Origin of the sequence: Streptomyces sp. NPDC096152 (genome assembly GCF_044763235.1) — a bacterium.
In the GTDB taxonomy this organism is placed as follows: domain Bacteria; phylum Actinomycetota; class Actinomycetes; order Streptomycetales; family Streptomycetaceae; genus Streptomyces.
In genome coordinates, this window is the sequence record NZ_JBIWFW010000003.1 from 559734 (window position 1) to 616266 (window position 56533).

The window sequence follows — 56533 nt, forward strand, 5'->3', positions numbered from 1 at the left end:
CTGCTGACGGAGGGCGCCCGCGGTGAGGGCGGCATCCTCCGCAACAAGGACGGCGAGCGCTTCATGGAGAAGTACGCGCCGGTCATGAAGGACCTCGCCTCGCGGGACGTGGTGTCGCGGTCGATCTACACGGAGATCCGCGAGGGCCGCGGCTGCGGTCCCGAGGGCGACCACGTCTTCCTGGACCTGACCCACCTGCCGCCGGAGCAGCTGGACGCCAAGCTGCCCGACATCACCGAGTTCGCGCGGACGTACCTCGGCATCGAGCCCTACACGGACCCGATCCCGATCCAGCCGACCGCGCACTACGCCATGGGCGGCATCCCGACCAACGTCCAGGGCGAGGTGCTCGCGGACAACACCACGGTCGTCCCGGGCCTGTACGCGGCCGGCGAGGTCGCCTGCGTCTCCGTGCACGGCGCCAACCGCCTCGGCACGAACTCGCTGCTGGACATCAACGTGTTCGGCAAGCGGGCCGGCATCGCGGCCGCCGAGTACGCGGCGAGGGCCGAGTTCGTGGAGCTGCCGGAGGACCCCGAGTCCGTCGTCGTCGCGCAGCTCGAGCGGCTGCGGACCTCCACGGGCACCGAGCGCGTGGCCACCATCCGCCGCGAGCTGCAGGACACCATGGACGCCAACGTCATGGTGTTCCGCACCGAGCAGACGATCAAGACGGCGGTCGAGAAGATCGCCGAGCTCCGGGAGCGCTACAAGAACGTGGCGATCCAGGACAAGGGCAAGCGGTTCAACACGGACCTGCTGGAGGCCGTCGAGCTGGGCAACCTGCTGGACCTGGCCGAGGTCATGGCGGTCTCCGCCCTGGCCCGCAAGGAGTCCCGCGGCGGTCACTACCGCGAGGACTACCCGAACCGCGACGACGTCAACTTCATGCGGCACACCATGGCGTACCGCGAGGTCGGCGCCGACGGTTCCGAAACCGTCCGTCTCGACTACAAGCCGGTCGTCCAGACCCGCTACCAGCCGATGGAGCGTAAGTACTGATGGCAACCCCTGTTCTGGACAAGGCCGAGGCGGAGGCCCAGGCGCCGTCCCCCTACATCACGGTCACCTTCCGGATCCGCCGGTTCAACCCGGAGGTCTCGGCGGAGGCGACCTGGGAAGACTTCCAGCTGGAGATCGACCCGAAGGAGCGCGTCCTCGACGGCCTCCACAAGATCAAGTGGGACCTGGACGGCACGCTGACCTTCCGCCGCTCCTGCGCGCACGGCATCTGCGGCTCGGACGCCATGCGGATCAACGGCAAGAACCGTCTGGCCTGCAAGACGCTGATCAAGGACATCAACCCCGAGAAGCCGATCACGATCGAGGCCATAAAGGGCCTCACGGTCCTGAAGGACCTGGTCGTGGACATGGAGCCGTTCTTCCAGGCGTACCGGGACGTGATGCCGTTCCTGATCACCAAGGACACCAACGAGCCGACGCGTGAGCGTCTGCAGTCGGCCGAGGACCGCGAGCGCTTCGACGACACGACGAAGTGCATCCTCTGCGCGGCCTGCACCTCGTCCTGCCCGGTGTTCTGGAACGACGGCCAGTACTTCGGCCCGGCGGCCATCGTCAACGCGCACCGGTTCATCTTCGACTCGCGTGACGAGGCCGGCGAGCAGCGCCTGGAGATCCTGAACGACAAGGACGGCGTCTGGCGCTGCCGCACCACCTTCAACTGCACCGACGCCTGCCCCCGCGGCATCGAGGTGACGAAGGCGATCGCCGAGGTGAAGCGGGCGCTGATCACGCGCCGCTTCTGACGCCTCGCGCGTACCTCACCGAGGGCCCCGTTCCAGCCTGGGACGGGGCCCTCGGGCGTGCCGGGCAGGGCTCTCGGCCGTGCGGGGCAGGGCCCGGCTACAGCTGGCTCAGGATCGTCGGATCGGTGATTCTCGTGTCGTCCGCCAGCATCATCGCCTTGCTGAGGATCACCGCGAGCGTCCGGTCGCCCTCGTAGGGCAGGTAACCGGCCTGCGGGCGGGCCGGGTCGCTCTTCGGGACGATGCACAGGTACCGGTCGTCCGGGGTCCTGAGGATGTTGCCCGAGCCGAGGTGGATCTTGTACGTGTGCAGGTCGCCCCGCACGTGCAGGAAGCGGCCCTCGACCGTGCAGCGGCCGGCGACGGCCAGCCGGGGTATGAGCCGCTCCAGCAGCGCGCGGCGGGTCTCGGCACCCTGGCTCAGCTCGCCGAAGCCGTACGACGTCCAGTACTCCCGGAAACGGCCCTCGGGGCCGCCGTCCTGCCAGGCCGGGTCGTTGCCCACGCTCGCAACACCGACGAAGAGATCGACGTCGCGCAGCACCTCGGAGAGCACCAGCGGCGGGACGGCGGTCAGGGGCAGCGGCTCGACCGGGCCGGCACCGTCGCGCGGCCACATCCGGTACTCGCCGCCGCCGCAGTGCGCCGAGTTCTCCGGCGCGTCGATCGGATAGAAGCGGACCTGGTCGGTGCACAGGCGCAGATGGCTTCCGGAGCCGGTGACGTCGTCGCCGTGGCCGTCGCCCTCCCCGTGGATCCAGTACTCGGCGCGCAGGCCCCACTGCGGCAGCTCGCGCACGGCGGGCGGGGCCTCGTCGTCGACCATGAGGCGCAGCCGGTTGCGCCAGCCGCGGACCGCGGCCAGCGCGTGGAACTGGTGCTGGCGCAGGATGTGCGCGGCGAACCGGTTGGAGTAGGTGCCGGTCGCGCGCTCGGCGTCCGTCAGCAGGTAGACCTCGCGGTGGGCCTGCTTGAACGGCTGGGTGATGCCGTGCCGCTCCAGCCAGTCGCGCCAGGCGACGATCTCCGCGGGTTCGTGACCGACGGGGTGCCAGAGGGTGACCTCACGGCCGCCGTCGAGCGGGTCGCCGGTGAGCGTGCGCAGGGCTCCGTCGGCGTACCCCACCGTGGTGCCGTCGACCGTCCACAGCAGGCGGCGGGCCAGCGTGCCGACGAGCGGGTGGTCGAGGCAGCGCTCGCGCCAGGTGCCGTAGGACCAGGTGCGCCGGGCCAGGAACTGCCGGTCCAGGCGCTCGCTCTGCGCGGTGAGCATCCTGTCGATGTCCTTGACCGCCGCCTTCAGCTCCTTCACCTCGTCGGCGTGGTCGCGCCGCACGGCGGCGGGCGCGTTCCTGACGGGCCTGCCGGCGGCGTTGCGCCAGCCGAGGACGGCGCGGGTGCCGTGCACCTCGATCAGCGCGGTGACGTCACCGAGCCGGTGCTCCGCGCGGCCTACGCCGGTCAGCCCGTAGGCGGGCACGGCGAGTTCCTCGGTCTCCTCCCGGGTGAGACCGAGCGCGGCGGCCCGGTCGTCGAGCGCCTTGTCCAGGAGCCTGGCGGTGCTCTTGTACGTCACCCGGGTGACCAGGCGGGCCAGTTCGGCCAGGGCGGCCTCGCTGTGGATGCGGGCGAGCGCGACGACGCCGGCGTTGGCGACCTTCGGGTTGCGCGGGCCGAGGCCGGCGACCTTCTTCAGCGAGGTCTCCACGAGGGCGCCGAGCGCGCGGGCGCTGTCCGGGTGCGGCGGCACCAGCGAGAGCAGCCAGGCCAGGCCGCGCAGGGCCGTGGCGTTGTACGGGTCGAAGGTCTCGTCGGGGTTCGCGCCGTAGTGGGTCGCCACCAGCGGGCGGGTCCGCGGTCTGCCCACGAGGCGCAGCCAGCGCCGCAGCCGCTCGCCCGCGTCGTCGGCGCCGACGGCGTCGAGCAGCGTCCGTCCGGTCCGTTCCCACTTCGCCGACGGCCGGGCGGAGCCGGCCGTGGTGGCGTGGGCGACCAGGCGCCGCCAGTCCTCGCCGAGTCCGTCCAGCTCCGTCAGGGCCTGGTCGGCCCAGGCCTCGCCGGGGTTCACCGCGGGGTCGGTGAGCCGGTCGGCCAGGGCACCCAGCTCCTGCGACCCGTGCCACAGCGTCAGCCGGGTGCGGCGGATCACGGCGACGAACGCGCCGGGCAGCTCGCGCCCCTCGGCGAGCTCCAGCCCGGCCAGCCGGACCAGCTCCGCGGGCTGGTGGTGCACCTCCTGCTCGGAGGCCAGGCGGATCAGCGCGGCGCGGCCGTCGACCGGCCCGGTCGCGGCGGCTGCCGCGGTGTCCAGGGTGGCGAGGAACCGTACGATGCTGCGCCGCTCGGCCGTCCCGGACTCCGGGGCGATGCACCGGCCCGCCAGCCGGTGCACGAGCCGGGCCCGGAACCCGGCGTCCGCGGCACGCGCGGCGTCCACGACCTTGCGGCCCTCGAACCCCCAGTGGTCGTCGATCATGTCGGCGAGCGCGAGCAGGTCGGGCACGAGCCCGTCGGCGTCCTCGTCGGCGATCCGCCCGAGGACCTCGCGGACCAGGCGGGCGTACGCGGAGGGCGAGGTGATCATCAGCCACCCACCAGCGGCACGAGCTTCAGGAAGGTCACCTCGGTGCCCTGCGCCAGCTCCACCTCCTCGTCCGGGTCGGTGACCTGACGGTCCCCCACCAGTACCAGGAAGCCGTTGCCCGCGAAGGCCGTGAGCGCCAGCTCCGCCTGCGCCCCGGGGTCGATCCGGCGGGGGGTGCGCAGTGCGTACCCGTTGAGCACCCGCTCGGCGTCCCGCGGCTGCACCAGCCCCTGGAACACCCGCGGCGTACGCGCGTTGTACTCGGCGACCTCCTGGAACACCCGACGCCGGATCAGCTCACGCACGGTGAGCCGCTCCTCGGCGATCTCGAGCCCCCAGCCCGCACCCCGGTCCCCCGCAGTCGTCTCGTCGACGAACGTCACGATTGCCATGCCGACGACAGTAGGGGGCACCACTGACATTGATATTGGTACGCAGGTGCCGGTGGTCGTGGCTCTGGCACTGACTGACAATCACCGATCGGGGCCGGCCGGCCAATCCCCGGTTCCGCGAGCCCGTCGCCCTACGCTGACGGCATGTCAGATGACGAGTCGTACGAGCTGCTCGGGTTCGACAACGTGCTGCTGCCGGTCGGGGATCTCGGGCGGGCCGTGGAGTTCTACGGGCGGGCCGGGTTCGCGGTGGGGTTCCGGCTGGACGAGGCGGGGATCGCGCAGCTGAAGGTCGGGGGCGAGGCGCCGGGCATCCTGCTGTGCGCGGAGGGCGAGTTCGGGCACCGGCCGCCGCCGTGGCCCTCCCCGCGGGTCTGGCTGGAGGTCGCCGACGCGCGGGCGGCGGCCCGGGGGCTGACCGCGGCCGGCGTCGAACTGCTCGACGCGCCCTCCCCCGTCGCCACCGGCTGGACCGTCGAGTTCGCCGACCCCTGGGGCAACGTCATCGGCCTCACCGACTACACCAAGCGCCCCGAACTCGGCCGCCGCCCCTGAGAGGCCGGTCACTCCCGGGCCCCTCACGCGCAGTTCGGTTGAACGTGTTCAAAAACAGGTCTACAGTCACTCACGACAGCGTTTTGAACGCGTTCAAGAAAGGGTGGGGACATGGACCGTACGGTCATCGCCTACGTCATCTATCTTCTCGTCAGCATCGCCCTGACCATCTGGGTGGCGCGCACGCTCAGCCGCAACGGGCGGGTCTTCCTCGCCGACGTGCTGCACGGGAACGAGAAGCTCGCCGACGCCGTCAACCACCTGCTGGTGGTGGGCTTCTACCTCGTCAACCTCGGCTTCGTCGCGCTGTACCTGAGCGGTGACGAGACCATCGAAGACACCCGCGGGATCTTCGAGGCCCTGTCCACCAAGCTCGGCGTGGTGCTGCTGGTGCTCGGGGTGATGCACCTGGGCAACGTGTACGTGCTCAACCGCATCCGGCGGCGCGGGATGATGGAGCGCGAGCAGGTTCCGCCGGTCGGCCCGCAGGGCTGGACCGCCCCGCCGGCGGGGGCGTGAGCGCGGTGACGGCCGAGGCCGCCGTCCGGGGCCGGGACGCGGCGCGCGTCCCGGTCCACGGGCTGACCGTTCTGTACGACGCCGAGTGCTCGCTGTGCTCCTTCGTCCGCGACTGGCTGCTCGAACAGCGCCAGTTGGTGCCGCTGGAGCTGGTGCCGGCCGGTTCCGCCGAGGCGCGGCGGCGCTACCCCGGCCTCGACCACCGGAGCACCCTGGACGAGGTCACGGTCGTCGGGGACGCCGGACAGGTCTACCGGGGCGCCGCCGCCTGGGTCGTGGTCCTGTGGGCCCTGCGCGACCACCGGCCGCTCGCCCACCGGCTGAGCACCCCGGCGGGCGCGAAGCTGGCCCGGGGCGCGGTGCTGGCGGCCGCCAAGTGGCGGGGCGCGCAGTGGGGCGGGCGCGCGTACCCGCGCGGCGACGGCTGGACGTACGACCCGCGCGCGGGATGGACGTACAGCCCTCCGGGCTGTGACAGCGGCACCTGTCCCACTGGCTAGGCTCTGTCCGTGCCCGCGAAGAACGACGGCCCCGCAGAGGGCGCGACCCCGAGCAAGTCCGAGCAGACCCGTGCGCTCATCCTGGAGACGGCCATGCGGCTGTTCCAGGAGCGCGGCTACGACAAGACCACGATGCGGGCGATCGCCAAGGAGGCCGGGGTCTCCGTCGGCAACGCGTACTACTACTTCGCGGGCAAGGAACACCTGATCCAGGGCTTCTACGACCGGATCGCCGCCGAGCACCAGGAGGCGGTCCGGGAGGTCCTGGCCCGGGAGACCGACCTGGAGGCGCGGCTCGCGGGCGTACTGAAGGCGTGGCTGGACGTCGCCACCCCGTACCACGAGTTCGCGGTGCAGTTCTTCAAGAACGCCGCCGACCCGGACAGCCCGCTCAGCCCCTTCTCGCCCGAGTCGGAGCACGCGCGCGTGGAGGCCATCAGCGTCCACCGGCAGGTGCTGCTGGGGACGAGGACCAAGGTGCCCGAGGACCTGCGGGAGGTGCTGCCCGAGCTGATGTGGCTCGCGCAGATGGGTCTGGTCCTGTACTGGATCTTCGACCGGACCGAGGGGCGCGAGCGCAGCTACCGGCTCGCCGAGCGCGGGGCCCGCCTCACCGCGCGCGGCGTCGTCCTGGCCCGCTTCCGCGTGCTGCGGCCCCTGGTCCACGAGGTGCACGAGCTGTTCACGGACTTCCTGCCGGGCATGACGAGGGCGCTCCCGGACCCGGCCGCGGCCAAGCGACGCGGCACGTGATCGCTTCCGGGTGAAGCGCCCGTGACGGGACACCCGGCGTCGGGCTGCCTACGACGATGCTCTCGACACCAGCCCACGGGAGGCACGTCATGTCCGCTGCAGCCGTCGAGCGGACCCACGGCGATCGTCCGCTGATCGCGGAGGCCAACCGGCTCATGGACCGCAATCCGGGGTATCGCGTCGAGATCATCGGAGGCCAGATCCTCGTGTCCCCGCCGCCCAATGCCGCTCACGCCCGGGCCCTGTCGAGGTTGAAGCTCTCCTTCTTCGCCGCCGGTCTGCACGGCGGGGAGACCGAGGTTCTCGAAGGTGTCGGGCTCTGGCTTCCGACCTGCGGGACATGGTCCGGATCTACGCCAGTGCCAAGGTCCCGGTGTATGTGATCGTCGACCGCAAACACCAGCGCCTCCATGTCCTGACCGACCCCACCGGGGACGGCTACGAGAATCACCGCCCGTACTCCGCCGGCGAAATCGTCACCTTGCCCGATGCGGTCGGCGCCGACGTCGCCCTTGATGTGAACGAGATCCTCAAGGCGGGCCAGGTAAAGGGCGGTTGACCGGATCACCCACGTCCGAGCGGCGCGCCGCCCCCCGCCCTCAGATCCAGCCGAGCTTCCACAGCCGGAACACGCCCGTGCCGTCCGTCAGGTACTGGCCGCCGCCGACGTCCTCGCTGCTGACCACGTACTCCTTGCGCTGCCACAGCGGGATGAGCGGGACGTCTGTCGCCACGTCCGTCTGGAGATCGCGGAAGTCCTGGGTGACGCGGCTGCGGTCGGCGTACTGCTGGCTGTCCAGGATGAGGCTGTCGACGGCCTTGCTGCGGTAGCCGGTGTTCATGGTGCTGCCGGTGCCGACGAGCGGGGCGCCGAAGGTGTCCGGGTCCGGGTAGTCGGCGACCCAGCCGACCGCGTACGCGTCGAGCCGGCCGCTCGCCCACCGCTTCTGGAAGTCGGTCCACTCGTAGCCCTTGACGTCCACCTTGAACAGGCCGCTCGCCTCCAGCTGCCGCTTGAGCTCGGCCGCCTCGTCGGCGGCGGCGCCCCGCCCCCTGCCGTAGCCGTAGGTGAAGCGGACCGGGAGCCGCACCCCCGCCTCGGTCAGCAGCGCCCGGGCACGGCGGGCGTCCTGGGCCGGGTAGGCGTCGAAGAACGCCGTCGTGTGGCCGGTGATGCCGGCCGGGACCAGCGAGTAGAGCGCGTCGACGGTCCCGTCGTACACCGTGGCGGCGAGCTGTTCGCGGTTGACCAGCCAGGCCAGCGCCCGCCGGACGCGGACGTCGTGCAGCGGCGAGGATGCGCGGGTGTTGAGGAACAGGCTGCGGGTCTCGGAGCTGTCGGACTCGGACACGCGCTGCCCGGGGTCGCTCGGGTTGAGCGCGGCGAGGACCTTCGGCGGCAGGGTGCGCGTGGCGACCTCCACCTTCTTGTCCTTCCAGGCCGCCGCGAGCCTGTCGGCGTTCGTGTAGTAGCGCAGCTCGACCGGCCGGCCGGTGCCGCCGACGGCGCCCTTGTAGGCGCTGTTCGGGGCGAGGGCGGCGCTGTGGTCCTTGGTGTACGCCGACAGCCGGTACGGTCCGGTGCCGTCGGCGTGGGTGCCGGTGCGCAGGGCGTCGCCCGGGTAGCGGCTGCGGTCGACGATGGACCCGGCGCCGGTGGCCACCTTGAACGGGAACGTGGCGTCCGGCGAGGACAGGTGGAAGGTGACCGTCATACCGCTCGCGTCCACCGAGCGGAGGGTGGAGAGCAGGGAGGCCGGACCGACGTCGGAGTTGATCTTCTTGACCCGGTCGAAGGAGAACTTCACGTCCTCGGCGGTCATCGCGCGGCCGCTCGGGAAGACGAGACCGGCGCGCAGCCCACAGCGGTAGGTGCGCAGCCCGCCGCCGACGAAGCCGCAGGTCCTGGCCGCGTCCGGGACCGGCGAGGGGCCGCCCGGCTCGAAGGTCAGCAGTGACTGGAACACATTGCTGAACAGGGCCCAGGAACCGGCGTCGTAGGCCCCGGCCGGGTCGAGTGACGTGACGGCGTCCGTCGTGCCGACGGTGATCGTCCTGTTGTCGTTCTCCTGCGCCGGCAGCAACTGCCAGCCGCCCACCCCCACGACCGCCAGAACCAGCAATGTCATGAGAATCCGCATGCGAACCGATCGCATCGGTTGCCCTCCCCGACCCGTGACGGGCCCCCTGCGCACCAGCCGCTCCCCTGCGGCGCGCACACCTAATCACAGGACTTTCACCCGGGGAAGAGAATTCAGAAGAGAAGGGAAAGAACTTACGAAGAAACGTTTCTCACTTGTTGCACAGCCCTTTCCCGGCCAAGTCACGGCACCCGGGGAAGAGGCGGCGGCACCCGGGCTCCGGTCAGGCCTGCTTCGAGGCGAGCTGGACGACCGTGATGTCGGAGGGGGCCCCGACCCGCGTCGGCGGGCCCCACGCGCCGGCGCCCCGGCTGACGTACAACTGGGTGTCGCCGTAGCGCTCCAGACCCGCGACCGTCGGGTTGGCGGCCGCGGCGATCAGGTTGCCGGGCCACAACTGGCCGCCGTGGGTGTGACCGGAGAGCTGGAGGTCGACGCCGAAGCGGACGGACTCGTGGATCTGCACCGGCTGGTGGGCGAGCAGCACGCAGGCCCGTGCCGTGTCCCGGTCGTGCAGCGCGGCGGCGAAGTCCGGGCCCTGGCCCTCGCTCTCGCCCTGGAGGTCGTTCACCCCGGCGAGGTCGAAGAAGGGCAGTTCGGTGCGGCTGTTCTGCAGCGGGCGCAGACCGAGCCGGCGCACTTCCTCGATCCACTGCTCGGCGCCGGAGAAGTACTCGTGGTTGCCGGTGACGAAGTACGCACCGTGCCGGGCGCGCAGGCGTGCCAGGGGCGCGGCGGCCGGCCCGAGGTCCTTGACGCTGCCGTCCACCAGGTCGCCGACGACCGCGACGAGGTCGGGCTGGGTCGCGTTGATGGTGTCGACGACCTTCTGCGCGAAGCCGCGGCCCAGGGTCGGGCCCAGGTGGATGTCGCTGACGACCGCGATCCGGAAGCCGTGCGCGGAGCGCGGGAGCTTGGCGAGCGGGACGGTGACCCGCTTCACCCGCGGCCCACGCAGCACGCCGTACGTGCCCTCGGCCACGGTGCCGACGGCGGCCGCGGCGGCGGCACCGGCGACGACCCGGGAGACGAAGAGGCGGCGGGAGGGGGCCGCGGGCGGGGCCGGCGGCGGATCGCCGGCCTCCGTCACCGGTCCGGCCCCGGCCGTCAACGGTCCGGCCTTTCCGGCCCCCACGGTCTCGGTCCCGGCCGTTTCGGCCCGGGGCTGCTCGGGCCCGCCTGCCGCAGCCACCGTCACGGCCACCGACTCCGGGTGCGGCGCCCGCACCCCGGCCGCCTCCGCGCGGGTACGCCGCTCGAGGAGCCGGCGCAGCAGCGGGCGTACGACCTCACCGGCAAGTACGCCCAGCAGCAGGTAGAGCGAGAGCGCGAGCCACAGGAAGCCCGGCCAGGCCAGGGTGCGCTGGAGCCAGAAGGGGGCGCCGACGCGTTCGGCGACGAGCGCGCCGACCGCCAGCGCCCAGCCGCCCGCGATCAGCGCGGCGCCCACGCGGCGCGCCGCGCCCGGGCCGCGGGTGGTGTCGCGGAACAGGCGGCGCCACACGTACCAGTTGCCCGCCGCGACGACGCCCACCACGAGCAGCGCCACGAGCACGAAGACGACCACCATGCCGCCGAGTTCCCTCCGTCGGTCCCCTTCGGGGTGTCCGGATCGCTATGACGTCCGGCGCAGTGCGCGCAGTCCGCGCAACCCGATGACCCCGATGACCGTCCCCAATACGAAGGAAACGACGGCGAGGGCCAGGTGCACCCAGAAGTACGCCGTCGGATGCCCGTGGTCGAACGCGAGCCCGCTGCCGTCCTTGACGAGATTCTTGACGAAAGTGACCCAGATGATCCAGCTCCACACCCCGAAGGCGAGCAGGAACCAGGAGACCGGGCGGCTGAGCTTCATACGTCCAGTATCGCCGCGGGGCGTCCGGCTCGGTGGCCGGGGTAGGGCCGACGGTGGGACACCGGTGACCGGGGCATGTACTTTCTCGTCCGTGCCCGCACCTCTGAAGATCGCCAGGCGATCCCTGCTGATCGCTTCCGCCACGTTGTTGTCCCTCTCCACGGCCGTGCCCGCCGCGCTCGCGGCCCCGCGCCCCACGACGAGTCCGTCGGTCACTCCCCCGGCGCACATGTCGGCCGTGGGCGGTGCCCGCCTCGGTCTGGCGGGCACCCAGGTCGAACTGGGCAGTGGTGCTCCCGTGCTGCCGAAGGACCTCACCGCGCGCTCCTGGATCGTCGCGGACGCCGAGTCCGGGCAGGTGCTGGCCGCGCACAACGCGCACTGGCGACTGCCCCCGGCCAGCACGATGAAGATGCTCTTCGCCGACACCGTGCTGCCGAAGTTCCCCAAGTCCCAGCAGCATCGGGTCGCCGTGACGGACCTGGCCGGGATGGGCGCCGGGTCCAGCCTGGTCGGGATAAAGGAGAACGAGAGCTACTCCGTCCACGACCTGTGGCTCGGTGTCTTCCTGCGCTCCGGCAACGACGCCGTGCACGTGCTCTCCGCGATGAACGGCGGTGTGGAGCGCACCGTGCAGGACATGAACGCGCACGCCCAGAACCTCCAGGCGCTCGACACGCACGTGGTGACCCCGGACGGCTACGACGCGGAGGGGCAGGTGTCCTCGGCGTACGACCTGACGCTGTTCGCCCGCTCCGGGCTGCAGAAGAAGGACTTCCGCGAGTACTGCTCGACCGTGCGGGCCTCGTTCCCGGGGGCCACGACGAAGGGCAAGGAGGGGGAGAAGGGGAAGAAGGGCAAGCCGACCCGCGAGTCCTTCGAGATCCAGAACACCAACCGGCTGCTGAGCGGCGACTACGACACCCCCGTGTACCAGGGCATCGCCGGGGTGAAGAACGGCAACACCACCAACGCGGGCGCCACCTTCACCGGCGTCGCCGAACGCGGCGGCAAAGTGCTCCTGGTGACGGTGATGCACCCCGAGAAGCAGGAGCACAACGAGGTCTACAAGGAGACCGCCCGGCTGTTCGACTGGGGTTTCCAGGCGGCCGGGAAGGTCACGCCCGTGGGCGCACTGGTGCCGCCCAGGGGGGCCGCGGCGAGCGCGCAGCCGGGGGCCACCCCCGCGGCAGGCCAGGCGGGCGGCGCGGACGGCGGCTCCTCGGCCAGGCCCGTGGCGAGCGCCACCGCCGGCTCCGGCGGCGCCGGGACCGCGCTGGCGATCGCGGGCGGAGTGCTGGTGCTGCTCGCCGCCGGAGCGTTCCTGGTCAACCGCCGCTGGCCGCTGCCGGACCTGGTGCGGCGCCGGACCCGTCCGTGAGCACGGCGCCCTCGTCCTCCTTGCTTCCGGTTGCCGTCCAGGCGGCGCAGTACAGAACGAGTTTGGCGGTGAAGTTGATCCACAGCAGCAGCGCCACCGGGACCCCGAAGGCGCCGTACATGCTCTTCGCCGCCACGCCCTGGATGTAGCCGCTCAGCAGCAGCTTGAGCAGTTCGAAGCCGACCGCGCCGAGCAGCGCGGCCACGAGCAGGCGGTGGCGCGACGGCTCGACGCCCGGCAGCAGGGTGAGCACGTACAGCAGCAGCAGGAAGTCGGCGAGCACGGCGACGGCGAAGGCCAGGACGCGCAGCAGCACACTGCCCCAGCTCTGCTCGTCCAGCCCGACCTGACGGGAGGTCCAGCCGACGGCCGCGGAGGCGACGGTGGACACCGCGAGCGTCACCAGCACGGCGCCGCCGAGCCCCACGAGGACGCCGGCGTCCCTGAGTTTGCTCAGCAGCGGGTTGTCCTCGCGGTCGGGCAGCTCCCACACGGCGCGCAGGCAGTCGCGGGTCTGGCCGACCCAGCCGATACCGGTCAGCAGCAGGAAGGCACCGGCGATGAGGCCGACCGTGCCGGCGTTCTGGACCAGGGCGCTGATGTCGAGCTGGTCGGAGATCCCGGGGATCTGCTCGGCGATCCTGTCCTGGAGCTCCTTCTGCTGCCCGGGGCCGAGCGTGGCCGCGGCGATGGCGGCGGCCACCGTCAGCAGCGGGAACAGCGCCACGAAACTGACGAAGGTCATGGCCGCCGCCAGCCGGGTCCACTTCACCCGGTCCAGGCGCTCGTACGACCGCCACGCGTGCGTGAGCATCACACGCGCCACCAGGGGGCCGATGACGGGGAGCTTCTTCAGCCAGTCCATGATCGGACTGTGCCCGCTCAGCGTTCGCGTGAACACCGCGTTTCTCGGCCATATCGCCCATAATCGGGCGATACAGTCGGCTGCCGTGATGGATGCCTCGCGTCTCCCCCGGTCCCTGCTCGTCCTCGGCGGCACGTCCGAGATCGCGCTGGCCGTCGCGCGCCGCCTCATCGTGCGCCGCACCCGCACCGTCTGGCTCGCGGGCCGCCCCTCGCCCGCCCTGGAGGGGGCCGCCGCGCACCTGCGCACCCTGGGGGCGGACGCACGCACCGTCGCCTTCGACGCGCTCGCCCCTCAGTCCCACGAGACGGTGCTCGGCAAGGTGTTCGCCGAAGGCGCCGTCGACATGGTGCTGCTGGCCTTCGGCCTCCTCGGCGACCAGGCGTACGACGAGCGGGAGCCGTTGAGCGCGGTGCGCGTCGCGCAGACCAACTACACCGGGGCGGTGTCCGCGGGCCTCGTCAGCGCCCAGGGCCTGCAGAACCAGGGCCACGGCAGCCTGGTGGTGCTCTCCTCGGTGGCCGGCGAGCGGGCCCGCCGCGCCGACTTCATCTTCGGCTCCAGCAAGGCCGGCCTGGACGCGTTCGCCCAGGGGCTCGGCGACGCGCTGCACGGCACCGGCGCCCATGTCATGGTCGTACGCCCCGGGTTCGTCCGGACGAGCCGGACGGCCGGCGGGCCGGCCGCGTTCACGACGACGCCGGAGGAGGTGGCCACGGCCGTCGAACTCGGGCTGCGGCGCGGCTCGGAGACGGTGTGGGTGCCGGGCACGCTCCGGCTCACGATGACGGCGCTGCGGCATCTGCCGCGCGCGGTGTTCCGGCGGCTGCCGCTGTAGGGCGAAGCCCGGGCGGCTGCCGCTGTAGGGCGAAGCCCGGGCGGCTGCCGCCGCAGGGGCGAAGTCGCCGCGGCTGCGGCTAGTGCTGTGGCCGGAAAGGTTGAACCTTTCCGGCCACAGCACTAGCGGGTTCCGGGCCTTGAAGGGCGGCGGGTCTACCAGGCGGGCAGGCTGCCGCGGTCCACGGGGGACGCCTGCGGGGGCACCACCGCGCAGCCGCCGAAGGCGAATTCGCGCAGCTTGCGCCACACGTCGTCGGGTCCCTGCTCGTAGAGGGCGAAGCCGGTGCACGGCCACTCGGCCGTGTAGTCGGCGAGCGCCTCGAAGGCGTGGTCCATCGCCGCGTCCTCGATGCCGTGCGCCACCGTGACGTGCGGGTGGTAGGGGAACATCAGTTCCCGTGGCACCGGTCCGGACGGGTCGCGCAGTCGCCCCTGCAGCCAGGTGCACGCCTCGGCGCCCTCGGCGACCCGTACGTACACCACCGGAGACAGCGGACGGAAGGTGCCCGTGCCGGACAGCCGCATCGTGAACGGGCGGCCGGCCGCGGCCACCTCGGTCAGATGGGCCTCGATCGCGGGCAGCCGTCCGGCCTCGACCTCGGTCGGCGGCAGCAGGGTGACGTGCGTGGGGATGCCGTGAGCTGCGGCGTCGCCGAAGCCCGCGCGCCGCTCCTGGAGCAGGCTGCCGTGGGGCTCCGGGACCGCGATCGACACGCCGATCGTTACGGTCCCCACGTCGTCTCCTGTCGTCGTGTCTGTTTGGTTCTCAGCCGTTTCGTCGTGGCCGTCCGGCTATCGACTGTACGACCACGGCGGTCCTGTGGGCAGGCGCAGCCACAGTGATGTGCAGCGCTCTGCCCCCTGGTACGTGTGTGCGGTGGTGCGCCTCAGTGCTTGGCGGGCAGGAAGCCCACCCGGTCGTACGCCCGGGCGAGGGTCTCCGCGGCGACCGCGCGGGCCTTCTCCGCGCCCTTGGCGAGGACGGCGTCGAGGGTCTCCGGGTCGTCCAGGTACTGCCGGGTCCGCTCCCGGAACGGGGTCACGAACTCGACCATGACCTCGGCGAGGTCGGTCTTGAGCGCGCCGTAGCCCCTGCCCGCGTACTTCTCCTCCAGCTCGGCTACGCCCTCACCGGTGAGGGTCGAGTAGATGGTGAGGAGGTTGCTGACGCCGGGCTTGGTCTCCGGGTCGAAGCGGATGACGGTGTCGGTGTCGGTGACCGCGCTCTTGACCTTCTTGGCGGTGGCCTTGGGCTCGTCGAGGAGGTTGATGAGGCCCTTCGGCGTGGAGGCCGACTTGCTCATCTTGACCCCCGGGTCCTGGAGGTCGTAGATCTTCGCCGTCTCCTTGAGGATGTACGGCTTCGGCACGGTGAAGGTCTGCCCGAAGCGGCCGTTGAAGCGGTCGGCGAGATCGCGGGTGAGCTCGATGTGCTGGCGCTGGTCCTCGCCGACCGGGACCTCGTGGGCCTGGTACAGCAGGATGTCGGCGACTTGGAGGATCGGGTACGTGAACAGGCCGACCGAGGCCCGCTCGGCGCCCTGCTTGGCGGACTTGTCCTTGAACTGGGTCATGCGGGAGGCCTCGCCGAAGCCGGTGAGGCAGTTCATGACCCAGGCGAGCTGGGCGTGCTCGGGGACGTGGCTCTGGACGAAGAGCGTGCAGCGCTCCGGGTCGAGGCCGGCGGCCAGCAGTTGGGCGGCGGCGAGCCGGGTGTTGGCGCGCAGCTCCTTGGGGTCCTGCGGGACCGTGATCGCGTGCAGGTCGACGACCATGTAGAACGCGTCGTGGGTCTCCTGCAGGGCCACCCACTGGCGGACGGCGCCGAGGTAGTTGCCGAGGTGGAACGAGCCGGCGGTGGGCTGGATGCCGGACAGCACGCGAGGACGAGACTGCATGGCGGAGCCATTCCCCTGAGGGCGGTGGTGGGAGACGGGCGGGCGGTCTGAGGCCATGTCCATCATTCTCTCAGGTCCCCGGGCCCGGTCCGGAACTGGCCGGAAACAGATGTGATCCGATTCGTCTCCAGTGGTGTGACAGACGTGCCGCGGCGGCCCGGCGGGGAGCCGGGCCGCCGCGGTGGGGCTGTCGCCAGGGGTCAGCCGAGGTCGATCTCCGGGTACAGCGGGAAGCCCGCCACCAGGTCGGTGGCGCGGTGGGAGATCTCGTCCGCGACCTTCGCGTCGAGCACGTGCTGGGCCTTGGAGGGGGCGCCCTTGGCGGTGGTGCCGGGCTCGGTCGTGGTGAGGACGCGGTCGATCAGTCCGGCGACCTCGTCCATCTCGGCGGTGCCGAGGCCCCGGGTGGTCAGCGCGGGGGTGCCGACGCGGATGCCGGAGGTGTACCAGGCGCCGTTGGGGTCGGCCGGGATCGCGTTGCGGTTGGTGACGATGCCCGACTCCAGCAGGGCCGCCTCGGCCTGGCGGCCGGTGAGGCCGTAGGAGCCGGCCACGTCGATCAGGTTCAGGTGGTTGTCGGTGCCGCCGGTCACGAGCGTGGCGCCGCGGCGGGTCAGGCCCTCGGCCAGGGCCCGGGAGTTGTCCACGATGCGCTGGGCGTAGTCCTGAAAGGCGGGCTGCCGGGCCTCGGCGAGGGCGACGGCCTTGGCGGCCATCACGTGCGGGAGCGGGCCGCCGAGCACCATCGGGCAGCCGCGGTCGACCTGGTCCTTGAGGGAGTCGTCGCACAGCACCATGCCGCCGCGCGGGCCGCGCAGCGACTTGTGGGTGGTGGTGGTGACGATCTGGGCGTGCGGGACCGGGTCGAAGTCGCCGGTGAGGACCTTGCCCGCCACCAGGCCCGCGAAGTGCGCCATGTCGACCATGAGGGTCGCGCCGACCTCGTCGGCGATCTCGCGCATGATCCGGAAGTTCACCAGGCGGGGGTAGGCGGAGTAGCCGGCGACGATGATCAGCGGCTTGAACTCGCGGGCCGAGGCGCGCAGGGCGTCGTAGTCGATGAGGCCGGTGGCCGGGTCGGTGCCGTAGGAGCGCTGGTCGAACATCTTGCCGGAGATGTTCGGGCGGAAGCCGTGGGTGAGGTGGCCGCCGGCGTCCAGGGACATGCCGAGCATGCGCTGGTTGCCGAAGGCCCGGCGCAGCTCGGCCCAGTCGGCCTCGGAGAGGTCGTTGACCTGGCGGGCGCCGGTCTTCTCCAGGAACGGCGCCTCGACGCGGTCCGCGAGGACGGCCCAGAAGGCGACGAGGTTGGCGTCGATGCCGGAGTGCGGCTGGACGTAGGCGTGCCGGGCGCCGAACAGCTCGCGGGCGTGCTCGGCGGCCAGCGACTCGACGGTGTCGACGTTGCGGCAGCCGGCGTAGAAGCGGCGGCCGACCGTGCCCTCGGCGTACTTGTCGCTGAACCAGTTGCCCATCGCCAGCAGGGTGGCCGGGGAGGCGTAGTTCTCGGAGGCGATCAGCTTGAGCATCTCGCGCTGGTCGTGGACCTCCTGGCCGATGGCGTCGGCGACGCGCGGCTCGACCGCGCGGATCACGTCGAGGGCTGCACGGAAGGCGGTGGACTCGGTGGAGAGGGGCGCAGAGTTCTCGGGCATCAGGACCTCCGGACGTGGCGTTCGTCGTTCACGGTACGGCCCAGGCGCACGGCACACTTCCCGCTCGGGCCGCTCCCCGATGGTCCGTCCCATCCCAGCGCGCCAGTCACGGCCCGCCGATCAGCCTACCGGGCGGTCCGGCCGGGGAGTCTCCCGCGTCCACCATGCGAGCGAGGATAGGAAGAGGGTGACCTTCACCTTCGGGAGCCGCCGTGACCGCTACGGAAGACCTCATCGCCACCGCCGACGCGCACAGCGCGCACACCTACCATCCGCTGCCGGTGGTGATCGCCACCGCGGACGGGGCCTGGATGACGGACGTCGAGGGGCGGCGCTACCTGGATCTGCTGGCCGGGTACTCGGCGCTGAACTTCGGGCACGGCAACCGGCGGCTGATCGAGGCGGCCAAGGCGCAGCTGGACCGGGTGACGCTGACGTCGCGGGCGTTCCACCACGACCGGTTCGGCGCGTTCTGCGAGGGGCTGGCCGAGCTGTGCGGCATGGAGACGGTGCTGCCGATGAACACGGGCGCGGAGGCGGTGGAGACCACGGTGAAGACGGCCCGGAAGTGGGGGTACCGGGTCAAGGGGGTGCCCGCGGAGATGGCGAAGATCGTCGTGGCGGGCAACAACTTCCACGGCCGTACGACGACGATCATCAGCTTCTCCACCGATCCGGAGGCGCGGGCGGACTTCGGGCCGTACACGCCGGGCTTCGAGATCGTGCCGTACGGGGACATGACGGCGATGCGGTCGGCGGTGACCGAGAACACGGTGGCGGTGCTGCTGGAGCCGATTCAGGGCGAGGCGGGGGTGCTGGTGCCGCCCGCCGGGTACTTCCGGGCGGTGCGGGAGCTGACCCGGGAGCGGAACGTGCTGTTCGTGGCCGACGAGATCCAGTCGGGGCTGGGGCGCACCGGCCGGACCTTCGCCTGCGAGCACGAGGGGGTGGTCCCGGACGTGTACGTGCTCGGGAAGGCGCTGGGCGGCGGGATCGTGCCGGTGTCGGCGGTGGTGTCCTCGCGGGAGGTGCTCGGGGTGTTCCGGCCGGGCGAGCACGGGTCGACGTTCGGCGGGAATCCGCTGGCGTGCGCGGTGGCCCTGGAGGTGATCGCGATGCTGCGGTCGGGCGAGTACCAGGCGCGGGCCGCGGAGCTGGGCGAGCATCTGCACCGGGAGCTGGGGCTGCTGGCCGGGACCGGGCGGGTGACGGCGGTGCGCGGGCGCGGGCTGTGGGCGGGCGTGGACATCGCGCCGGGACTCGGGACGGGCCGCGAGGTGTCCGAGAGGCTGATGGACCGGGGCGTCCTGGTCAAGGACACCCACGGCTCGACGATCCGGATCGCCCCGCCGCTGGTGATCGGCAAGGAGGACCTGGACTGGGGGCTGGACCAGCTGCGGGGGGTGCTGGGCGGGTAGCGCGTGCGTCCGGGGGCGCTTCGGGGGGGCGCCCGGCCGAGGGGGCGCCCGGCCCGGAGGAGGTCCGGCCCGGAAGGCGTCCGGCCCGGAAGGCCTGCTCCCGGAGGGGTTGTCCGGGAGGGCGCCCAGACCGGCGGGCGCCCGGACCGCAAGGCGCCCAGACCGGCGGGCGCCCAGACCGGCAGGCGCCCGGCCCGGAACACGCCCGGCCCGGAACACGCCCGATCCGGACCGCGTCCGTCTAGAGGATCACGTGCGGCAGGAAGCGGGCGTACTCGTCCGTGATCAGGCCCGAGGACTCGCGGATGCCGAGGCCGGCGGACTCGTCGCCGACCACCCAGGCGCCGAGGACGACGTGGTTGCCGTCGAAGGCGGGCAGCGGCGCCAGCTCCTGGTAGCAGCAGGGTTCGTCGCGGACGGCGGGGGCGGCGCCGGGCTCGTGGACGGTCACCCCGGCCCCCTCGCGGCCGAGCAGCGGCTTGGCGACGTACCCGGTGGTGCCGGCCAGCTCGCCCGGGCCGTCGAGGTACGCGGGGAGCAGGTTCGGGTGGCCCGGGTAGAGCTCCCACAGGACGGCCAGCAGCGCCTTGTTGCTCAGCAGCATCTTCCAGGCGGGCTCGATCCAGAGAGTGCTGCCCGAGCCGCCGCCGTTGTCCAGGGTGTCCAGGACGTGGTCGGCGAAGCGGTCGGTGGTCAGCCACTCCCAGGGGTAGAGCTTGAAGCAGCTGCGGATGAAGCGGAGCCGGTTGTCGACGAACCGGCCGGACAGCGGGTCCCAGCCGATCTCCTCCACGGAGATCCAGTCGGTGTCGAGGCCGGCCTGCTCGGCGGTCTCCTTCAGGTAGGCGACCGTCATCAGGTCCTCGCCGAGCTCGTCGGCCGAGGAGTGCGCGAAGTACAGCGGGCCGCCGGACGGGAGGAGCCGGGACTGCTCGCGCCAGGCGGCGACGAGGCGTTCGTGCAGGGAGTTCCACTGGTCGGCGCCGGGGAAGCGTTCCTCCATCCAGAACCACTGCGGGGAGGCGGCTTCGACCAGGGAGGTCGGGGTGTCGGCGTTGTACTCCAGGAGCTTCGCCGGGCCGGTGCCGTCGTAGTGCAGGTCGAACCGGCCGTAGAGGGTGGGCAGTTCGGCGCGCCGGTGCCAGGCCTCGGCGACCGCCCGCGCCACGCGCGGGTCGGTGATGCCGAGGTCGGCGAAGCGGTCGGTCTCGACGATGTGCGCGGCGGCAGCCAGGCACATGCGGTGGAGTTCCTCGACGGCCTCCTCCAGCGCCTCGACCTCCGCCAGGGTGAAGACGTAGTACGCGCTCTCGTCCCAGTAGGGGCGCAGGGAGCCGTCGGGATGGCGGGTGAGGGGGTAGATGAGTCCCTGTGCCTCGACGGTCCGCTGCCAGTCGGGGCGGGGGTCGGTGGTGCGGCGCTGCATGGCCTGCGTCCTCGTCCCGGGTCAGCCGCCGGAGCTTCCCTTGCCGCCGCCGAAGCCGCCGCGGTCGACGCCGCCGTGGCCGCCCCCCGAACCACCGGAGCCGCTGCGGGGCTTGGTGAGGGAGCCGCCCTCCACCCAGCCGCTCTTCTTCTTGCCGCCGTAGTACCAGACGCCGTGCACGGAGGTCTTGGCGGACTTGCAGTTCTTGTCGGAGACGACCTTGTAGCCGCGCAGCGCGTTGTAGCTGTCGCGGTCCACGCAGCGCTTGTCCGGGTCGGAGGAGCAGGCGGTCAGCGCCGCCGCGAGAAGTCCCATGCCCCCGAGTACGACCGCGCCCGAGCGAAGTTGCCGGCGTGCGTCCGCCATGTCCGTCTCTCCCCGTTGTCAGTTGTCACTTGTCGGTTGCCCGTTGTCCGGCGTCCCATCCTGGCCGGTTCTCGGCCGTCAGCCTAGAGATCGGTGAGAGCGTCTGCGCAGCGGGCCCTGCGGAACTTCTGTTCGCCTATAGTCTTTTCGTGCTTTTTGGAATGGTGTGCGCACTGGGTGCGGCGGTCTGTTTCGGCTTGGCGACGGTGCTTCAGGCGATCGCCGCGCGCGCGGCGGGCGGAGGTGGGGGCGGGGACGCGGCGCTGTTGCTGCGGGCGGTGCGGCAGTGGCGGTACCTGGCCGGACTCGCGCTCGACGGCCTCGGCTTCCTGCTCCAGATCGCCGCGCTGCGGTCGATCCCGATCTACGCGGTCGGCGCGGCCCTCGCCTCCAGCCTCGCGGTGACGGCGGTGGCCTCGGCCCGGCTGCTGCGGGTGCGGCTGAGCGGGGTGGAGTGGGGTGCGGTGGGCGTGGTGTGCGCCGGGCTGGCGATGCTGGGGCTGGCGTCGGGGACGGAGGGCAGCACGGGCGGCTCGGCCGCGCTGGAGTGGGCGATGCTCGCGGCGGCGGGGGCGGTGCTGGCGCTGGGCGCGGTGGGCGGCCGGCTGACGGGGCGCGGGCGGGCGCTGCTGCTGGGGCTGGGGGCCGGGTTCGGGTTCGGGGTGGTGGAGGTGTCGGTCCGCCTCATCGACTCGCTGGCGCTGCCGGACCTGCTCACCAACCCGGCGGCGTACGCGCTGCTGGTCGGCGGTGGCGCCGCGTTCCTGCTGCTGACCTCCGCCCTGCAGCGCGGCTCGGTGACCACCGCCACCGCCGGGATGGTGATCGGCGAGACGATCGGACCCGCGGCGGTCGGGGTGATCTGGCTGGGCGACCGCACCCGCGAGGGCCTGACCTGGCTCGCCGTCCTGGGCTTCGCCGTCGCGATCGCCGGCGCCCTGGCCCTGGCCCGCTTCGGCGAGGCACCGGCGGAGGCTGGGGCGGAAGCGGGGACGGGTACGGAGGCGGGAGCCGGGGCGGGTTAGGGGCGACGGCCACGAGGCCGAGGCGCCCCGGGACAGCGGCCCGGCGCCGCAGAGCGCCGGCCACAACGGCGCAGGCCAACGCCCACCGCTACAACGAAGGCGACCCAAGGCGGCAGCCCGGACGGCCGAGGCAGGCCCCGACGACGGCCCGGACGGAACGGCGCACCGGGCGCGGCGGCGAAGGCCCCCGAGACGACCACACCAGCGCCACAGAACACCCACCGCTACAACGAAGGCAGCCCAAGGCGGCGGCCCGGACGGCCGAGGCAGCCCGCGGGCGAGAGCCCTGCGGCGGGGCGGCGCAAGGTGGCCGCCCCGCCGCGGGGCAGCGCAAGGTGGCCGCCCCGCCGCGGGGCAGCGCAAGGTGTGGTGGCGCTGGGGGCCGGGCGGTGTGGGGTGTCCGGCCGTCAGGGGAGGGCTCGGCACAGGGCCTCCAGGGTGGAGGACCAGGCGTGGTCCGGGGGTGTCGCGTAGCCGACGACCAGGGCGTCCACGGGGGTGGTGGTGGCCTGGGGGTGGCGGAAGCGGGAGAGGCCGAAGACGGCGAGGTGCTGCCAGGCGGCCGCCTGGACCGCGGAGGTCTCGGTGCCCGGGGGCAGACGCAGGACGGCGTGCAGGCCGGCGGCGATGCCGGTGGCGCGGACGGCGGGGGCACGGACCGCGAGCGCGTCGACCAGGGCGTCCCGGCGCCGGCGGTAGCGCAGGCGGGCCGCGCGCACATGCCGGTCGTAGGCGCCCGAGGCGAGGAACTCCGCCAGCGTCAGCTGGTCCAGCACCCCGCAGGTGTCGATGCGGCCCTTGGCGGCCGCTGCCTCCTCGGCGAGGGAGGGGGGCAGGGCCGCCCAGGCCAGGCGCAGGCCGGGGGCCAGGGACTTGCTCGCCGTGCCGAGGTGGACCACGTGGTCGGGGGCCAGACCCTGGAGCGCGCCGACGGGCTGGCGGTCGTAGCGGAACTCGCCGTCGTAGTCGTCCTCCAGGACCAGGCCGCCGGTGCGCCGGGCCCAGTCCAGGACGGCCGCGCGCCGGTCGGGGTGCAGGGGTACGCCCATCGGGAACTGGTGCGAGGGGGTGAGCAGGACGGCGCCCTCGTCGTTCAACGCGCGGGTGTCCGTGCCGAGTTCGTCGAAGGGCAGCGGACGGGTGCGCAGCCCCTCCTGCTCCAGCAGCCGCCAGTGGACGTCGAGGCCGTAGGACTCGACGGCGACCGTGCGCACCCCGCGCTCGCGCAGCACCGCGCCGAGGATCCGCAGGCCGTGCGCGAAGCCCCCGCACACCAGCACGTGCCCGGGATCGGTGCGCACGCCCCGCACCCGGGCGAGGTAGCCGGCGAGGGCGGTGCGCAGTTCGGCGCGACCGCGGGGATCGCCGTAGCCGAGGGCGTCGTTCGGGGCCGCGGACAGGGCGCGGCGGGCGGCCCTGAGCCACTCGGCGCGGGGGAAGGAGGCCAGGTCCGGGGTGCCGGGCCGGAGGTCGAGGGCGGGGCGGTGGCCCTCCGGGCGCGGGAGCGCCGCGCCGGTCCGCCCCCGCCGCCCGGAGGGCACGGCGGGCACGGCGGGCACGCCCGTGGCCACCCGGGTGCCCGAACCCTGGCGGGCGGTGAGCCAGCCCTCGGCGACCGTGTTGCGGGCGATGCCCAGGTCGGCGGCGAGGGTGCGGGAGGAGGGCAGCCTGGTGCCGGGGGTCAGGCGGCCGGTGCGCACGGCCTCGCGCAGGGCGTCGGTCAGGCCGCGGCGCAGGCCCGGACCGGCCGGTTCCAGGTGCAGGTCGATGCCCAGAGTGGCCCAAGGTTCCGCCATGGAAATGGACCATACTCCTGGGCTGCCTCGCCTCTAGGGTCGATCGCATGACGACTACGAGCGACCACGTGACGACGACCGCGGAGTACGCCCCCGAGCACAGCCCCCGGCTGTCCTGGGCGCAGCACGCCCCGGAGGTCCACCAGGCGATGATCCGGCTGGAGAGGGCCTCCGGGCAGGGCCTCGACGCACGGCTGCGCGAGCTGGTGAAGATCCGCGCCTCGCAGCTCAACCACTGCGCGTTCTGCCTGGACATGCACACCAAGGACGCGCTCGCGGCGGGCGAGAGCGTCGAGCGGATCGTGCAGCTGAGCGCCTGGGAGGAGTCGCGGCACTTCTACACGGAGAAGGAGCTCGCGGCGATCGAGCTGACCGAGGCGGTCACCGTCCTCACCGACGGCTTCGTGCCGGACGAGGTCTACGAGCGGGCCGCCCGGCACTTCGACGAGGCCGAGCTGGCCCAGCTGATCGCCGCGATCACGGTGATCAACGCGTGGAACCGCTTCGCGGTGACGACCCGGATGACCCCGGGCCACTACACGCCGGGCCGGTACAAGTGACGGCCGACCCTGTTGAACATTTGTTGGACGCTTGCTCCACAGCGCGCTAGCCTGGTCGCATGGCGAGCACGATAGGGTTCCGGCCCACCGAAGAGGACGAGCGCATCATCAAGGCCGCCATGAAGAGCGGCGACAGCACGAGCGATGTGATCCGACGCGCGCTCAGGCTGCTGGAACGCGAGGTATGGCTGGCGGAGGCCCGATCGGCTGCCGAGCGACTCGCCGACGAGGACCTCTCCGAAGAGGAGGAGGCCTGGTGATCCGCGGCGCCGTCTACCGGGTGGACCTGGGTGACGCGAAGCGCGGTCACGAGCAGCGCGGCAAGCGGTACGGCCTGGTGATGAGCCCATCCTCGATGCCGTGGAGCATGGCGACCGTCATTCCCACGTCGACCAGTGCACAGCCGGCGGTCTTCCGCCCGGAAATGGAGATCGCCGGAACTCCGACGCGACTGCTCGTCGATCAGATCCGCACCGTGGACGTCATGTACATCCACGGCGACCCCGTGCACTACCTCGACCGCGACGAGATGGCCGAGGTGGAGCACGCGGTCAGCCGCTACCTGGGCCTCTGACCCGCCGGGTGCCGGGGCGGTCCGCCCCGGCACCCGGGTCGCTCAGGACAGCCAGGCCTTCCAGGTGGAGCGGTGGCCGTCCACCCACTTCTTCGCCGCCTCGGACGGGGAGAGCTTCTGGTCGGCGATCATCAGGGAGACCTGGTTCTGGTCCTCCGTCGTCCACTTGAACTTCTTCAGGAAGGCCGCCGCCTTGCCGCCGGACTTCGCGAAGTCGGCGTTGAGGTACTTCTCCAGCGGCGTGTGCGGGTAGGCGCAGGCGACCTTCGCCGCGTCCGCGTCGCAGCCCTCCTTGTACGGCGGCAGCTTCACCTCCGTCATGGGGACCTTCTTGAACAGCCACTGCGGCGCGTACCAGTACGTCAGGAACGGCTTCTTCTCCTTGGCGAACTGCCTGATCTGCGTGATCTGCGCCGCCTCGGAACCGGCGAAGACGACCTGGTAGTTCAGCTTCAGGTTCTTCACCAGGGCCTTATCGTTGGTGACGTAGGACGGGGAGCCGTCCATCAGCTGGCCCTTGCCGCCGCTCTCCGCTGTGCGGAAGAGCGAGGCGTACTTGTTCAGGTTCCTCCAGTCGAGGATGTCCGGGTGCTGCTTGGCGAGGTACGTCGGGACGTACCAGCCGATGTGCCCGGTCACCCCGAGTCCGCCGCCGTGCGCGATCGTCTTCTTGTCCTCGACGTACCGCTTCTCCTGGTCCGGGTGACCCCAGTCCTCCAGGATGGCGTCCACCCGGCCCTGGCTGAGCGCGTCCCAGGCGGGGACCTCGTCGACCTGGACGGTGTCGACGCGGTAGCCCAGTTCATGCTCCAGCAGGTACTGGGCGACGGCCACGTTGGACTGGGCGCCGACCCAGGACTGCACGGACAGGGTCACGGTCTTCGAGCCCTGCGCGTTGGCGAACGGCGAGGCCTGCTTGGTCATGTCGGCGGCGCCGCAGCCGGTGAGCAGCGACAGGCCGGCCACCGAGGCGGCGATGAGGGTCGTCCTGCGGTTGAACCTCATGTCACGCTCCCTTCCGCACGCGGCGTTCGGTCGGCTGGGTCACCCGGTCGAGCATCAGACCGAGGCAGACGATCGCGAGGCCGGCCACCAGACCGGTCGCCAGGTCGCCCTGGGCGAGGCCGAAGACGACGTCGTAGCCGAGCGCGCCGCCGCCGACGAGACCGCCGATGATGACGACCGCGAGGACGAGGACGACCCCCTGGTTGACCGCCAGCAGCAGCGCCCGGCGGGCCAGCGGGAGCTGGACCTGGCGGAGCTGCTGCCCGCTGGTCGCGCCGAGCGAGCGGGCCGCCTCCAGGGCCGCCGGGTCGACCTGGCGCAGGCCCTGGGCGGTGATGCGGACCACGGCGGGCAGGGCGTAGACCACGGCCGCGGCGACGGCGGGGGCGCGCCCCACGCCGAACAGCGCGACGACCGGGATCAGGTACACGAACTGCGGCATCGTCTGGAAGACGTCGAGGACCGGGCGCAGCAGCCGCTCGACGCGGTCGCTGCGGGCCGCCGCGATACCGACGGCGAAGCCGACGACGAGGGTGACGGCGACGGCGGCGAGCACCTGCGACAGCGTGTCCAGGGACGGCTTCCACACACCCAGCACACCGATCGCGGCCATGGCCAGGACGGCGGTCAGCGCGGTGCGCCAGGTGCCGATCAGCCAGGCGAGCGCGGCGACGATCAGCAGCACCGACCACCAGGGCAGCCACTGCAGGCCCGCCCGGACCGGGTCCAGGACCCAGGTGGTGAAGTGCCCGGCCCAGTCCGCGGTGCCGCCGATGTACGGGACGCCCGAGTACAGGTGGGCGGTCATCCAGTCGACGGCGCGGTTGACCGGCTCGGCGATGTTGACGGTCCACCCCGAGGGCCAGTCGAGCGCGCCCGCGAGACGGGCGGCCAGGGCGACGGCGACGGTGGCGACGGCCGCGTACGCCCACGGGCGGGCGCTGCGCTGCTCCTGCCCGATGCGTTCGCCCGCGGCGCCGGTCGTCCGGTCCAGGACGACGGCCAGCAGCACGATCGGGATGCCGGCCGCGAGGGCCGCGCCCACGTCGACGGAGGCCAGCGCCTGGTAGACGCGGTCGCCGAGGCCTCCCGCGCCGATCACGGAGGCGATGACCGCCATGGACAGCGCCATCATGATCGTCTGGTTGAGGCCGAGGAGGAGTTCCTTGCGGGCGAGCGGGATACGGGCGGTCAGCAGCCGCTGGCGGGAGGTGGCGCCGAGGGAGTCGACCGCCTCCAGCACCTCCGGGTCGGCGCCGCGCAGGCCGAGCGAGGTCAGCCGGGCCATCGGCGGGGCCGCGTAGATGACGGTGGCGAGGACGGCGGCGGGCACGCCGATGCCGAAGATCAGCACGACGGGGAGCAGGTACGCGAACGCGGGCAGCACCTGCATGGTGTCCAGGACCGGCCGCAGGGCGCGGTTCATGCGGTCGGACAGCCCGGCGGCGAGGCCGAGCACCGCGCCCACGAGCACCGAGGCGAGGACCGCCACGATCATCAGGGCGAGCGTCTGCATGGTCGGCACCCACATGCCGAGCAGACCGCAGGCGAGGAAGGCGGCAGCGGTGCCGAGGGCGAGCCGGACCCCGGCCGTGCGCCAGGCCACCAGCGCGGCGGCGGCCGTCACACCCGCCCAGCCGGCGGCGAGGAGGGTGAGGTAGACGACGCGTACGGAGATGACGACCGCGTTGCTGACGTAGCCGAAGAAGTACAGGAACAGCGGGTGGCTGTCGCGGTTGTTGATGATCCAGTCGCTGGCGCCGCCGAGCGGCTTGGACAGGTCGACGGTGAGCGCCTGGGGCCAGCTGCCGCTGGCCCAGCGGGCGTTGGCGAGCGGCACCAGGACGGCGGCGACCAGCGCGAGCACCAGGAGCTTGCGGACGGCAGGGTGCCTGAGCACGCCGGACAGGGCGGGGCGCGGCGCGGAGGCGGTGATCGTCGCCATCAGATCGCCTCCTTGCGCTGCTCCGTCCCGGCCACGACCCCGAGCAGCCGCTCGTGGTCGACGACGCCGAGACAGCGACCCTCGTCCATCACGCGGGCCGGGGCGCCGGTGCGGGCCACCGCCTCGATCGCCTCGGACACCGTCGCGTCGGGGGCGAGCGCGGGACCGCCCGCGGTCTCCTGCCCGGACGCGGGGCGCATGGCGGTGCGGACCGTCATGACCTGCTCGCGCGGGACGTCCCGGACGAACTCGCGGACGTAGTCGTCGGCCGGGGCGCCGACGATCTCCTCGGGGGTGCCGAGCTGGACGATGCGGCCGTCGCGCATGAGCGCGATCCGGTCGCCGAGCTTGAGGGCCTCGTTGAGGTCGTGGGTGATGAAGACCATCGTGCGGCCCTCCTCGCGGTGCAGGCGGATCACCTCGTCCTGCATGTCCCGCCGGATCAGCGGGTCGAGCGCGCTGAACGGCTCGTCGAAGAGGAGGACCTCCGGGTCGACGGCGAGGGCGCGGGCCAGGCCGACGCGCTGGCGCTGGCCGCCGGAGAGCTGACCGGGACGGCGCTGCTCCATGCCCTCCAGGCCGACCTTCGTGACGACCTCGGCGGCCCGCTCGCGGCGCTCGCCCTTGCCCAGGCCCTGGATCTCCAGCCCGTAGGCGACGTTGTCCAGGACGGTGCGGTGCGGCAGCAGGCCGAAGTGCTGGAAGACCATCGCGGCGCGGTGCCGGCGCAGTTCGCGCAGCCGGGAGCGGTCCATGGCGCGGACGTCCTCGCCGTCGATGGCTATGGTGCCCGCGGTCGGCTCGATCAGCCGGGTCAGACAGCGCACCAGGGTGGACTTGCCGGAGCCGGACAGGCCCATGACGACGAAGACCTCGCCCTTGCGCACGTCGAAGCTCACGTCGTGGACGGCGGCCGTGCAGCCGGTGCGCTCGCGCAGGTCCGCGGGCTCCAGGGCGGCGAGTTCGGGGTCGGCGGGGACGCGGTCGGCCTTGGGGCCGAACACCTTCCACAGGCCGTCCACCGAGAAGACGGGAGCGGCGGCGGAGTCGTCCGCGGGGGGCTTACGGGTGGGGACTTCGAGTGCCATCAGGCTTCATCTCCGATCAGGTCGGCGGCCTTCTCCCCGACCATGAGGACGCCGATCATCGGGTTCACCGCGGTCATGGTCGGGAAGACCGAGGCGTCGGCGATGCGGATGCCGTGCAGACCGCGAACGCGCAACTCAGGGTCGACCACGGCGAGTTCATCGTCGGGGGCACCCATCTTGCAGGTGCCGGCCGGGTGGTACACGGTGTGCGCGACCTTGCGGGCGTACTCGCTCAGCTCCTCGTCGCCGGTGACGTCCGGGCCGGGGCACACCTCCCGCTTGAGCCAGCCGGCCAGCGGCTGCGTCTTCGCGATCTCACGGGCGATCCTGATGCCGTCCACGAGGGTGCGGCCGTCGTAGTCGTCCTCGTCGGTGAAGTAGCGGAAGTCCAGGGCGGGCTTGACGGACGGGTCGGCGCTGGTGAGGTACAGCCGGCCGCGGCTCTTCGGCTTGGGGATGTTCGGGGTCATCGACACGCCGAACTCCGGCCGCTGGTAGCCCAGTCGCTCGGGGTTGTCGGTGAACGGGATCTGGTAGAAGTGGAACATCAGGTCCGGGCCCGCGTGCTCGGGGTCGCGGCGCACGAACAGGCCCGCGTCGGAGTCCATCGCGGAGTTCTCCGGGATGGGGCCGTTCGTCTCCCACACGATGACCGACTCGGGGTGGTCCAGCAGGTTCTCGCCGACGCCCGGCAGGTCGTGCACCACCGGGATGCCGAGCGCCTCCAGGTCCGCCTTCGGGCCGATGCCGGAGTGCATCAGCAGGCGCGGGGTGTCGACGGCGCCGGCACACAGCAGGACCTCGCGGCGGGCGCGGACGAGGTGCTCCTCGCCGTCCTTGGTGCGCACGTGCACGCCCTCGGCGCGGGTGCCGTCGAGCTGGAGCTTGTACGCCCAGGTCTCCAGCCAGATCGTCAGGTTGGCCCGCTCGTCCATCACCGGGTGCAGGTACGCCACCGAAGCCGAGGAGCGCCTGTTGTTCTCCGGGTGGTAGGCCAGGTCGAAGAAGCCGACGCCGTCGTTGAACGGCTTCTTGTTGAAGCCCTCGACGCGCGGCACGCCGAGCGCCTCCTGGGCGGCGTCGACGAAGTCGCGGGCGATGGCGTTCCGGTCCTTCTCGTCGACCGCGACGATGTTGTTCTTCAGCCGGGCGAAGTAGGCCTCCATCGGAACCGCGCCCCAGCCCTTGGCGCCGGCCGCCTCCCACTCGTCCCAGTCGGACGGCAGCGGCTTGAAGGCGATCAGCGTGTTGTGCGAGGAGCAGCCGCCGAGGACGCGGGCGCGGCTGTGCCGGATGTGGCTGTTGCCGCGCGGCTGCCGCGTCGTCGGGTAGTCGTAGTCCAGTTCGCCGCCGAGCAGGCCCATCCAGCGGCGCAGGGTGAGCACGTCGTCGCGGTCGACGTCGCTCGGGCCGCCCTCGATGACGGCGACGGTGACGTCGGGGTTCTCGGTGAGGCGGGAGGCGATGACGGAGCCTGCCGTGCCGCCGCCGATGACGACGTAGTCGTACTCGTGGGTGTTGTCAGGCATCTGGGTGGTACTCCGGTGGGGGGTCGGTGGGGAGGTGGTGGTCCGGGGTCCGTGGTCGGGGGTCGTGGCCGGGGTCGTGGGCCGTGGCCGACCGGGGTCGGGGCCGTGGTCCGGGGGCCGGGGCGTCGGGGGCGATGCGGGCGGGGTGGGCCCGGCTCAGCCCGCGAACCAGCGCACCGGCTGGGGCGCGAGGTTCTGGTAGACGTGCTTGCTCTCGCGGTACTCGGCGAGTCCGGCGGGGCCGAGTTCGCGTCCGACGCCGCTCTTGCCGAAGCCGCCCCACTCCGCCTGCGGCAGGTAGGGGTGGAAGTCGTTGATCCAGACGGTGCCGTGGCGCAGCCGCCCGGCCACGCGGCGGGCGCGCCCCGCGTCGGCGGTCCACACCGCGCCCGCGAGGCCGTACTCGGTGTCGTTGGCGAGGGCGACGGCCTCGTCCTCGGTGCGGAAGGTCTCGACGGTGACGACCGGGCCGAAGACCTCCTCCCGGACGACCTTCATCTCGCGGTGGCAGCCGTCGAGGACGGTCGGCTCGTAGAAGTAGCCGGCGGCGGGGCGCTGCGCCGACGGCTCGGGCCGCCTGCCGCCGGAGCGCAGCACGGCACCCTCCTCGAGCGCGCCGGCGACGTACGCCTCCACCTTGGCGCGCTGCTGCTCGGAGACGAGCGGGCCGCACTCGACGCCGTCCTCGGTGCCGCGGCCGAGGCGGATCTTCCCGGCCCGGCGGGCGAGTTCGGCGACGAATCGTTCCCGCACGGACTCCTCGACGATCAGCCGGGCACCCGCCGAGCAGACCTGGCCGCTGTGGATGAAGGCCGCGTTGAGGGCCTGGTCCACGGCGGTGTCGAAGCCCTCGTCGGTGGCGCAGGCGTCGGCGAAGACGACGTTGGGGTTCTTGCCGCCGAGTTCGAGGGCGACCTTCTTGACGCTCGGGGCGGCCGCCTGGGCCACCTTGGTGCCGCTGATCAGGCCGCCGGTGAAGGAGACGAGGTCGACGTCGGGGTGCTCGGCGAGCCGGGCGCCGACCGTGTGGCCGGGACCGGTGACGATGTTGGCGACTCCGGCGGGCAGCCCCGCCTCGGCCAGCAGCTCGATCAGCGCGACGGTGGTCAGCGGGGTGATCTCGCTCGGTTTGACCACGAAGGTGTTGCCGGCGGCGAGCGCCGGGGCGATCTTCCAGCTGGCCTGGAGCAGCGGGTAGTTCCAGGGAGTGATCAGCGCACAGACGCCGACCGGCTCGTGCACGACCACGCTGTGGATGTCGGGCGAGCCGGCGTCCACGACCCGGCCGGGGGCCTCGGCGGCGACCAGGTCGGCGAAGTAGCGGAAGGCGTCGGCGACGCAGTCGATGTCGACCCGGCCCTCCTCCACGGTCTTGCCCGCGTCCCGGCTCTCCAGCAGACCGAGCCGCTCGCGGTCGCGCACCAGGAGGTCGGCGACCCGGCGCAGCAGGGCGGCACGCTCGGCGGCCGGAGTGCCCGGCCATGCGCCCCGGCCGCCGTCGAAGGCACGCCGCGCGGCCTCGACGGCGAGGTCCGTGTCCTTCTCGTCGCCCTCCGCCACCACGGCGAACGGCGTCGCGTCCGCGGGGTCGAGGATGTCGCGCGTGGCGCCGGAGACCGCTTCCAGCCACTCCCCTCCCGCGTGGATGGTGCTGTGCGCCGTGCGTTTCGCCGTGTCCGCCATGATCGGGGTTGCCTTTCGTTCCTGCTCAGTGGCCCTGTGTTACATGGGTGTCACCCTCAGGGGCCTCTAGCGCATGCCCGTCCCCCCGAATTGCATGCGCAATCCGTGGCTCGAAGTGTTCCGTGTCACGGAATTAAGGGGCGGAAATTAACGAAAGGGACGTACGGGTCGGGTGGGCCGGCGTCATGGTGGCGTCGAGATGACGTCGCGGTCCGACGCCCGGCCCGTTCCGGAAGAAGGGCCTCAGCCGCAGGAGCCGCCGGACGGGCAGAAGGAGGCGAGCGCGGTGGTGAGCGGGGTGCTGATCAGGTCGGGCGCCATGGTCTCCGGGCCGCTGACGCGGATCGCGTAGAGGGTGCCGTCGGGTGCCTGGAAGCGGTGGTCGATCACCCGGCGGGCGCCCTTGTCCGGGTCGTCGTAGCGGTAGGTGAGCTCGGACCAGGTGGCGGCGGCACCGCGGTCCAGGGCCTGGTAGCCCGGCTGGCGGGCGAAGCCGTAGCCGGGGTGGTTCTCGGCGAGGTCCAGGGAGGCGGCCGGGGTGTCCTCGGCGATCGCGAAGATCTGGAGCTGGCGGCCGTCGCCGGGGGCGTCGTAGTAGACCACCGGGGCCTTCTCGCCCTGCTTCTGCCGCCGGGACCAGCCTTCGGGTACGTCGACCGTGTAGCCGACGGGGTCCTGGGCGCGCCGGTACCCGGCCGGGGCGGACGGGGCGAGGAAGGGGGAGCCGGGCGGCGCGGACTCCTGGGGCGGGGAGGCGGCCGGCCTGGATCCGGAGGTCGCCGAATTCGCGGCGGGGCCGGAGACGCCCGCGTCGACGGCCGGGGCGGCCCCGGTGCCGGTGCCTCCGTGGTCGCGGGCCACGTACCAGACGCCGGCGCCCGCTCCCCCGCCGACGAGTGCCGTGACGGCCAGCGCGGCCAGCAGCCGGCCGACGCGGTGGCCCGCGGTGCCGGGGGTGCCGGGCCCTGCGGAGGTACCGGGCCCGGGCGGGTACGCCGATGAGGTCTCCGGGGCGCCCCATCCGGCGGGGGGACCTCCGGGGGCGGGCCCCGTGGCGGGCGGGGCGCCGGCGGAGCCCCACGGCGGGGTGGTGGACGGATGCGGCAGGCCGGCGGCGTTCCACGGAGGGGTACCGGCCGTCTGCCACGGTCCCGGCGAGCCCCACGCCGGCGTGCCGGGCGGGGTGCCGCTGCCCTGCGGCGGGGTGGCGCCCTCTTCCGGCGGGGCCGGGCGGGGGTGCGGAGTGGCCGTCGCCCACGGGGGCGGGACGTGAGCCGTCTGCGTCTGGGCGGAGGCCCAGGGGGGCGGGGTGGGCGAGGGCCCGGCGGGCGCGGCCGGGGCCGTACGGGTCTCCGCCGACGCCCACGGCGGGGCGGCCCCGCCCGTCCCCGCCCCGTCCGGCGTCCCGGCCGCCCCCGCGTCCGGCGCCCGCGTACCGGGCACCTCCCCGACCGGCACCTCCGCGTCCGGCACCTCGGCCGCCCAGGCCGCCCGGCCTCTCTCCTCGCTCGGCTCGTGCTCCGGCCCCGAACCGGAGCTGTGACCGTCCCAACCGCTCATCGCGAACCCCCCGAACTCACCCTGACGGGTACGCCTTTGACGGTAGCGGCAAAAACACGCCACAGGCCCCGTTCCGGAAGGAACCGGAACGGGGCCTGTGCGAGGCCGTGACGAAGCCGTGAAGACTGGTCCGGGGACGGGGTCCCGAGGACGCGGGCCGTGAGGCCGGGGATCAGATCAGGCCGAGACCGCGGACCGCCTCGCGCTCCTCCTCGAGCTCCTTGACGGAGGCGTCGATGCGGGCGCGGGAGAACTCGTTGATCTCCAGGCCCTGGACGATCTCGTACTGGCCGTCCTTGCAGGTGACCGGGAAGGAGGAGATCAGGCCCTCCGGGACGCCGTAGGAGCCGTCCGACGGGATGCCCATGGAGGTCCAGTTGCCCTCGGCGGTGCCGTTGACCCAGGTGTGGACGTGGTCGATGGCGGCGTTGGCGGCGGAGGCGGCCGACGAGGCACCGCGGGCCTCGATGATCGCGGCACCGCGCTTGGCGACGGTCGGGATGAAGTCCTCGGCCAGCCACTTCTCGTCGTTCACGACCTCGGCCGCGTTCTTGCCGCCGACCGTGGCGTGGAAGATGTCCGGGTACTGGGTGGCGGAGTGGTTGCCCCAGATGGTCAGGCGCTTGATGTCGGCGACCGTGGTGCCCGTCTTCTTCGCGAGCTGGGTCAGCGCGCGGTTGTGGTCCAGGCGGGTCATCGCGGTGAAGCGCTCGGCCGGTACGTCCGGGGCGGCGGCCTGCGCGATGAGGGCGTTGGTGTTGGCCGGGTTGCCGACGACGAGGACCTTGATGTCGTCCGCGGCGTGGTCGTTGATGGCCTTGCCCTGCGGCTTGAAGATGCCGCCGTTGGCCTCCAGGAGGTCACCGCGCTCCATGCCCTTGGTGCGCGGGCGGGCGCCCACGAGGAGGGCGACGTTGGCGCCGTCGAACGCGACGTTCGGGTCGTCCGAGATCTCGATGCCCTGCAGGAGCGGGAACGCGCAGTCGTCCAGCTCCATGGCCGTGCCCTCGGCGGCCTTCAGCGCCGGGGTGATCTCCAGCAGACGCAGCTTGACCGGCACGTCCGCGCCGAGCAGCTGGCCGGAGGCGATGCGGAAGAGCAGGGCGTAACCGATCTGGCCGGCCGCGCCGGTGACGGTGACGTTCACGGGAGTGCGGGTCATGGCGTTCTCCGTATGACAGCTGGCGGTGGGGCGTCCCTGCCCCGGGGTGCGGGATCCCGCCACCGGCTCGTGACCGGCGCCGCCACGATGACCGATCAAGGGTACGGATGATCGATCTCTTGGCGTCAAGAGAGATCCAGCGGTCAGGCTATCGCGCCTCCGGGATCCCCGGCCGCCGGGCCGGTGTGGCCCGTCCCACAGAGTGACGGCCACGTGACGTACGAGCGGCGGCCGCCCGTCCGAGGGAGGGGACGAGGGCGGCCGCCGGAGGCGGGTCACCGGACAACCGGAATCCCGTGGGGGTACCAATCGCCTGCCCCCGTCCGGCGCGGGCCATGCCTGGCCGGCGCCACTTGTTCCCCCCGAGGCGCCGGTTCCGGCCTTACCGCGTGCAGCCCTGCTGTCCCGACGCCAGCGTCGCGCACGCCTTCATCAGCGCCGCGTCCTTCACGGCGACCATCGGCGTGTACGCGATCGTGTCCCCGGCCGTGGTGATCGTGCCGGTCTCCTGGCGCGAGCCGACCGTGACCCGGACCTCGTCGCCCTGGGCGGCCTGGGTGATCCGGCCCCAGGCCGCACCGCAGGTCTTGCTGTAGCGGACCTCGACGACGGTCGTGCCGACGGTGGCGCTCTGCGTCGTGGTCACGAACTCGCCGCTGCATCCCATGCTTTCGGCGTCCTTGCCCGTGCACGAGGCCCCGCTGCACTTGACGCCCGGCGGCAGGTTCGGGTCGACGCTCGGGGAGGCCGCGGGCGACTTCTTCGCACCCTCGGGCTTCCTGGCCCCGCCGCCGGTGAGGTAGAAGACCGCGCCGATCAGGACCAGCACACCGACCAGGCCCGCGAGGAACATCAGCACCTGCTGCCTGCGCGCGCCGTTCGCGCCGGGGCGGGGGGCATGCGGAGTTCCGGCTGCGCCTCCGACTCGGGCTCCCGCTCCGGGTTCGGCTCCCGCTCCGGGTTCGGCTCCGGCTCCGGTGTACGCACCCGGGCCGGCCGGCGCAGGGGCCGCGGCGCCGGACGGGGAGGTCGCGGTCCGGGTGGGACCTCCGGACGGCGAGGACGCGCTCCCGGAGGCACGGCCGCCCGTCGGCGACGGCCCCCGGTACCCGGCCAGGCCCCAGGAGTTGACGGGTTCCGCCGTGGCGGAGCCGGTACCGGAGTCGGCGCCCGCATCGGTAGCGGGCTCGGACACAGGCGCGGATGCGGGAGCGGGGGCGGACGCCGGAACGACGTCCGAGCCGGTGCCGGAGCCGGGCGACGACGCCGGGCCGGGCGGAGCGGTCCACGGCACCGCGTCGCGTACGTCGGCGTCGGCCGCCGTCGGCTGCGGCGGCACCGCCGGGGACGTGCCCTCGGGTCCCGCCACCCCGGGGGCCACCGTGGCGCTGCCGCTCCTGCGGACGGTCCCGACCCCCTTGCCGTCGGCCGCGGACACCGCCCCGAACTCCCCGAGGGCGGCCCGGGCCTGGGATATCCGGATCGCCTCCATGGTCCGGTCGTGGCGCATCTCCGCCCGGCTCCAGGCCCGTTCGGCGAGCTCCCACATGGTGGTCAGGTGCACCGGGTTGGTGCCGGTGACCTCGGCCAGGGCCACGATCGCGCCCTTGGGCGCCAGCAGACGGCCGCCCAGGTAACGCTCCCAGGACGTCTTGCTGTAGCCCGTGCGGTCGGCGAGCGCGGCGACGCTCAGGCCGCTGCGGTCCACGAGCCTGCGCAGCTGGCTCGCGAACTCCCTGACCTGCGGATCCAGTTCGTCGGGCAAGGCCTTCCAACGAGGCATTGCTTCCCCCTCTTTCCCCCGGTAGTGCTGAGTGTTCCCCGCGCGTGGTGCCCTGTGCCGAGTCCCCGTTCTGGCTACCCACAGGAACGCGCCCCGTCAGGATCCCGGTTCCCGGGGTGGGGGCGCACGGGAGCACGGGTGCCGGGGCGTACGGCGTCGCGCGCCCGCCGGTTCCGCGGACCAGTGTCCCACCGGCGGCGCTCCGGCGGCGCTCCCCGTCGCGGGGAACCCGGTCCGGGATTCCGGACGTTCCGGACTCTCCCCCTCGGTCACGCTAGCCCGATCGTCGGACGAATTCGCCCCGGATTCCGAACTTGTCGACGCATCGGCACAGGGGGCGCACAGGGAGGGCGCCGAGGGGACCGCGCCGCTGTGGCAGAGCGCGGACACCGTAGCGGAACGGTCACTTCCGTGCCACAGCGTGCGGACAGCCGTTGAACAGCCCGTTCCCGGTGCAGCAGGGTTGATCCCGGGCGGCGGCCCGTCCTTACTCGGGGGAGAGGATGGGCCGCCGTCGCCGTGTGCGGGCCGGGGCGCCGCGACGCCGCGAGCGTACGGGCGTTCGCATGAACGAAGCCCACTGAACCGGCTGAACCGGATTCGCTAGCCGCGGACCGTGAAGTGCAGCGCGTCGTCCAGGAACGGGATCTCCAGCCACGGCTTCGGCTGGACCATCAGTGCGAGCAGGACGATCACCACGCCCAGGACGCCGTAGGTGACGATGTCCGTGAAGCGGGAGCGGACGGCGAGCATGCCGACCCGGGGCAGCAGCCAGCGCAGCACGGCGCCGCCGAGCAGCGCGATACCGACCAGCAGCAGACCCACCCGGAAGGCGTCGAACGCGGTCACCAGCAGCCCGAGCCCGACCGTGCCCAGCACGGCCAGCAGCGGCCACTGCCGGGCGGGCGCCGGGGCGTCGCCGGACGCGGCCCGGCCGCCGCCCTCCGGCCGGGCGGTGTCCCGGGTGAAGAGCGGGAAGCGGCGCGTGACCCGGCGCGGCCTGCCGTCGGCGTCCGGCGCGCTGACCGGGTCGCAGACCTCCATCTCGGGCTCGGCGGGCCCGGCGCCCCGCGTGTCGCCCCGCGCCTCAGCCGACACTGCGCTCCGCCGCCTCGACCACGTTGACCAGCAGCTGCGCCCGGGTCATCGGGCCGACGCCCCCGGGGTTCGGGGAGATCCAGCCGGCGACCTCGGCGACGTCCGGGTGGACGTCGCCCACGATCTTGCCCTCGTCGTTGCGCGAGACGCCGACGTCGAGGACGGCCGCGCCCGGCTTGACGTCCTCGGCGCGGATCAGGTGCCCGGAGCCGGCCGCGGCGACGATGATGTCGGCCCGCCTGAGGTGGGCGGACAGGTCGCGGGTGCCGGTGTGGCACTGGGTCACCGTGGCGTTCTCGCTGCGCCGGGTGAGCAGCAGCGGCATCGGACGGCCGATGGTCACCCCGCGGCCGACGACCACGACCTCGGCGCCCTTGATCTCCACGCCGTAGCGGCGCAGCAGGGTCAGCACGCCGTTGGGGGTGCAGGGCAGCGGGGCCGGCTCGTTGAGGACGAGGCGGCCGAGGTTCATCGGGTGCAGGCCGTCGGCGTCCTTGTCCGGGTCCATCAGCTCGAGGATGCGGTTCTCGTCGATGCCCTTGGGCAGCGGCAGCTGGACGATGTAGCCGGTGCAGGCCGGGTCCTCGTTCAGCTCGCGGACGACCGCCTCGATCTCCTCCTGCGTCGCGGTGGCCGGCAGCTCGCGCTGGATGGAGGCGATGCCGACCTGGGCGCAGTCGCGGTGCTTGCCGGCGACGTACTTGTGACTGCCGGGGTCGTCCCCGACGAGGATCGTGCCGAGGCCGGGCGTGACGCCCTTCTCCTTCAGCGCCGCCACGCGGGCGGTCAGATCGGACTTGATCGCGGCTGCGGTGGCCTTGCCATCGAGAATCTGGGCGGTCATGGCCCCATACTCCCGGATGACCGGGTCCCGGTTCCAATCCGGGGGCGCTCCCCGCCGAACGTTCCGGTGTGATCAGCGATGTTGCACTATCACAACACCTGCGGAATGTGGCTGGACAAGTAAGCCCGTGGTAAAGAACGATGAAGAACAGTGCCGCGGGCAGTACCGGGGGGACCGACCGCAAACGACGTATTTCCTCCGATTCATGCTGCGCGTCGTCCCCGCACTCGGAGCAACGGAGGAAAGACCGCCATGAGTTTCGGCGACCCGAACAACCCCTACGGCCCGCCGCAGGGCCAGCAGCCCGGCTACCCGTCCCAGCCCCCGCAGGGCCAGCCCGGCTACGGATACCCGAGCGCACCCCAGGGCCAGCCCGGCTACGGATACCCGCAGGCCCCGCCCGCCCCGCAGGGGTACGGCTACGGCGCTCCCATGGAGATGCCCGGCCTGATCAAGACCGCCCGGGTGCTGCTGTTCATCCTGGCCGGGCTCCAGTTCCTGGCCGGCATCATCATCGGCATCGCGGGCGCGGCCCTCCAGGACGCCTCCAACGGCCTCGGGTCCGGCAGCAACACCAGCACCGCGACCGGCGTCATCGTGCTGATCGCCCTGCTGATGCTGGCCCTGGGCAGCCTGTCGATCTTCCTGGGCGTCAAGTTCAAGACCGGCGGCAGCGGCATCCGCATCGGCACGATCGTGTACTCTTCGCTGCTGCTCCTCGGCAGCATCGTCAACATCGCGAACGGGCAGGGCGGTTCGGCCACCTTCGGCGGCATCATCTCGCTCGCCTTCGGCGGCATCATCCTCGCCTCGATGGTGAACAGCGCGGCCACGAACTGGTTCAACCGCCCGCGTTACTGAACAATTCACGCCATTCGCCTCAAGGGCCGTGTCTCACCCCGCACAAGGGGAGGCACGGCCCTGGTGCGTCGCCCTAGTCTGGCTTCGGTAGCCGTCAGGCACGGGGAGACGCACCTTGTACAGCATCATCGTGGTACCTCCGCCGACCACGGGGGACGAGCGAAGCGGCGCCCAGATCCGGCTGGCGCCCGGCGACCGCCTCGCCTTCGGGCGCTCCGCCCCCGACAACGACCTGGTGATCGCACACGACGGCGTGTCCCGCCGGGGCGGTGAGATCGCCGCCCACGGGGCGTTCTGGATACTGAGCAACCTCTCCGCCCGCCACACCTACGTCGTGGAGAACCCGGAGGGCGCGGGCGAGCACCTCAAGGTCGCGCCGGGCCGGCTCGACGCGCCGGTCCCCTTCGAGTTCTCCCGGATCGTGCTGCCCGCGGCCGGGGACCTGCTGGCGATCGAGGTGTGGGCGCCGCGCCACGACTACCTGCACGGCACGGGCGGGGCGGACGGCGGGACCACCGCGCCCGCATTCGCCGTGGACCGCACCAAGCGCTACTTCGCGGTCCTCGCCGCCCTGTGCGAGCCGCGGCTGCGCGGCGATCCGCACGCCCCGCTGCCGACCGTCGACCAGGTCGTCGAGCGGCTGCGCCCCGCCTGGCCGGCCGCGTCGCGCACGTCGGTGCAGTGGAACATCGACTACCTGGCGGTGAAGCTGCGCCTGAAACCCGGCCCCGAGACCGCGGAGACGGGCCCCCGCCTCAACGGCAAGAAGGAGTCCCTGGTCTCCCTCGCGCTCCGGTTCGACCTCGTACGGGAGGACGACCTGGTGGTCCTGGCCGGCCCCGCGAGCCGGGCCACCCGGTGACCGAGCCGTACGCCGTGCCGGTGCCGCGGGGCTACCGGGTCGGCGGCTGGGAGGTGCGGCGGCCCCTCGCGACCGGCGCCTTCGGCAGCGTGTACGAGGGCCGCCGCACCGGCGCCCCGGTGGCGGGCGAGAGCACCGGGACCCTGCCGGGCACGGCCGCGCTGAAGTTCCTGCCCACCGGCACGGGCACCCCGCGTCAACTGGCCCACCTGCGCGAACTCGTCGAGCGCGAGATCGCCCTGCTCCGCCGGCTCAGACGGCCGCGACTGATCCGGATGTACGAGACCCTCGTCGTCGACGACCCCGGCCGGCCCGCCCTCGACGGGGCCACCGTCCTCGTCCTGGAGCTGGCCGAGGGCTCGCTGGCCGCCCTCCTCGACGGCCGGCCGCGCCCCGCCGCCGGGCCCGCGCTGCTCGCCCAGGTCTGCGAGGGGCTCGCCCAGCTGCACCGGGCGGGCTGGGTGCACGGGGACCTGAAACCGGCGAACGTGCTGCTGATGGCGGACGGTTCGGTGCGGCTCGGCGACTTCAACATGGCCGCCGAGCTGGAGGGCACCCACGCCTACACCCCGGCCTTCTCCACCCCCGACTACACCCCGCCCGAGCTGTTGTGGTCCGAGATCGGCGAACGCGGCCGCCGCATCCGCCCGTCCGCCGACGTCTGGGCCTTCGGCGTCCTCGCCCACCTCGTCCTCACCGGTTCCTTCCCGCTGCCCGGCGGCACCCCGACGGCCCGCCGGGACGCGGCCGCCGCCTACGCCCGCGGATCGGACGAACTGCGACTGTCCCCCGAACTCCCGGACGGCTGGCGGGAGGTGGTGCGGGACTGCCTGGCCCGCACGCACGCCGGGCGCGTGGGCACCGAGGCCCTGCTGCGCCGGGTGGAGGCCGCGGCCGGCAGTGGCCGCTCACCGGGCGGGCCCCTGGTCCGGCGGATCGGGCGTACCGCGCTCCCCCGGATCGGCCGCGGTGTGCTGCCGATCCGACGCCCGGGCGGCCGCCGGGTGGGGATCGGGATCGTGCTCGGCGCGGCGGCCGCCACCGCCGCGATGGCCGCCCTCGGCTACGGCATCGGCACCTGGGCCGGTCCGGGCGCGGGCGCCGGGGGCGCCACCGCCGCCGCGACCCCCGGGACCGGCGCCGCCTCCTACGGAGCCGCCGAACTCCGCACCGGCCGGGGCGTCCCGCCCGCCTACCGCCTGCTGATCGTGGAGACCGCGCACGACTGCGCCCGGCCGGAGGTCACCCCCTCGCTGATCGCGGCCATGCTGAAGGTGGAGAGCGACTTCGACCCGGATCTCGCCGACCCCGCCAAGGACGAGTACGGCATCGCCCGCTGGACCCCGCGGGTGCTGCGCTGGTGGATGCACGACGACGGCACCCCCGCCGAGAGCGTCCCCCGGCCGCCCTTCCCGCCCGCCGAGTCCATCCCGGCGATGGGCCGCTACCTGTGCTGGATCGAACCGCGCCTGGACGACGGCCTGCCGGGCGACCGCCGGGTCCTGGTCGCCGCCGCCTACCGGACGTCGTACGCCAAGGTCAACGGCGCGGGCGGTGTCCCCGCGAAGTACCGCGGCTACGCCGAGCGGGTCGCGCACTACCTCCAGGAGTACACGCCACCGGGGAGGAGGTGACCCTCAGACTTCCGAGGTACCCGCGCGCGGGCGCCTCCGGCACGGTGGAACCACACCGCCTCGGCGGTACGACCAGATCCGTGCTCACGGTAGTTGGGGGAACGTCAGTGAACGTGAAGAAGTCCGCCGCGCTGCTCGTCGCGGCCACCGCCCTGCTCGCCGGCCCCGTCGTCCCGGCCGCCTCGGCCCAGCCGGGCGACGCGGCCGCCCCGTCCCGCTCGGCCGCACAGCGGTCCGAGGTCCAGCAGCGCGTCGACGCGGTGCTCGCCGGCCACCCCGGCGGCCGGCAGGTCGCCGCCGGCAAGGTGCGCTTCGACGGCCTCGACGTCACGGTGTACCCGGCGCGCCAGGCGGCCCAGGCCAAGGCCGCGGCGCTCGACTGCCGTTACGGCTACCTGTGCGTGGACGTCCGCGGCACCGTCTTCAACTTCTACAAGTGCCAACAGTGGTCCGTGTCCAACTGGTACGGCGACGGCGACTTCGTCAACAACCAGACGCCCGGCACCGTGGCCCGCTTCTACAACAAGGACGGCAGCGTGCGCTGGACGTCCACGGCATACCAGGCCGGCCGCGCCACCTGGGACCCGATCTACTCCGTGCGTCCCTGCTGACGCGACACGGCCGCGGTCTCCGGCCCCGCTCGGGGGAGGGCCGGAGACCGCTCTTCTCGTTCCGGGTCAGTGGAAGAAGTGGCGGGTGCCGGTGAAGTACATCGTGACGTCCGCCTTCTTCGCGGCCTCGACGACCTGCTCGTCGCGGATCGAGCCGCCCGGCTGGACGATGGCCCTCACGCCCGCCGCGATCAGGATCTCGGGGCCGTCCGGGAACGGGAAGAACGCGTCGGAGGCGGCGTAGGCGCCGCGCGCCCGCTCCTCGCCGGCCCGCTCGACCGCGAGCCTGCAGGAGTCCACGCGGTTCACCTGCCCCATGCCGACGCCGACCGAGGCACCGTCCTTGGCGAGCAGGATCGCGTTGGACTTCACGGCGCGGCAGGCCCTCCAGGCGAAGGCCAGCTCGGCCAGCCCGGCCTCGTCCAGCGCCTCGCCGGACGCCAGCGTCCAGTGCGCCGGGTCGTCACCCTCGGCCTGCAGCCGGTCGGCGACCTGGAGCAGGGCACCGCCGTCGATCGGCTTGACCTCGACGGGGTGCTCGGGGCCCTCGGCGCAGCGCAGCACGCGGATGTTCTTCTTCTTGGTGAGGGCCTCCAGGGCCCCCTCCTCGTAGTCCGGGGCCACGATGACCTCGGTGAAGATCTCCGCGACCTGCTCCGCCATCTCCTTGCTGACCGGCCGGTTGACGGCGATCACACCGCCGAACGCGGACAGCGGGTCGCAGGCGTGCGCCTTGCGGTGCGCCTCGGCGACGTCCGCGCCGACCGCGATGCCGCAGGGGTTGGCGTGCTTGATGATCGCCACGCACGGCTCGTCGTGGTCGTACGCGGCACGGCGGGCGGCGTCCGTGTCCGTGTAGTTGTTGAACGACATCTCCTTGCCGTGGAGCTGCTCCGCCTCCGCCAGGCCGCCCGTGCCCGAGGTGTAGAGGGCGGCCGGCTGGTGCGGGTTCTCGCCGTAGCGCAGGGTGTGCGCGCGCTCCAGGGTGGTGCCGAGGAAGTCGGGGAACGCGCCCGCGGCGGAGCCGCTGTCGGCCGCGGCGTCCACGGGTGCGTAGGAGGAGGCGAACCAGGAGGCGACGGCGATGTCGTAGGCCGCCGTGTGCTGGAAGGCCTCGGCGGCGAGCCGCTTGCGGGTGGCGAGGTCGAAGCCGCCGTCCGTGACCGCGTGCAGCACGTCGCCGTAGCGGGCGGGGCTGGTGACGACGGCGACGGACGGGTGGTTCTTGGCGGCGGCGCGGACCATCGACGGACCGCCGATGTCGATCTGCTCGACGCACTCGTCGGGCGAGGCGCCGGAGTCCACGGTCTCGCGGAACGGGTAGAGGTTGACCACGACGAGGTCGAACGGCTGGACGCCCAGCTCCTCCAGCTGCCGCCGGTGGTCCTCCAGCCGCAGGTCGGCGAGGATGCCGGCGTGCACCTTCGGGTGCAGGGTCTTGACGCGGCCGTCCAGGCACTCGGGGAAGCCGGTGAGCTCCTCGACCTTGGTGACGGGGACGCCGGCGGCGGCGATCCGCCCGGCCGTGGACCCGGTGGAGACGAGTTCGACGCCGGCCTCGTGCAGCCCGCGCGCGAGCTCCTCCAGACCGGTCTTGTCGTAGACGCTGACGAGCGCGCGCCGGATGGGCCGCTTGTTGCTCTCGGCGGTCACTGGATAACTACCTTTCGTCCCTCGATGCGATAGCCGTTGCGGGCGAGGCGCCCCACGACCTCGACGAGCAGCCTTCGCTCGACTTCCTTGATGCGCTCGTGCAGCGCGCTCTCGTCGTCCTCGTCCCAGACCTCCACCACGCCCTGCGCGATGATCGGCCCGGTGTCGACGCCGTCGTCGACGAAGTGGACGGTGCAGCCGGTGACCCTGGCGCCGTACGCGAGCGCGTCCCGCACGCCGTGGGCTCCGGGAAAACTGGGCAGCAGGGCCGGGTGCGTGTTCACGAACCGCCCGCCGAACCGCGCGAGGAACTCCTTCCCCACGATCTTCATGAACCCGGCGGACACCACCAGGTCGGGCTCGTGGGCGGCGACCGCCTCGGCGAGCGCGGCGTCCCACTCCTCACGGGTCGCGTAGTCCTTGACCTTCCGCACGAAGGTCGGCAGCCCCGCGCGCTCGGCGCGCGCGAGCCCCTCGATGCCGTCACGGTCGGCGCCCACGGCGACGATCTCGGCGCCGTAGGCCTCCACTCCGCTCTCGGCGATCGCGTCGAGGAGCGCCTGCAGATTGGTGCCGGATCCGGAGACCAGCACGACGAGGCGCTTGGCCACGGGCTTGGCGGCCACGGTGGGGCCCTTTCTCGGGGGAAGCTGTTTGTACGGTCGTACGAATGCTTCACGTCCCCGGATACGGGGAAGCCTACGAAGCGGCCGACCGCCAGCAACGATACCGGCACACCGGGGCAGCCCCCATGGGACGGGGGCGTGGCCGGAAGGTAGCGTCTGGGACGGGCCGGTACGGGAACGCACTCGGCGCACCGCGCGTTCACGGGATGACGGATCGGATCCAGGGCTCTTCAGCGCCTTCGGGACGCTGCGGTTCCGTCGTGACCCGCCAGTCCCACGAGACTCACCAGACTCACTGACTCACCTGACTCACCAAGGGGAAGACGCTCACTTGATGCCGGACCGCAGCCTGCGACTCCTCACGCTCCCCTCCCATGCCAAGCAGGGAGGAGAGCGCGGCGCCGTGCTGCTGCGGGAGCGCCCCGCATCGCCGCCGGACGCGCCCTCCGGCGGGGGAAGCGGCGACGGGCAGGGCGGCGCGGCCTCCGACGGCAATCCCTTCGCCCCGCCGCCCGAGGGCACCCCGGACCGCCCCTGGCGGCCGCGGAACCCGTCCGGGGGCGACCACTCCGACTCCGGCTCGGACTCCGGCTCCGGCGGGGGCGGGGGCGGGGGCCACTCCCCGTGGGGCAGCCAGTGGAGCGACCGGCAGCCCGGCCGTGCCCCGGGCGGTTTCGGTGAGCGCCCGCAGCGCCCCGGCAGCCCGGGTGGTCCCGGTGGCCCGGAGCAGCAGGGCGGCGGCCCCGGACCGGGCCTGCGCTGGGACCCCACCGACCCCGCCCAGCGCCGGGCGCGCTACGCCCTGCTGTGCGGCATGTGGGCCTTCTTCTTCGCCCTCTTCAGCTGGCCCTACGTGGCCCTGCTGCTCGGCGCTCCCGCCCTGTACTGGGGCATCAGCGCGCTCCGCGCCAAGCCGCGCGCCGCCGACCCCGACACCCCGGCCCCCGAGGGCCGCCCGCAGACCACGGCGGCGATCAGCGGCCTGGTCACGGCGAGCCTCGCCCTCGTCCTGGTCGCCGCGAACTTCACCGCGCAGCTCGTCTACCGCGACTACTACTCCTGCACGCACGACGCCCTCACCAACCAGGCCAGGCAGGCCTGCGACCAGCATCTGCCGAAGGAACTGCGGGGAGTGCTGGGGGTCAAGGACTGACCGTGGCCGCCCGGGTCCTCGGCGAGGACGCGGCGCGGGGTCGGTCAGGAACCGCCCGGAGGCTCCGAGGAGCCCGGCGCCTCGGGGGTGACCGGGGCCTGGGACCGGGGCGGCTCGGGGGCGGATGACCTGCTCGGGTCGATCCTGGTTTCCCGGGCGGCCGGCTCCGGGGGTGTTGCTGGGGTTGTTTCCGGGGCTGTTGCTGGGCTTGTTGCTGGAGCTGGTTCCGCGCCTGGTTCCGCGACGAATTCCGCGCCTGAGTCTCCGACCGGCTCTTCCGTCGGCTCCTCCGCCGGCTCTGGCGTCGGCTCCTCCGCCGGTTCGTCTGCCGGTGCTCCTACGGGCTTTCCGGGTGCGGTCGGCTGCCCGGGCGCCGTCGTGGGCCGGGTCGCCGCCTCCTTCAGCGCCGCCCAGCGGGCCTCCCGTGAGGCGCCGTCGTGCCAGGGGGAGGCGGCGGACTCCGGCGGCTCCAGGGGCAGTACGTCGTACGGTTCGAGCGTGAGGTCGTAGGGCCGGGACGCGGGGGCCGGTGCGGGCGCCGGGGCCTGCGCACCGCCCGTGCGAGGCCCCCCGATCCGCCCCTCCGGTCCCACGCCCGCGGCCGGCCACGCGAGCCGCCACCACCGCGTGCGGCCGGACCGCGCCAGCGTCCCGGTCCGCGGCTCCCGCAGCCCCCGGCCGCGCCACGCCCGCACCGTCAGCGCCATCGGCACGGCCGCCGTCGCCGTCCACGCCAGCGCGGCCAGTCCCACCTGCCACCCCACCGGCCCGAATCGGGCGAGCGCCCGGTCGCCCAGCGGGCCGCCCGCCAGCGCCGCGAGCGCGCCGAGCGCGGCGGCGCACACCAGGCAGGCGAGGCAGGCCCCGGCCGCCGTCCGCCGGTACGACCACACCACGACGGCGCCCCGCGCCCCCGCGAGGGGCCCGCCGGGACCTCCGGCACCCGCGTCCCTCCCCTTTGGACGACCGGCACCCACGTCCCGTCCCTCACGCCCCTCGCGTCCTCTGCGCCCCTCCCGCTCCCGCTCCCGCACCGACGCCGCCCCGGCGAACCACCCCATCGTCAGCCCGGCCACCACCGGCACGGCCGCGCACGCCCAGTTCACCGGTGTCCCCGGGCCCGCGTCCGGCACCGCCGCGAGCAGCGGGAACGGTGGCAGCAGCGGCGCCGGGGCGGAGTACAGCGGCCCCACGACGTGACCGGCGCCGAGCACGAAGCCGGGGCCCAGGGCGTAGGCGGCGGCCCACAGCATCGCGTTCGGCAGCAGCGCCAGGCACAGCAGCAGCACCGCGAACCGCCCCGACCAGCCCTCCGTCAGCCGCAGGAAGGCCGCCTGCGCGGCAGCGCCGTGCCCCACCAGCGACACCCCGAGCACCAGCGCCCCGCCCCCGGCGAACACCAGGGCCCCGGCACCGGCCGCCCGCGCCGCGGCCCCGAGGCGCGCACGGGGGCCCGGTGCGAGGAGGAGACGCCGCACGCCCACGGGCAGGCCGCCCAGCAACCGCTCCAGCGGGGCGCGCGGACAGCCGTACGCCGTCCACACCCCGCTGCCCGCAGCCGCCGCGGCGACCAGCGGTACGCACACCGCCGTCCACACCCACGAGGGCCGCAGCGCACCGCCCTGCGCGTACGCCGCGGCCGGGCCGCCGACCGTGAGGTAGCCGAGGACGACGCCGGCCCAGGCGGTGAACGGCGGGACGAGCGGGCCGCCGTCGCCCCCGTCGGTGGCGTCCCGGGCCGCCCGGTGCACCAGCAGCGCAGGCAGGGCGAGCAGCAGCAGCGGGGTCACCCCCACGGGCGCGGGCACGCCGGTGAGCGTGTCGGTGCGCACCAGTTCGGAGCCGTGCGAGAGCAGCCACAGCGCGGCGGCGACGTGCAGCGCGCCGCCCGGACCGCTGTCGGGATAGGGCGAACTGATCCACAGTCCGATGACGAGCACCGCGAACGAGCCGAGCCCCAGCCCCGCCGCGACCGCGCCGCCGAGGAAGCCGGCGCCCAGTCCTGGCGTACGGTCCCGCACCCGGGAACGCAGGGGCGGCAGCGGCGGACGTCGATGGCTCGTCTGGGTCACGCCGCCATGCTCCCAACGACACGCGCCTTCCCGTCGTAACAGGCGAACCTCCGCTGTGTCGCTCAATATGCGTTTATGTACCTATTCGCACGAAGGGGCGCACCGTGAGGAGAAGCCCCGCGCACCAGCTGCCGCCACCCGCGGAGTGCCGACGCCTGCGCCGGGCCGCGTCCCTGACGCAGGCTCAGGTCGCCGCCCGGGCCGGTGTCCCCCTCGACACGGTGTGCGCCTGGGAGGCGGGCCGCGCCGTCCCGCCCGGCCGGCACCGGCAGGCCTACGCGCAGGTGCTGGCTTCCCTGATGTCGACGGGCCGTCAGGACGACATGGAGATGCCGTCCCTGACGCCCGCCCAGGCCTTCGACGCGCTGTACGCCTTCTGCGCCCCCGCCCTGGTGCGGCAGGCCTTCCTGCTCACCGGACGGCGCGAGCGGGCCCGCGAGGCCGTCGAGCGGGCCTTCCAACTGGCCTGGCAACGGTGGCCGGAGGTGGCGACCGACCGCGACCCGGCGGGCTGGGTGCGGGCGGCGGCGTACGAGTGCGCCCTGTCCCCCTGGCACCGCTTCCGCCCGCGCAACCGCTTCCCGGATCCGCTCCGCGACCCCGCGGACCGCGCACTGCAACAGGCGCTGATGCGGCTCCCGCCGCCCTACCGGCGCACGCTGGTGCTCTACGACGGCGTCGGCCTCGACCTGCCGGAGACGGCGGCGGAGACGGAGGCCAGCACACCTGCGACGGCGAACCGGCTGACGCACGCCCGGGAGGCCGTCGCCGCGCGCCTGCCGGAGCTGGCCGACACCGCGGAACTGCACCGGCGGCTGGTCCGGCTGGCCTCCGCCCAACGCCTCACGGCGGCCCGGCCGCCGACGGTGCGGACGGCCGGGGAACGCCGGACGCGGTTCTGGACCCGGTCCGCCACCGCCTTCATCGTCGCCGTCCTCGGCGCGACCACGCTGACCCTGCGGACGGCTCCGACGCACTACGAGGCGCCGGTGGCTCCGGGGCAATCGGTGCGCGGGCTGCCGCCGCGGACCGCGCCGGGTCCCCTGACGCCACAGGAACTCGCGCTGCGGGACAGTCTGAGGGCGCAGTCGGCGAGTGGCCCGGAGCGGATGGCGCCGGACGCCCGCTGACCGGCGCCGGACCGCGTGCGGTACACGACCGGCGTCGGACCGCAGGCGGGCAGATGCACGACCGGCGCCCGGACCGCGGGCGGGCACATGACCGGCGTCCGACCGCATGCGGGCACATGCACGACCGGCGCGCGGACCGCATGCAGGCACATGACCGGCGTCCGACCTGCACGCAGGGGGCACAAAGGCGGTGGGCCCGCCCCCCTCGGGGAGCGGGCCCACCGGCCTCGATCCGTGCGCTCGCGCGCGACTCCACGCGATGCGGCGTGGCTTCGCGCGACGCGGCGCCGCTGCGCGTGACTCGCCCGGACTCAGCCGGCGAGGATCTCGCGGGCGAGCTTGGCCGTCTCGGTCGGGGTCTTGCCGACCTTGACGCCCGCGGCCTCCAGGGCCTCCTTCTTGGCCTGGGCAGTGCCGGAGGAGCCGGAGACGATGGCGCCGGCGTGGCCCATGGTCTTGCCCTCGGGCGCGGTGAAGCCCGCGACGTAGCCGACGACCGGCTTGGTCACGTTCTCCTTGATGAAGGCCGCGGCCCGCTCCTCGGCGTCGCCGCCGATCTCGCCGATCATGACGATCAGGTCGGTGTCGGGGTCGTCCTGGAACGCCTTCAGCGCGTCGATGTGGGTGGTGCCGATGATCGGGTCACCGCCGATGCCGACGCAGGTCGAGAAGCCGATGTCCCGCAGCTCGTACATCATCTGGTACGTCAGCGTGCCGGACTTCGACACCAGGCCGATGCGGCCCGGCTTGGTGATGTCGGCCGGGATGATGCCGGCGTTCGACTGGCCCGGGGTGATCAGGCCGGGGCAGTTCGGGCCGATGATCCGGGTCTTGTTGCCCTTCTTGCCGGCGTAGGCCCAGAAGGACGCCGTGTCGTGCACCGCGATGCCCTCGGTGATGACCACCGCGAGCGGGATCTCGGCGTCGATGGCCTCGACGACCGCGTCCTTGGTGAACTTCTCCGGGACGAAGATGACCGTGACGTCGGCGCCGGTCTTCTCGATGGCCTCCTTGACGGTGCCGAAGACCGGTACCTCGGTGCCGTCGAAGTCGACGCTCTGGCCCGCCTTGCGCGGGTTCACGCCACCCACGATGTTGGTGCCGGACGCCAGCATGCGGCGGGTGTGCTTCTGACCCTCCGAGCCGGTCATGCCCTGGACGATGACCTTGGATTCCTTGGTGAGGAAGATAGCCATGGTGTTCTTGTGACCTCGTCCCTTACTTCGCGGCAGCAGCCAGCTCGGCGGCCTTGTCGGCCGCGCCGTCCATGGTGTCCACCCGCTGGACGAGCGGGTGCTTGCGGTCGTCCAGGATCTTGCGACCCAGCTCCGCGTTGTTGCCGTCGAGGCGCACGACGAGCGGCTTGGTGACCTCTTCGCCCTTGCTCTCGAGGAGCTCCAGGGCCTGCACGATGCCGTTGGCGACCGCGTCGCAGGCGGTGATGCCGCCGAAGACGTTGACGAAGACGGACTTGACGTCCGGGTCGCCGAGGATGATCTCCAGGCCGTTCGCCATGACCTCGGCGGAGGCGCCGCCGCCGATGTCCAGGAAGTTGGCGGGCTTGACGCCCTTGTGGGCCTCGCCGGCGTAGGCGACGACGTCCAGGGTCGACATGACCAGACCCGCGCCGTTGCCGATGATGCCGACCTCGCCGTCGAGCTTGACGTAGTTGAGGTTCTTCTCCTTGGCCGCGGCCTCGAGCGGGTTGGCCGCCGCCTTGTCGTGGAGCTCCTCGAACTCGGGGTGGCGGAACTCGGCGTTCTCGTCCAGGGAGACCTTGCCGTCGAGGGCGATGACGTCACCGGAGGCGACCTTGGCCAGCGGGTTCACCTCGACCAGCAGGGCGTCCGACTTGACGAAGGTGTCCCACAGGGTGACCAGGACGTCGGCGACCTTGTCGGCCACGTCGGCCGGGAACTTCGCCGCGGCGACGATCTCCTGGGCCTTCGCCTTGTCGACACCGTCGATGGCGTCGATCGCGATCTGGGCGACGGCCTCGGGGCGGGTGGCGGCGACCTCCTCGATCTCCATGCCGCCCTCGACGGAGGCGATGGAGAGGAAGGTGCGGTTGGCACGGTCGAGGAGGAAGGAGACGTAGTACTCCTCGACGATCTCCGGCGCGGTCTCGGCGATCATCACCTTGTGGACCGTGTGGCCCTTGATGTCCATGCCGAGGATGTCCGTCGCGCGGGCGACGGCCTCGTCCGGGGTGGCGGCGAGCTTCACGCCACCGGCCTTGCCACGACCACCGACCTTCACCTGGGCCTTGACGACCGACTTGCCGCCCAGCCGCTCGGTGATCTCGCGCGCCGCCTCAGGCGTGTCGATGACTTCACCGGCCAGCACCGGTACACCGTGCTTGGCGAAGAGGTCCCTCGCCTGGTACTCGAACAGGTCCACGCGCTTCCGTCCCTATCAGTGATCTCGCGGTTCGTTGGATGCGTGGGCGTGCCGCGAAGGGCAACGTGACGTCCGCTCTGTGTCACAAGGGAGGCGCACACGGTGTCCGAGCGCGCGGCATGTCCGTCTCGCAGGTTATCGCCGCTTCCGTGGCGGCTCTAAATCGCAGGTCACACCTGAGCGGTGATACCTGTCACATGATTCAGCCTACGCGGCCGGGGCGTCGCCCGGCGGGCAGGACCTCACCGGGCTGGGGTTGACCCGGTGAGGTCCCGTGAGTGACCCGCGGGGGCGCACCTGCTCCGCCTCCGTGGGATTGGGGCGGGCGGTCCCCACCCCAATGGGGACCGCCCGCCCCATCCGCGGGGTTTCGGCCGGACGGACCGACGGCATTCGGCCGCCCGGGTCCTGCCGCCTCGCGGAGTCGATGGGGCGCCGTACCGAGGCCTCCCGGCCGGGTGGCCCCGGCCTCGGCCCCGACCTCGGTACGACTGTGCGTACGACTGCCCCCACGGGGCCGCCGCACCGGGGGTTCAGACGCTGTACGGGTGCACGTCCTGAAGGTGGTCCTGGACACTGCCCTGGACGCGGTCCTGGACGGGCCGCGCGTAGTCCGGGGTGACCGAACGGGCGACACCCTGGACGCCGGTGGCCGCGTGGTCCGCGAGCGGGCCGGCCGTGCCGCCCAGCCCCTGCGCGAACGGCGCCACGTGACCGGCGACCCCGTGGGCGAACGGGCCGACCTCACCGGCCACCCCGCCCGCGAACGGCGCGACGTCGCCCGCGACGCCGTACGCCAGCGCGTGCGCGTCGGCGACGGCCTGCCCGGCGACCGGCGCGACCCCGTGCACGGCGGTGCCGGCGACCGGCGGCAGCACGGCGTCCGCGGTGTCCTGGGCGACCTGGCCGGCCAGCCCGGTGGCGTACGCCGGTACGTCCCCGGCGACGCCGCCGACCAAGGGGCGCGCCTGGGCGACCGCGCCGCCGGCGACGGCCCACGCGTCCGTGACGGCTCCCGCGCCGACCTGCCGCGCTCCGGCGGCCGCGCCCTGGGCGACGGGACGGGCGTCCTGGACGGCGCCGCCCGCGACCGGCTGGACGTCGGCGACGGCACCGTGGGCCAGTCCGGTCGCGGCGCGCACGGCGTGGCCGACGGCGGGGGTGACGCCGTCCACCGCGTGCGCGGCGACCGGCGGGACGCCCCGAACGGCGCCGGTGGCGACCGGGATTACTCCGTTCACCGCGTCGGTGGCGGTGGGGCCCACGCCGTGCACGGCGTTCCCGGCGACCGGCACCGCGCCGTGCACGGCGCGGCCGGCGACCGGGAGCACCCCGTCGACCGCGGCGTCCGCCACGGGCGGAACGACGGCGTCCGCGCTCCGCCGCACGACCGGCGTGACCGTGCCGGGCACGGCGGAGACGGTGCCCACGACCTGCTGCCGCACGCCGCCGACGGTGCCGGTGAGGTGGCCGGGCACGCCGGAGACGGTGGCCTCGGCGGCACCCCGGACCACCCCGGCCTCGCCCCGCGCGACGCCGGCCGCCCCCGCGACCCGCCCCTCCGCGCCGGCGACCCCGTCCCGAGCGGTCCCCCGCACGGCGGCGACCCCGCCCTGCGCTGCACCGACGAGCTGCGCGGCGTGCGCCTGCGCCACATCCGCCACGCCGAAGGCGCCCGCCTGAGCGGCACCGGCCACGCCGGCGGCCTCCGTCTGGGCAACACCGGCGAGGTGGGTTGCGTGCGCCTGGGCGGGGCCGGTGAGCTGAACGGCCCTGGCGTGCGCGGCACCGGTCACGTCGTAGGCGGCCGCCTGCGCAGTACCGGCCAGACCGTCCGCGTGGGCCTGAACTGCGCCGGCCACACCGGCGGCCTCCGCCTGGGCAACACCGGCGAGGTGGGCCGCGTGCGTCTGGGCGGCGCCGGTCACGTCGGTGGCTGTGCGGCCCGCGCCCGCGATCGTGTGCTGGGGCTTGGTGCGGACCACGCCGTCGACGCCCTGCACGCGGGAGCGGGCGGCCGTCTGGGTGGCCTGGAGCTTCGACTGGGCACCGGCCAGCGCCTCCTCGACCTCCGGCGCGAACGCCGAGAGGGGGCCGAAGAGGTAGTCGATGGCGTCCTGCGGCGCGGAGGTGCCGGAGACCATGCCCGCCGCCCGGTCGGTCACATGGGCGGCGCGGGCCGCCGTGCCGTGGGCGAGGGCGGTGGCGCCGGCCTTCGCCGCGCGCGCCGCGTGGGCGCCCTGGATGGCCTGCGCGCCGCGGACGGCACCGGCGCGCGCCGTGCCCACCTCTGCGTCGACGTACCGGCGGGCCTGCTCGGCGCCGCCGGACGTGGCGTGCTGCGCCGTCGTCCCGGCGGTGCCGGTCAGGGCGCCGGCCGTGGACGTCGCCCGGCCGGCGGTGGCCGAGACGGTCCCGCCGGCATCCCGCACGGCCGAGCCGTCGGTGATGCCGGAGACCGTGTTCTGCACGCCGGAGACGGTCCCGTCGACCGTGTCGGTGACCGCGCCGGTCAGCGAACCGGCGGTGTCACCGGTATCGACGGCGGCCGAGGCGTCGGCGGTCGCGTCCGGGGCGGACAGCGAGGAGGCGGCCAGTTCGTCGGCGCTGGCCACGGCCGAACCGAGCGCCCACGCACCGGTGACACCGGCGGCTATGACGATGGAGCGGCGGATGTTCTTGTTCATAGGTTCTTCAGATCCTTTGGGGTTCCGGGACGCCCGGAAGGAGAGTTCCGGGGTGGGGACATTCCGTCGCCTGTCGCGGTCGCGGTCCGGGAAGCGGGGACCCGCGGACGCGCTGGGGCTCCGGCGGCTTCCGTCCGGGAACGCGGGAGGGGTCCGGACGGGCGGGCAGACCTGTTCCGCCCCCGCGCGGCAGGTCTGGGCGGGGGGAGGTCCGGCTCCGCTAGCCGGGGAAGACGGGGATGTCCCGGTGCCTGTCCCGGGTCCCGGCCGCGTCGGAACGCGCGGCGGCGCCGGGCGCCAACCGCAGCGGGGCCCGGTCGATGAGGGTGACGGCGTGCGCGTCGGCGTGCCGCGGCGTGCCGGTGTCGAGTGCCGACCGGCCGAGGAGGGCGCCCGCGTCACGGGCGGGCGCCTGCCGCAGGGGCTCTCGGCCGTCACGAAGGTCGCGGAGGAGGCCGGAGGCTCCGGCGCCCACGGCGGTACCCGGCACGGCCCCGACCACGGTGAACCGCGGCCCGTACGCCGCGCCCTGCCCCGCACGAGTCACCGTCCGCCCGCCCTGGGCGTGCCCACCGGACGACAGGGGCGGACCGGCACCCGGCTGCTGCGTCCCGGACACCGAGGTGACCGGCAACCGCGGCACCTGCACCGGCAGCCCGGACTCACCGGGCGGGCCGGGCAGACCCGGCAGCGTGGACGAGCCGGGGAGCGGAGGCAGCGAGGGGAGCGGGTCCGACGGCAGCACTGTCGACCGCGCCTCGGCCAGCTCGTCCGTCACGGCCCCCACCAGGTCCCCGACCGGCCGCACGACCCGCTCACCCGCGGACCGGACGACGGAGTCGACCACCGGCCGCAGGACCCGGTCGGTCCGCAGGGAACTCGCGCTCTGCGCGGCACTGCCCGCCTGAACGGAGCGGCCCGCCCGCGTGGCGCAGCCGCTCTCCGAGGAATCCGAGGAGGATGAACTGGAGGAACTCGCCTTCTCCGACGAGCCCGACGTCCGCGAGGAGCCCGACTTCCGGGAGGCATCCCCGGTCCGCGAGGAGCCGTCACCGGGCGGAAAGCCTCCGGCCTTTCCGGCCTCGGCCCCGGATGTCGCGTCCCCGGACCCGGACTTGGCCGGGTGGCGCACAAAGTCGTGCTCGGTGGTCGTGACCGCCGAGGCCGACGCGCCGGCCACCTCGCCGACCGCGCCCTGCGCCGTCGACCGCGCTCCGTCCACGGCGGACGACGCCAGGGACCCGGTGGAGGACACCGCCGGCGTTCCGTCCGCGGCGTGCGCCTGCTCGCCGCAGAGGAAGCCGAGCGCGAACAGGGCTCCCACCAGCAGCCCCAGTCGCAGCGCACGCCGTCCGGCCGCCGTGCGCATCACGCGCAGGGCGGCGACGGACAGGGCTGCCGGCCAGGTCAAGCGGGCGGGTCCTCCCGTGTGGAACGAGTGAGGGTGCGGTACGGGTCGCCACGGACGCTACGACCGCTACGACCGCTGTACGGGCGGACGGTGCGCCACGCACCGCCGATGAGGCATCGATCCTTGCACGCCCCTCCCGAGGTTGCGCAAGCCCCCTGTTACCGATGGGTAGTCATGTCCGTTTTGCTGGCAGGATTCGGTCGACAAGTCGTCAGCCGAACATCTCGCCCCCATCCCTCCTCCCGGTTCCTCAGGCGGTGTCCGGTATCGGCAGCGGACGCTTCTCGATGGCCGCCGCCATCACCGCCGGGAACAGGTCGGGCGTGCACGCGAACGCCGGTGCGCCGAGCGACGCGAGCGCGGCGGCGTGCTCACGGTCGTAGGCGGGCGCCCCCTCGTCCGACAGCGCGAGCAGCGTCACGAACTGCACCCCCGACGCCTTCATCGCCGCCACCCGCTTCAGCATCTCGTCCCGGATGCCGCCCTCGTACAGGTCGCTGATGAGGACGACCACCGTCTCCGCGGGCCGGGTGATCTGCGACTGGCAGTACGCCAGCGCGCGGTTGATGTCCGTGCCCCCGCCGAGCTGGGTGCCGAAGAGCACGTCGACCGGATCGTCGAGCTGGTCGGTGAGGTCGACGACCGCCGTGTCGAAGACGACCAGCCGCGTGCTGATCGACCGCATGGACGCGAGCACCGCGCCGAAGACGGACGCGTAGACGACGGACGCGGCCATGGACCCCGACTGATCGATGCAGAGGACGACTTCCTTCTTCACGGACTGGGACGCGCGGCCGTAGCCGATGAGCCGCTCCGGCACGACCGTCCGGTACTCCGGCAGGTAGTGCTTCAGGTTGGCCGCGATGG

General features: G+C 73.2%; 49 protein-coding genes and 1 pseudogene (2 of these 50 only partly in view). 20 read left to right on the forward strand and 30 right to left on the reverse strand.

Annotation, left to right across the window (positions count from 1 at the left end; all coding sequences use genetic code 11):
• Together sdhA and ACIQ9G_RS12765 are read left to right on the forward strand one after the other, a co-directional pair.
• Positions 1–1002: the 3' portion of a succinate dehydrogenase flavoprotein subunit gene (gene sdhA, locus ACIQ9G_RS12760; RefSeq protein ID WP_403608490.1), read on the forward strand. Its footprint begins 753 nt before the window's first position; the window shows 1002 of its 1755 coding nt (coding positions 754–1755); the start codon falls outside the window, past its left edge; its stop codon occupies positions 1000–1002.
• Positions 1002–1766 (forward strand): succinate dehydrogenase iron-sulfur subunit, encoded by a 765-nt coding sequence (locus tag ACIQ9G_RS12765; RefSeq protein ID WP_403608491.1) that lies wholly within the window; start codon positions 1002–1004, stop codon positions 1764–1766. Before sdhA ends, ACIQ9G_RS12765 begins: the two co-directional genes overlap by 1 nt.
• A 97-nt stretch (positions 1767–1863) precedes the next feature.
• Here ACIQ9G_RS12765 and ACIQ9G_RS12770 read toward each other — a convergent pair whose 3' ends face one another.
• Together ACIQ9G_RS12770 and ACIQ9G_RS12775 are read right to left on the reverse strand one after the other, a co-directional pair.
• Positions 1864–4350 carry a DUF4132 domain-containing protein gene (locus ACIQ9G_RS12770; protein ID WP_403608492.1) on the reverse strand — a complete coding sequence of 829 codons (2487 nt, stop codon included), beginning with the start codon at positions 4348–4350 and terminating at the stop codon, positions 1864–1866.
• Positions 4350–4742 carry a hypothetical protein gene (locus tag ACIQ9G_RS12775; RefSeq protein WP_403608493.1) on the reverse strand — a complete coding sequence of 131 codons (393 nt, stop codon included), beginning with the start codon at positions 4740–4742 and terminating at the stop codon, positions 4350–4352. The genes ACIQ9G_RS12770 and ACIQ9G_RS12775 overlap by 1 nt, the downstream gene beginning before the upstream one ends.
• A 144-nt stretch (positions 4743–4886) precedes the next feature.
• Here ACIQ9G_RS12775 and ACIQ9G_RS12780 point away from each other — a divergent pair, with 144 nt between their 5' ends.
• The 5 genes and pseudogenes from ACIQ9G_RS12780 (at position 4887) to ACIQ9G_RS12800 (ending at position 7628) form a co-directional block, all read left to right on the forward strand.
• Positions 4887–5297 carry a VOC family protein gene (locus ACIQ9G_RS12780; protein WP_403608494.1) on the forward strand — a complete coding sequence of 137 codons (411 nt, stop codon included), beginning with the start codon at positions 4887–4889 and terminating at the stop codon, positions 5295–5297.
• A 111-nt stretch (positions 5298–5408) separates the two neighbouring features.
• The gene (locus ACIQ9G_RS12785; protein WP_403608495.1) at positions 5409–5816 is read left to right on the forward strand and encodes a hypothetical protein; all 408 of its coding nucleotides are present in this window, start codon (positions 5409–5411) and stop codon (positions 5814–5816) included.
• A complete protein-coding gene (locus ACIQ9G_RS12790) occupies positions 5813–6316 on the forward strand; it encodes a thiol-disulfide oxidoreductase DCC family protein (RefSeq protein ID WP_403608496.1) in 504 nt (167 codons plus the stop codon). Before ACIQ9G_RS12785 ends, ACIQ9G_RS12790 begins: the two co-directional genes overlap by 4 nt.
• A 9-nt stretch (positions 6317–6325) precedes the next feature.
• Positions 6326–7069 (forward strand): TetR/AcrR family transcriptional regulator, encoded by a 744-nt coding sequence (locus ACIQ9G_RS12795; protein ID WP_403608497.1) that lies wholly within the window; start codon positions 6326–6328, stop codon positions 7067–7069.
• Positions 7070–7158: 89 nt separating this feature from the next.
• Positions 7159–7628, forward strand: a pseudogene (locus ACIQ9G_RS12800) (Uma2 family endonuclease).
• 40 nt (positions 7629–7668) lie between these two features.
• Here ACIQ9G_RS12800 and ACIQ9G_RS12805 read toward each other — a convergent pair.
• The 3 genes from ACIQ9G_RS12805 to ACIQ9G_RS12815 form a co-directional block, all read right to left on the reverse strand.
• Positions 7669–9225, reverse strand: coding sequence for an ABC transporter substrate-binding protein (locus tag ACIQ9G_RS12805; RefSeq protein ID WP_403608498.1), 1557 nt, complete (start codon positions 9223–9225; stop codon positions 7669–7671).
• Positions 9226–9433: 208 nt separating this feature from the next.
• Entirely contained in the window at positions 9434–10780 is a 1347-nt protein-coding gene (locus ACIQ9G_RS12810; protein WP_403608499.1) for a metallophosphoesterase, read from the reverse strand.
• Positions 10781–10825: 45 nt separating this feature from the next.
• Positions 10826–11065: an SCO4848 family membrane protein gene (locus tag ACIQ9G_RS12815; protein WP_356182417.1), complete on the reverse strand. Its 240-nt coding sequence runs from the start codon at positions 11063–11065 to the stop codon at positions 10826–10828.
• 91 nt (positions 11066–11156) lie between these two features.
• Here ACIQ9G_RS12815 and ACIQ9G_RS12820 point away from each other — a divergent pair, with 91 nt between their 5' ends.
• Entirely contained in the window at positions 11157–12446 is a 1290-nt protein-coding gene (locus ACIQ9G_RS12820; protein WP_403608500.1) for a D-alanyl-D-alanine carboxypeptidase, read from the forward strand.
• Here the strand turns inward: ACIQ9G_RS12820 and ACIQ9G_RS12825 are convergent.
• Positions 12394–13311 (reverse strand): YihY/virulence factor BrkB family protein, encoded by a 918-nt coding sequence (locus ACIQ9G_RS12825; RefSeq protein ID WP_403608501.1) that lies wholly within the window; start codon positions 13309–13311, stop codon positions 12394–12396. The two genes, ACIQ9G_RS12820 and ACIQ9G_RS12825, sit on opposite strands and share 53 nt — an antisense overlap.
• A gap of 85 nt (positions 13312–13396) precedes the next feature.
• On the opposite strand from ACIQ9G_RS12825, the gene ACIQ9G_RS12830 reads away from it, so the two are divergent.
• Positions 13397–14149, forward strand: a complete 753-nt coding sequence (locus ACIQ9G_RS12830) for a decaprenylphospho-beta-D-erythro-pentofuranosid-2-ulose 2-reductase (protein ID WP_403608502.1) — start codon at positions 13397–13399, stop codon at positions 14147–14149.
• Positions 14150–14304: 155 nt separating this feature from the next.
• Here ACIQ9G_RS12830 and ACIQ9G_RS12835 read toward each other — a convergent pair whose 3' ends face one another.
• The 3 genes from ACIQ9G_RS12835 to ACIQ9G_RS12845 form a co-directional block, all read right to left on the reverse strand.
• On the reverse strand, positions 14305–14886 hold the full coding sequence (locus ACIQ9G_RS12835; protein ID WP_403608503.1) for a 2'-5' RNA ligase family protein: 582 nt from the start codon (positions 14884–14886) through the stop codon (positions 14305–14307).
• A 152-nt stretch (positions 14887–15038) separates the two neighbouring features.
• A complete protein-coding gene (trpS, locus tag ACIQ9G_RS12840; RefSeq protein ID WP_403608818.1) occupies positions 15039–16031 on the reverse strand; it encodes a tryptophan--tRNA ligase in 993 nt (330 codons plus the stop codon).
• Between the two features lie 218 nt (positions 16032–16249).
• The gene (locus ACIQ9G_RS12845; RefSeq protein ID WP_403608504.1) at positions 16250–17704 is read right to left on the reverse strand and encodes a glycine hydroxymethyltransferase; all 1455 of its coding nucleotides are present in this window, start codon (positions 17702–17704) and stop codon (positions 16250–16252) included.
• A gap of 212 nt (positions 17705–17916) precedes the next feature.
• Here ACIQ9G_RS12845 and rocD point away from each other — a divergent pair, with 212 nt between their 5' ends.
• Positions 17917–19122: an ornithine--oxo-acid transaminase gene (gene rocD, locus ACIQ9G_RS12850; protein ID WP_403608505.1), complete on the forward strand. Its 1206-nt coding sequence runs from the start codon at positions 17917–17919 to the stop codon at positions 19120–19122.
• Between the two features lie 241 nt (positions 19123–19363).
• Here the strand turns inward: rocD and ACIQ9G_RS12855 are convergent, their stop codons facing one another.
• The gene (locus tag ACIQ9G_RS12855) at positions 19364–20548 is read right to left on the reverse strand and encodes a glutathionylspermidine synthase family protein (protein ID WP_403608506.1); all 1185 of its coding nucleotides are present in this window, start codon (positions 20546–20548) and stop codon (positions 19364–19366) included.
• A 21-nt stretch (positions 20549–20569) separates the two neighbouring features.
• Positions 20570–20914 (reverse strand): hypothetical protein, encoded by a 345-nt coding sequence (locus ACIQ9G_RS12860; RefSeq protein ID WP_403608507.1) that lies wholly within the window; start codon positions 20912–20914, stop codon positions 20570–20572.
• A gap of 161 nt (positions 20915–21075) precedes the next feature.
• On the opposite strand from ACIQ9G_RS12860, the gene ACIQ9G_RS12865 reads away from it, so the two are divergent.
• Positions 21076–21939: a hypothetical protein gene (locus ACIQ9G_RS12865; protein WP_403608820.1), complete on the forward strand. Its 864-nt coding sequence runs from the start codon at positions 21076–21078 to the stop codon at positions 21937–21939.
• A gap of 407 nt (positions 21940–22346) precedes the next feature.
• Here the strand turns inward: ACIQ9G_RS12865 and ACIQ9G_RS12870 are convergent, their stop codons facing one another.
• Complete coding sequence (locus ACIQ9G_RS12870; protein WP_403608508.1) at positions 22347–23735, reverse strand: PLP-dependent aminotransferase family protein; 1389 nt, start codon at positions 23733–23735, stop codon at positions 22347–22349.
• Between the two features lie 47 nt (positions 23736–23782).
• Here ACIQ9G_RS12870 and ACIQ9G_RS12875 point away from each other — a divergent pair, with 47 nt between their 5' ends.
• Genes ACIQ9G_RS12875 through ACIQ9G_RS12885 form a run of 3 tightly spaced genes read left to right on the forward strand, consistent with a single transcriptional unit; the run spans position 23783 to position 24869 of the window.
• Entirely contained in the window at positions 23783–24295 is a 513-nt protein-coding gene (locus ACIQ9G_RS12875) for a carboxymuconolactone decarboxylase family protein (protein WP_403608509.1), read from the forward strand.
• A gap of 59 nt (positions 24296–24354) precedes the next feature.
• Positions 24355–24555 (forward strand): hypothetical protein, encoded by a 201-nt coding sequence (locus ACIQ9G_RS12880; RefSeq protein WP_403608510.1) that lies wholly within the window; start codon positions 24355–24357, stop codon positions 24553–24555.
• Entirely contained in the window at positions 24552–24869 is a 318-nt protein-coding gene (locus ACIQ9G_RS12885; RefSeq protein ID WP_403608511.1) for a type II toxin-antitoxin system PemK/MazF family toxin, read from the forward strand. Before ACIQ9G_RS12880 ends, ACIQ9G_RS12885 begins: the two co-directional genes overlap by 4 nt.
• A 42-nt stretch (positions 24870–24911) precedes the next feature.
• Here the strand turns inward: ACIQ9G_RS12885 and ACIQ9G_RS12890 are convergent, their stop codons facing one another.
• The 10 genes from ACIQ9G_RS12890 to ACIQ9G_RS12935 form a co-directional block, all read right to left on the reverse strand.
• The gene (locus tag ACIQ9G_RS12890) at positions 24912–25874 is read right to left on the reverse strand and encodes an ABC transporter substrate-binding protein (RefSeq protein WP_403608512.1); all 963 of its coding nucleotides are present in this window, start codon (positions 25872–25874) and stop codon (positions 24912–24914) included.
• 1 nt (position 25875) lies between these two features.
• The gene (locus ACIQ9G_RS12895; protein WP_403608513.1) at positions 25876–27819 is read right to left on the reverse strand and encodes an ABC transporter permease; all 1944 of its coding nucleotides are present in this window, start codon (positions 27817–27819) and stop codon (positions 25876–25878) included.
• Entirely contained in the window at positions 27819–28907 is a 1089-nt protein-coding gene (locus ACIQ9G_RS12900; RefSeq protein ID WP_403608514.1) for a glycine betaine/L-proline ABC transporter ATP-binding protein, read from the reverse strand. The genes ACIQ9G_RS12895 and ACIQ9G_RS12900 overlap by 1 nt, the downstream gene beginning before the upstream one ends.
• A complete protein-coding gene (locus tag ACIQ9G_RS12905) occupies positions 28907–30436 on the reverse strand; it encodes a GMC family oxidoreductase (protein WP_403608515.1) in 1530 nt (509 codons plus the stop codon). The genes ACIQ9G_RS12900 and ACIQ9G_RS12905 overlap by 1 nt, the downstream gene beginning before the upstream one ends.
• Positions 30437–30592: 156 nt before the next feature.
• Positions 30593–32119 carry an aldehyde dehydrogenase family protein gene (locus ACIQ9G_RS12910; RefSeq protein WP_403608516.1) on the reverse strand — a complete coding sequence of 509 codons (1527 nt, stop codon included), beginning with the start codon at positions 32117–32119 and terminating at the stop codon, positions 30593–30595.
• Positions 32120–32362: 243 nt separating this feature from the next.
• Positions 32363–33679 carry a hypothetical protein gene (locus tag ACIQ9G_RS12915; protein ID WP_403608517.1) on the reverse strand — a complete coding sequence of 439 codons (1317 nt, stop codon included), beginning with the start codon at positions 33677–33679 and terminating at the stop codon, positions 32363–32365.
• Between the two features lie 172 nt (positions 33680–33851).
• Entirely contained in the window at positions 33852–34841 is a 990-nt protein-coding gene (locus ACIQ9G_RS12920) for a malate dehydrogenase (RefSeq protein ID WP_403608518.1), read from the reverse strand.
• A gap of 382 nt (positions 34842–35223) precedes the next feature.
• Positions 35224–36624 (reverse strand): DUF2690 domain-containing protein, encoded by a 1401-nt coding sequence (locus tag ACIQ9G_RS12925; protein WP_403608519.1) that lies wholly within the window; start codon positions 36622–36624, stop codon positions 35224–35226.
• Between the two features lie 603 nt (positions 36625–37227).
• Complete coding sequence (locus ACIQ9G_RS12930) at positions 37228–37668, reverse strand: DUF3017 domain-containing protein (RefSeq protein ID WP_403608821.1); 441 nt, start codon at positions 37666–37668, stop codon at positions 37228–37230.
• A gap of 43 nt (positions 37669–37711) precedes the next feature.
• Complete coding sequence (locus ACIQ9G_RS12935) at positions 37712–38566, reverse strand: bifunctional methylenetetrahydrofolate dehydrogenase/methenyltetrahydrofolate cyclohydrolase (protein ID WP_403608520.1); 855 nt, start codon at positions 38564–38566, stop codon at positions 37712–37714.
• A 252-nt stretch (positions 38567–38818) separates the two neighbouring features.
• On the opposite strand from ACIQ9G_RS12935, the gene ACIQ9G_RS12940 reads away from it, so the two are divergent.
• From ACIQ9G_RS12940 to ACIQ9G_RS12955, 4 genes are all read left to right on the forward strand, one after another.
• Positions 38819–39427: a hypothetical protein gene (locus ACIQ9G_RS12940; protein WP_403608521.1), complete on the forward strand. Its 609-nt coding sequence runs from the start codon at positions 38819–38821 to the stop codon at positions 39425–39427.
• Positions 39428–39542: 115 nt separating this feature from the next.
• Positions 39543–40289: an FHA domain-containing protein gene (locus ACIQ9G_RS12945; RefSeq protein WP_403608522.1), complete on the forward strand. Its 747-nt coding sequence runs from the start codon at positions 39543–39545 to the stop codon at positions 40287–40289.
• On the forward strand, positions 40286–41923 hold the full coding sequence (locus tag ACIQ9G_RS12950) for a serine/threonine protein kinase (protein ID WP_403608523.1): 1638 nt from the start codon (positions 40286–40288) through the stop codon (positions 41921–41923). Before ACIQ9G_RS12945 ends, ACIQ9G_RS12950 begins: the two co-directional genes overlap by 4 nt.
• A 107-nt stretch (positions 41924–42030) precedes the next feature.
• Positions 42031–42534 (forward strand): hypothetical protein, encoded by a 504-nt coding sequence (locus ACIQ9G_RS12955; protein WP_403608524.1) that lies wholly within the window; start codon positions 42031–42033, stop codon positions 42532–42534.
• Positions 42535–42600: 66 nt separating this feature from the next.
• On the opposite strand, the gene purH is transcribed toward ACIQ9G_RS12955, so the two are convergent.
• Both purH and purN read right to left on the reverse strand, forming a co-directional pair.
• Positions 42601–44187 carry a bifunctional phosphoribosylaminoimidazolecarboxamide formyltransferase/IMP cyclohydrolase gene (gene purH, locus ACIQ9G_RS12960; RefSeq protein ID WP_403608525.1) on the reverse strand — a complete coding sequence of 529 codons (1587 nt, stop codon included), beginning with the start codon at positions 44185–44187 and terminating at the stop codon, positions 42601–42603.
• Positions 44184–44813, reverse strand: coding sequence for a phosphoribosylglycinamide formyltransferase (gene purN / locus ACIQ9G_RS12965; RefSeq protein WP_403608526.1), 630 nt, complete (start codon positions 44811–44813; stop codon positions 44184–44186). The genes purH and purN overlap by 4 nt, the downstream gene beginning before the upstream one ends.
• 334 nt (positions 44814–45147) lie before the next feature.
• Between purN and ACIQ9G_RS12970 the strand changes: the two genes are divergently transcribed.
• The gene (locus ACIQ9G_RS12970; RefSeq protein WP_403608527.1) at positions 45148–45966 is read left to right on the forward strand and encodes a hypothetical protein; all 819 of its coding nucleotides are present in this window, start codon (positions 45148–45150) and stop codon (positions 45964–45966) included.
• Between the two features lie 44 nt (positions 45967–46010).
• Here the strand turns inward: ACIQ9G_RS12970 and ACIQ9G_RS12975 are convergent, their stop codons facing one another.
• Positions 46011–48038 carry a DUF6350 family protein gene (locus ACIQ9G_RS12975; protein WP_403608528.1) on the reverse strand — a complete coding sequence of 676 codons (2028 nt, stop codon included), beginning with the start codon at positions 48036–48038 and terminating at the stop codon, positions 46011–46013.
• Positions 48039–48142: 104 nt separating this feature from the next.
• Between ACIQ9G_RS12975 and ACIQ9G_RS12980 the strand changes: the two genes are divergently transcribed.
• A complete protein-coding gene (locus ACIQ9G_RS12980; protein ID WP_403608529.1) occupies positions 48143–49168 on the forward strand; it encodes a sigma factor-like helix-turn-helix DNA-binding protein in 1026 nt (341 codons plus the stop codon).
• Positions 49169–49479: 311 nt separating this feature from the next.
• Here the strand turns inward: ACIQ9G_RS12980 and sucD are convergent, their stop codons facing one another.
• The 5 genes from sucD to ACIQ9G_RS13005 form a co-directional block, all read right to left on the reverse strand.
• Positions 49480–50364, reverse strand: a complete 885-nt coding sequence (gene sucD, locus ACIQ9G_RS12985) for a succinate--CoA ligase subunit alpha (protein WP_189703472.1) — start codon at positions 50362–50364, stop codon at positions 49480–49482.
• 22 nt (positions 50365–50386) lie between these two features.
• Positions 50387–51568, reverse strand: coding sequence for an ADP-forming succinate--CoA ligase subunit beta (gene sucC / locus ACIQ9G_RS12990; protein WP_403608530.1), 1182 nt, complete (start codon positions 51566–51568; stop codon positions 50387–50389).
• A gap of 533 nt (positions 51569–52101) precedes the next feature.
• Positions 52102–54255, reverse strand: a complete 2154-nt coding sequence (locus ACIQ9G_RS12995; protein WP_403608531.1) for a hypothetical protein — start codon at positions 54253–54255, stop codon at positions 52102–52104.
• Between the two features lie 220 nt (positions 54256–54475).
• Positions 54476–55666, reverse strand: coding sequence for a hypothetical protein (locus tag ACIQ9G_RS13000; RefSeq protein ID WP_403608532.1), 1191 nt, complete (start codon positions 55664–55666; stop codon positions 54476–54478).
• A gap of 250 nt (positions 55667–55916) precedes the next feature.
• Positions 55917–56533, reverse strand: the 3' portion of a protein-coding gene (locus ACIQ9G_RS13005) for a vWA domain-containing protein (protein WP_403608533.1). The gene runs 589 nt beyond the window's last position; the window shows 617 of its 1206 coding nt (coding positions 590–1206); its start codon lies off the right edge, out of view; it ends in the stop codon at positions 55917–55919.

Bases quoted from the DNA above. Each gene is read 5' to 3' on its own strand.
- ACIQ9G_RS12780 (WP_403608494.1), top strand. From the start codon at position 4,887: ATGTCAGATGACGAGTCGTACGAGCTGCTCGGGTTCGACAACGTGCTG.
- ACIQ9G_RS12930 (WP_403608821.1), bottom strand. From the start codon at position 37,668: ATGGAGGTCTGCGACCCGGTCAGCGCGCCGGACGCCGACGGCAGGCCG.
- ACIQ9G_RS12845 (WP_403608504.1), bottom strand. From the start codon at position 17,704: ATGCCCGAGAACTCTGCGCCCCTCTCCACCGAGTCCACCGCCTTCCGT.
- ACIQ9G_RS12810 (WP_403608499.1), bottom strand. From the start codon at position 10,780: ATGGTGGTCGTCTTCGTGCTCGTGGCGCTGCTCGTGGTGGGCGTCGTC.
- ACIQ9G_RS12900 (WP_403608514.1), bottom strand. From the start codon at position 28,907: ATGGCACTCGAAGTCCCCACCCGTAAGCCCCCCGCGGACGACTCCGCC.
- ACIQ9G_RS12860 (WP_403608507.1), bottom strand. From the start codon at position 20,914: ATGGCGGACGCACGCCGGCAACTTCGCTCGGGCGCGGTCGTACTCGGG.
- ACIQ9G_RS12915 (WP_403608517.1), bottom strand. From the start codon at position 33,679: ATGAGCGGTTGGGACGGTCACAGCTCCGGTTCGGGGCCGGAGCACGAG.
- ACIQ9G_RS12940 (WP_403608521.1), top strand. From the start codon at position 38,819: ATGAGTTTCGGCGACCCGAACAACCCCTACGGCCCGCCGCAGGGCCAG.
- ACIQ9G_RS12770 (WP_403608492.1), bottom strand. From the start codon at position 4,350: ATGATCACCTCGCCCTCCGCGTACGCCCGCCTGGTCCGCGAGGTCCTC.
- ACIQ9G_RS12910 (WP_403608516.1), bottom strand. From the start codon at position 32,119: ATGGCGGACACGGCGAAACGCACGGCGCACAGCACCATCCACGCGGGA.
- ACIQ9G_RS12920 (WP_403608518.1), bottom strand. From the start codon at position 34,841: ATGACCCGCACTCCCGTGAACGTCACCGTCACCGGCGCGGCCGGCCAG.
- ACIQ9G_RS12895 (WP_403608513.1), bottom strand. From the start codon at position 27,819: ATGGCGACGATCACCGCCTCCGCGCCGCGCCCCGCCCTGTCCGGCGTG.
- ACIQ9G_RS12775 (WP_403608493.1), bottom strand. From the start codon at position 4,742: ATGGCAATCGTGACGTTCGTCGACGAGACGACTGCGGGGGACCGGGGT.
- ACIQ9G_RS12995 (WP_403608531.1), bottom strand. From the start codon at position 54,255: ATGAACAAGAACATCCGCCGCTCCATCGTCATAGCCGCCGGTGTCACC.
- ACIQ9G_RS12855 (WP_403608506.1), bottom strand. From the start codon at position 20,548: ATGCAGCGCCGCACCACCGACCCCCGCCCCGACTGGCAGCGGACCGTC.
- ACIQ9G_RS12805 (WP_403608498.1), bottom strand. From the start codon at position 9,225: ATGCGATCGGTTCGCATGCGGATTCTCATGACATTGCTGGTTCTGGCG.
- ACIQ9G_RS12815 (WP_356182417.1), bottom strand. From the start codon at position 11,065: ATGAAGCTCAGCCGCCCGGTCTCCTGGTTCCTGCTCGCCTTCGGGGTG.
- ACIQ9G_RS12935 (WP_403608520.1), bottom strand. From the start codon at position 38,566: ATGACCGCCCAGATTCTCGATGGCAAGGCCACCGCAGCCGCGATCAAG.
- ACIQ9G_RS12765 (WP_403608491.1), top strand. From the start codon at position 1,002: ATGGCAACCCCTGTTCTGGACAAGGCCGAGGCGGAGGCCCAGGCGCCG.
- ACIQ9G_RS12925 (WP_403608519.1), bottom strand. From the start codon at position 36,624: ATGCCTCGTTGGAAGGCCTTGCCCGACGAACTGGATCCGCAGGTCAGG.
- ACIQ9G_RS12880 (WP_403608510.1), top strand. From the start codon at position 24,355: ATGGCGAGCACGATAGGGTTCCGGCCCACCGAAGAGGACGAGCGCATC.
- ACIQ9G_RS12870 (WP_403608508.1), bottom strand. From the start codon at position 23,735: ATGGCGGAACCTTGGGCCACTCTGGGCATCGACCTGCACCTGGAACCG.
- ACIQ9G_RS12890 (WP_403608512.1), bottom strand. From the start codon at position 25,874: ATGAGGTTCAACCGCAGGACGACCCTCATCGCCGCCTCGGTGGCCGGC.
- ACIQ9G_RS12905 (WP_403608515.1), bottom strand. From the start codon at position 30,436: ATGCCTGACAACACCCACGAGTACGACTACGTCGTCATCGGCGGCGGC.
- ACIQ9G_RS12825 (WP_403608501.1), bottom strand. From the start codon at position 13,311: ATGGACTGGCTGAAGAAGCTCCCCGTCATCGGCCCCCTGGTGGCGCGT.
- ACIQ9G_RS12865 (WP_403608820.1), top strand. From the start codon at position 21,076: ATGGTGTGCGCACTGGGTGCGGCGGTCTGTTTCGGCTTGGCGACGGTG.
- sucD (WP_189703472.1), bottom strand. From the start codon at position 50,364: ATGGCTATCTTCCTCACCAAGGAATCCAAGGTCATCGTCCAGGGCATG.
- ACIQ9G_RS12785 (WP_403608495.1), top strand. From the start codon at position 5,409: ATGGACCGTACGGTCATCGCCTACGTCATCTATCTTCTCGTCAGCATC.
- ACIQ9G_RS12875 (WP_403608509.1), top strand. From the start codon at position 23,783: ATGACGACTACGAGCGACCACGTGACGACGACCGCGGAGTACGCCCCC.
- ACIQ9G_RS12970 (WP_403608527.1), top strand. From the start codon at position 45,148: ATGCCGGACCGCAGCCTGCGACTCCTCACGCTCCCCTCCCATGCCAAG.